At 74.3% G+C, this 56,247-nt stretch carries 50 protein-coding genes (1 of these 50 only partly in view); 29 read left to right on the top strand and 21 right to left on the bottom strand.

Annotated elements, in window-relative coordinates:
* Positions 1-400, bottom strand: partial view of a HEAT repeat domain-containing protein gene (locus ACFWI8_RS18350; protein WP_387092311.1) — the start only. Its footprint begins 857 nt before the window's first position; the window shows 400 of its 1,257 coding nt (coding positions 1-400); its start codon is at positions 398-400; the stop codon falls past the left edge of the window.
* A 93-nt stretch (positions 401-493) separates the two neighbouring features.
* Here ACFWI8_RS18350 and ACFWI8_RS18345 point away from each other — a divergent pair, with 93 nt between their 5' ends.
* Positions 494-1,318 (top strand): MerR family transcriptional regulator, encoded by an 825-nt coding sequence (locus ACFWI8_RS18345; RefSeq protein ID WP_387092308.1) that lies wholly within the window; start codon positions 494-496, stop codon positions 1,316-1,318.
* 7 nt (positions 1,319-1,325) lie between these two features.
* Here ACFWI8_RS18345 and ACFWI8_RS18340 read toward each other — a convergent pair whose 3' ends face one another.
* Together ACFWI8_RS18340 and ACFWI8_RS18335 are read right to left on the bottom strand one after the other, a co-directional pair.
* Complete coding sequence (locus ACFWI8_RS18340) at positions 1,326-2,423, bottom strand: serine hydrolase domain-containing protein (protein ID WP_387092305.1); 1,098 nt, start codon at positions 2,421-2,423, stop codon at positions 1,326-1,328.
* 198 nt (positions 2,424-2,621) lie between these two features.
* A complete protein-coding gene (locus ACFWI8_RS18335; protein WP_387092302.1) occupies positions 2,622-3,038 on the bottom strand; it encodes a winged helix-turn-helix transcriptional regulator in 417 nt (138 codons plus the stop codon).
* A gap of 63 nt (positions 3,039-3,101) precedes the next feature.
* On the opposite strand from ACFWI8_RS18335, the gene ACFWI8_RS18330 reads away from it, so the two are divergent.
* From ACFWI8_RS18330 to ACFWI8_RS18320, 3 genes are read left to right on the top strand one after another with little or no spacing between them, the layout of a single operon-like run.
* Positions 3,102-3,944, top strand: coding sequence for an SDR family NAD(P)-dependent oxidoreductase (locus tag ACFWI8_RS18330; RefSeq protein WP_387092299.1), 843 nt, complete (start codon positions 3,102-3,104; stop codon positions 3,942-3,944).
* Between the two features lie 56 nt (positions 3,945-4,000).
* Positions 4,001-4,309, top strand: coding sequence for an ArsR/SmtB family transcription factor (locus ACFWI8_RS18325; RefSeq protein WP_387092296.1), 309 nt, complete (start codon positions 4,001-4,003; stop codon positions 4,307-4,309).
* Between the two features lie 2 nt (positions 4,310-4,311).
* Positions 4,312-4,839 carry an SRPBCC family protein gene (locus tag ACFWI8_RS18320; RefSeq protein WP_387092293.1) on the top strand — a complete coding sequence of 176 codons (528 nt, stop codon included), beginning with the start codon at positions 4,312-4,314 and terminating at the stop codon, positions 4,837-4,839.
* Between the two features lie 9 nt (positions 4,840-4,848).
* On the opposite strand, the gene ACFWI8_RS18315 is transcribed toward ACFWI8_RS18320, so the two are convergent.
* Entirely contained in the window at positions 4,849-12,462 is a 7,614-nt protein-coding gene (locus ACFWI8_RS18315) for an SDR family NAD(P)-dependent oxidoreductase (protein ID WP_387092290.1), read from the bottom strand.
* 148 nt (positions 12,463-12,610) lie between these two features.
* Between ACFWI8_RS18315 and ACFWI8_RS18310 the strand changes: the two genes are divergently transcribed.
* From ACFWI8_RS18310 to ACFWI8_RS18280, 7 genes are all read left to right on the top strand, one after another.
* Positions 12,611-13,639: a 3-oxoacyl-ACP synthase III family protein gene (locus tag ACFWI8_RS18310; protein WP_387092287.1), complete on the top strand. Its 1,029-nt coding sequence runs from the start codon at positions 12,611-12,613 to the stop codon at positions 13,637-13,639.
* Between the two features lie 26 nt (positions 13,640-13,665).
* Entirely contained in the window at positions 13,666-14,601 is a 936-nt protein-coding gene (locus ACFWI8_RS18305; protein WP_387092284.1) for an alpha/beta fold hydrolase, read from the top strand.
* Entirely contained in the window at positions 14,598-16,220 is a 1,623-nt protein-coding gene (locus ACFWI8_RS18300) for an AMP-binding protein (RefSeq protein ID WP_387092281.1), read from the top strand. The genes ACFWI8_RS18305 and ACFWI8_RS18300 overlap by 4 nt, the downstream gene beginning before the upstream one ends.
* The gene (locus tag ACFWI8_RS18295; protein ID WP_387092278.1) at positions 16,217-17,224 is read left to right on the top strand and encodes an NAD-dependent epimerase/dehydratase family protein; all 1,008 of its coding nucleotides are present in this window, start codon (positions 16,217-16,219) and stop codon (positions 17,222-17,224) included. The genes ACFWI8_RS18300 and ACFWI8_RS18295 overlap by 4 nt, the downstream gene beginning before the upstream one ends.
* A 159-nt stretch (positions 17,225-17,383) precedes the next feature.
* Positions 17,384-18,727, top strand: coding sequence for an ABC transporter substrate-binding protein (locus ACFWI8_RS18290; RefSeq protein WP_387092275.1), 1,344 nt, complete (start codon positions 17,384-17,386; stop codon positions 18,725-18,727).
* Positions 18,724-19,638: a sugar ABC transporter permease gene (locus tag ACFWI8_RS18285; RefSeq protein WP_311597549.1), complete on the top strand. Its 915-nt coding sequence runs from the start codon at positions 18,724-18,726 to the stop codon at positions 19,636-19,638. Before ACFWI8_RS18290 ends, ACFWI8_RS18285 begins: the two co-directional genes overlap by 4 nt.
* Entirely contained in the window at positions 19,635-20,504 is an 870-nt protein-coding gene (locus ACFWI8_RS18280; RefSeq protein ID WP_387092271.1) for a carbohydrate ABC transporter permease, read from the top strand. Before ACFWI8_RS18285 ends, ACFWI8_RS18280 begins: the two co-directional genes overlap by 4 nt.
* Before the next feature lie 6 nt (positions 20,505-20,510).
* Here ACFWI8_RS18280 and ACFWI8_RS18275 read toward each other — a convergent pair whose 3' ends face one another.
* Positions 20,511-21,686 (bottom strand): hypothetical protein, encoded by a 1,176-nt coding sequence (locus ACFWI8_RS18275; RefSeq protein ID WP_387092268.1) that lies wholly within the window; start codon positions 21,684-21,686, stop codon positions 20,511-20,513.
* 3 nt (positions 21,687-21,689) lie between these two features.
* On the bottom strand, positions 21,690-22,493 hold the full coding sequence (locus tag ACFWI8_RS18270; RefSeq protein WP_387092266.1) for a polyprenol monophosphomannose synthase: 804 nt from the start codon (positions 22,491-22,493) through the stop codon (positions 21,690-21,692).
* Between the two features lie 175 nt (positions 22,494-22,668).
* Between ACFWI8_RS18270 and ACFWI8_RS18265 the strand changes: the two genes are divergently transcribed.
* From ACFWI8_RS18265 to ACFWI8_RS18250, 4 genes are all read left to right on the top strand, one after another.
* Positions 22,669-23,970 carry a glycosyltransferase 87 family protein gene (locus ACFWI8_RS18265; RefSeq protein WP_387092263.1) on the top strand — a complete coding sequence of 434 codons (1,302 nt, stop codon included), beginning with the start codon at positions 22,669-22,671 and terminating at the stop codon, positions 23,968-23,970.
* Complete coding sequence (locus ACFWI8_RS18260) at positions 23,958-24,728, top strand: DUF72 domain-containing protein (RefSeq protein ID WP_387092260.1); 771 nt, start codon at positions 23,958-23,960, stop codon at positions 24,726-24,728. Before ACFWI8_RS18265 ends, ACFWI8_RS18260 begins: the two co-directional genes overlap by 13 nt.
* A 70-nt stretch (positions 24,729-24,798) precedes the next feature.
* Complete coding sequence (locus ACFWI8_RS18255; protein WP_387092257.1) at positions 24,799-26,655, top strand: acyl-CoA dehydrogenase; 1,857 nt, start codon at positions 24,799-24,801, stop codon at positions 26,653-26,655.
* Between the two features lie 89 nt (positions 26,656-26,744).
* Positions 26,745-27,668: a GNAT family N-acetyltransferase gene (locus ACFWI8_RS18250; RefSeq protein ID WP_387092254.1), complete on the top strand. Its 924-nt coding sequence runs from the start codon at positions 26,745-26,747 to the stop codon at positions 27,666-27,668.
* Positions 27,669-27,690: 22 nt separating this feature from the next.
* Here ACFWI8_RS18250 and ACFWI8_RS18245 read toward each other — a convergent pair whose 3' ends face one another.
* A complete protein-coding gene (locus ACFWI8_RS18245; RefSeq protein WP_387092251.1) occupies positions 27,691-28,359 on the bottom strand; it encodes a response regulator in 669 nt (222 codons plus the stop codon).
* The gene (locus ACFWI8_RS18240) at positions 28,356-29,471 is read right to left on the bottom strand and encodes a sensor histidine kinase (protein WP_387092248.1); all 1,116 of its coding nucleotides are present in this window, start codon (positions 29,469-29,471) and stop codon (positions 28,356-28,358) included. The genes ACFWI8_RS18245 and ACFWI8_RS18240 overlap by 4 nt, the downstream gene beginning before the upstream one ends.
* 198 nt (positions 29,472-29,669) lie before the next feature.
* Between ACFWI8_RS18240 and ACFWI8_RS18235 the strand changes: the two genes are divergently transcribed.
* The 3 genes from ACFWI8_RS18235 (at position 29,670) to ACFWI8_RS18225 (ending at position 31,603) form a co-directional block, all read left to right on the top strand.
* Positions 29,670-30,026 carry a DUF6223 family protein gene (locus ACFWI8_RS18235; RefSeq protein WP_387092245.1) on the top strand — a complete coding sequence of 119 codons (357 nt, stop codon included), beginning with the start codon at positions 29,670-29,672 and terminating at the stop codon, positions 30,024-30,026.
* 32 nt (positions 30,027-30,058) lie between these two features.
* On the top strand, positions 30,059-30,751 hold the full coding sequence (locus ACFWI8_RS18230) for a maleylpyruvate isomerase family mycothiol-dependent enzyme (RefSeq protein ID WP_387092242.1): 693 nt from the start codon (positions 30,059-30,061) through the stop codon (positions 30,749-30,751).
* 240 nt (positions 30,752-30,991) lie between these two features.
* On the top strand, positions 30,992-31,603 hold the full coding sequence (locus tag ACFWI8_RS18225; protein ID WP_387092239.1) for a dihydrofolate reductase family protein: 612 nt from the start codon (positions 30,992-30,994) through the stop codon (positions 31,601-31,603).
* A gap of 6 nt (positions 31,604-31,609) precedes the next feature.
* Here the strand turns inward: ACFWI8_RS18225 and ACFWI8_RS18220 are convergent, their stop codons facing one another.
* From ACFWI8_RS18220 to ACFWI8_RS18210, 3 genes are all read right to left on the bottom strand, one after another.
* Entirely contained in the window at positions 31,610-32,467 is an 858-nt protein-coding gene (locus tag ACFWI8_RS18220) for a haloalkane dehalogenase (protein ID WP_387092236.1), read from the bottom strand.
* A gap of 21 nt (positions 32,468-32,488) precedes the next feature.
* Positions 32,489-32,947, bottom strand: coding sequence for a MarR family winged helix-turn-helix transcriptional regulator (locus ACFWI8_RS18215; RefSeq protein ID WP_387092233.1), 459 nt, complete (start codon positions 32,945-32,947; stop codon positions 32,489-32,491).
* 112 nt (positions 32,948-33,059) lie between these two features.
* Entirely contained in the window at positions 33,060-34,034 is a 975-nt protein-coding gene (locus ACFWI8_RS18210) for an NAD(P)-dependent alcohol dehydrogenase (protein ID WP_387092230.1), read from the bottom strand.
* A 61-nt stretch (positions 34,035-34,095) separates the two neighbouring features.
* On the opposite strand from ACFWI8_RS18210, the gene ACFWI8_RS18205 reads away from it, so the two are divergent.
* Positions 34,096-34,773, top strand: a complete 678-nt coding sequence (locus tag ACFWI8_RS18205) for a TetR/AcrR family transcriptional regulator (RefSeq protein WP_387092227.1) — start codon at positions 34,096-34,098, stop codon at positions 34,771-34,773.
* Here ACFWI8_RS18205 and ACFWI8_RS18200 read toward each other — a convergent pair.
* The 4 genes from ACFWI8_RS18200 to ACFWI8_RS18185 all read right to left on the bottom strand — a co-directional run bounded on the left by ACFWI8_RS18200 (position 34,770) and on the right by ACFWI8_RS18185 (position 37,494).
* Positions 34,770-35,723, bottom strand: coding sequence for an SMP-30/gluconolactonase/LRE family protein (locus ACFWI8_RS18200; protein ID WP_387092224.1), 954 nt, complete (start codon positions 35,721-35,723; stop codon positions 34,770-34,772). The two genes, ACFWI8_RS18205 and ACFWI8_RS18200, sit on opposite strands and share 4 nt — an antisense overlap.
* An 89-nt stretch (positions 35,724-35,812) precedes the next feature.
* Complete coding sequence (locus tag ACFWI8_RS18195) at positions 35,813-36,193, bottom strand: cytotoxic translational repressor of toxin-antitoxin stability system (RefSeq protein WP_387092221.1); 381 nt, start codon at positions 36,191-36,193, stop codon at positions 35,813-35,815.
* A 41-nt stretch (positions 36,194-36,234) separates the two neighbouring features.
* A complete protein-coding gene (locus tag ACFWI8_RS18190; RefSeq protein ID WP_387092218.1) occupies positions 36,235-36,651 on the bottom strand; it encodes a prevent-host-death protein in 417 nt (138 codons plus the stop codon).
* Positions 36,652-36,726: 75 nt separating this feature from the next.
* Positions 36,727-37,494, bottom strand: coding sequence for an IclR family transcriptional regulator (locus ACFWI8_RS18185; protein ID WP_387092215.1), 768 nt, complete (start codon positions 37,492-37,494; stop codon positions 36,727-36,729).
* A 115-nt stretch (positions 37,495-37,609) separates the two neighbouring features.
* Between ACFWI8_RS18185 and ACFWI8_RS18180 the strand changes: the two genes are divergently transcribed.
* From ACFWI8_RS18180 to ACFWI8_RS18165, 4 genes are all read left to right on the top strand, one after another.
* A complete protein-coding gene (locus ACFWI8_RS18180; protein WP_387092212.1) occupies positions 37,610-38,533 on the top strand; it encodes a 5-dehydro-4-deoxyglucarate dehydratase in 924 nt (307 codons plus the stop codon).
* A gap of 33 nt (positions 38,534-38,566) precedes the next feature.
* The gene (locus ACFWI8_RS18175) at positions 38,567-39,904 is read left to right on the top strand and encodes a gluconate:H+ symporter (RefSeq protein ID WP_387092209.1); all 1,338 of its coding nucleotides are present in this window, start codon (positions 38,567-38,569) and stop codon (positions 39,902-39,904) included.
* Between the two features lie 30 nt (positions 39,905-39,934).
* Entirely contained in the window at positions 39,935-41,266 is a 1,332-nt protein-coding gene (locus ACFWI8_RS18170; RefSeq protein ID WP_387092206.1) for an enolase C-terminal domain-like protein, read from the top strand.
* Positions 41,267-41,397: 131 nt separating this feature from the next.
* Positions 41,398-42,699, top strand: a complete 1,302-nt coding sequence (locus ACFWI8_RS18165) for an SGNH/GDSL hydrolase family protein (RefSeq protein WP_387092203.1) — start codon at positions 41,398-41,400, stop codon at positions 42,697-42,699.
* 54 nt (positions 42,700-42,753) lie between these two features.
* On the opposite strand, the gene ACFWI8_RS18160 is transcribed toward ACFWI8_RS18165, so the two are convergent.
* The gene (locus tag ACFWI8_RS18160) at positions 42,754-43,155 is read right to left on the bottom strand and encodes a winged helix-turn-helix transcriptional regulator (RefSeq protein WP_387092200.1); all 402 of its coding nucleotides are present in this window, start codon (positions 43,153-43,155) and stop codon (positions 42,754-42,756) included.
* 113 nt (positions 43,156-43,268) lie between these two features.
* On the opposite strand from ACFWI8_RS18160, the gene ACFWI8_RS18155 reads away from it, so the two are divergent.
* Both ACFWI8_RS18155 and ACFWI8_RS18150 read left to right on the top strand, forming a co-directional pair.
* Positions 43,269-43,640 (top strand): RidA family protein, encoded by a 372-nt coding sequence (locus tag ACFWI8_RS18155; RefSeq protein WP_387092197.1) that lies wholly within the window; start codon positions 43,269-43,271, stop codon positions 43,638-43,640.
* Between the two features lie 75 nt (positions 43,641-43,715).
* Positions 43,716-44,813, top strand: a complete 1,098-nt coding sequence (locus tag ACFWI8_RS18150) for an NADH:flavin oxidoreductase (RefSeq protein WP_387092195.1) — start codon at positions 43,716-43,718, stop codon at positions 44,811-44,813.
* A 34-nt stretch (positions 44,814-44,847) separates the two neighbouring features.
* On the opposite strand, the gene ACFWI8_RS18145 is transcribed toward ACFWI8_RS18150, so the two are convergent.
* Both ACFWI8_RS18145 and ACFWI8_RS18140 read right to left on the bottom strand, forming a co-directional pair.
* Positions 44,848-46,119 (bottom strand): SGNH/GDSL hydrolase family protein, encoded by a 1,272-nt coding sequence (locus tag ACFWI8_RS18145; protein ID WP_387092394.1) that lies wholly within the window; start codon positions 46,117-46,119, stop codon positions 44,848-44,850.
* A gap of 112 nt (positions 46,120-46,231) precedes the next feature.
* Complete coding sequence (locus ACFWI8_RS18140) at positions 46,232-47,533, bottom strand: PHB depolymerase family esterase (protein WP_387092192.1); 1,302 nt, start codon at positions 47,531-47,533, stop codon at positions 46,232-46,234.
* Positions 47,534-47,578: 45 nt separating this feature from the next.
* Here ACFWI8_RS18140 and ACFWI8_RS18135 point away from each other — a divergent pair, with 45 nt between their 5' ends.
* Positions 47,579-48,673 (top strand): helix-turn-helix domain-containing protein, encoded by a 1,095-nt coding sequence (locus ACFWI8_RS18135; RefSeq protein WP_387092189.1) that lies wholly within the window; start codon positions 47,579-47,581, stop codon positions 48,671-48,673.
* Positions 48,674-48,677: 4 nt separating this feature from the next.
* On the opposite strand, the gene ACFWI8_RS18130 is transcribed toward ACFWI8_RS18135, so the two are convergent.
* From ACFWI8_RS18130 to ACFWI8_RS18120, 3 genes are all read right to left on the bottom strand, one after another.
* Positions 48,678-49,613 (bottom strand): alpha/beta hydrolase, encoded by a 936-nt coding sequence (locus ACFWI8_RS18130; RefSeq protein WP_387092186.1) that lies wholly within the window; start codon positions 49,611-49,613, stop codon positions 48,678-48,680.
* Positions 49,614-49,707: 94 nt separating this feature from the next.
* On the bottom strand, positions 49,708-50,256 hold the full coding sequence (locus ACFWI8_RS18125) for a flavin reductase family protein (protein ID WP_387092183.1): 549 nt from the start codon (positions 50,254-50,256) through the stop codon (positions 49,708-49,710).
* Between the two features lie 3 nt (positions 50,257-50,259).
* Positions 50,260-51,483 (bottom strand): M20 family metallopeptidase, encoded by a 1,224-nt coding sequence (locus ACFWI8_RS18120; protein ID WP_387092180.1) that lies wholly within the window; start codon positions 51,481-51,483, stop codon positions 50,260-50,262.
* A gap of 62 nt (positions 51,484-51,545) precedes the next feature.
* Between ACFWI8_RS18120 and ACFWI8_RS18115 the strand changes: the two genes are divergently transcribed.
* The 3 genes from ACFWI8_RS18115 to ACFWI8_RS18105 all read left to right on the top strand — a co-directional run bounded on the left by ACFWI8_RS18115 (position 51,546) and on the right by ACFWI8_RS18105 (position 56,067).
* A complete protein-coding gene (locus tag ACFWI8_RS18115; RefSeq protein ID WP_387092177.1) occupies positions 51,546-52,367 on the top strand; it encodes a TIGR02452 family protein in 822 nt (273 codons plus the stop codon).
* A gap of 220 nt (positions 52,368-52,587) precedes the next feature.
* Positions 52,588-55,428, top strand: a complete 2,841-nt coding sequence (leuS, locus tag ACFWI8_RS18110) for a leucine--tRNA ligase (RefSeq protein ID WP_387092174.1) — start codon at positions 52,588-52,590, stop codon at positions 55,426-55,428.
* A 45-nt stretch (positions 55,429-55,473) separates the two neighbouring features.
* Complete coding sequence (locus ACFWI8_RS18105; protein WP_387092172.1) at positions 55,474-56,067, top strand: hypothetical protein; 594 nt, start codon at positions 55,474-55,476, stop codon at positions 56,065-56,067.
* Positions 56,068-56,247: the final 180 nt, after the last annotated feature.

Here is a 56,247-nt window from a genome sequence, read left to right as displayed (position 1 = left end):
GATCCAACTCGGCGATCAGGTCCGCCGGGTCCCGCGCGACGAACTCGGCCACCCGGCTCCGCCAGCCGGCCGTGTCCACGCCGCCCGGCAGGTGCGCCTCGTCGTAGCCGATGGCGAGCCCGGCCAGCAGCCCGAGGACGGCGTCACGGTCGGCCAGCGAGGTGTCGGCCGCGATCCGGGCCAGAAACGGCACCGCGTGGGCCGTGGCCTCGTAACGACTGCCCTGGTGGAAGACGTTGGTGTACAGCTTCCCCAGGGCGCCGAGCCGCTCCTCCTCGTCCGGATCGCACAGCGCCCGCAGCAACCCCGGCACGTCGGCGGCCGAGCCGTAGGCGTGGTTGAGCCCGGCCCAGTCAATCGTGTCCAGCCCGGCCAGCGGGTCCTTCGCTTCTGTTGTCACGCCTCGCACTGTCGCACGCGCCACTGACAGCGACGCCCGGCAGGATGGTCGCTTGACTCTCACACCGTGTGAGACGGTCGACTCGGAGACGTCATGTTCACCATCGGAGACTTCGCCAGGCACGGCCGCGTGTCGGTCCGGATGCTGCGTCACTACGACGCCACCGGGCTGCTGCGGCCGGCCCACGTCGACCCCGCCACCGGCTACCGCTACTACACCGCCGCCCAACTCGCCCGCCTCAACCGGGTCATCGCGCTCAAGGACCTCGGCTTCAGCCTCCAGCAGGTGCGGGACATCATGGACGAGCGGGTGGGCGTCGAGGAGCTGCGCGGCATGCTCCGGCTGCGGCGGGCCGAGCTGGAGGCCGCCATGGCCGAGGCGGCGGCGCGCCTGGTGCGGGTCGAGGCGAGGCTCCGGTCGATCGAGAGCGAGGGGCACATGCCCACGAACGACGTCATCCTCAAGTCCGTGCCGGCCGTCCGGGTGGCCGAGCTGACCGCGACCGCCGCCAGCTACGAGCCGGAGGACATCGGCCCGGTCATCGGCCCCCTCTACGACGAGTTGTTCCGCCGCCTGGACGCGGCGGGGATCACCCCCACCGGTCCTGGCGTCGCCTACTACGAGGACGCCCCGGAGGGCGGCGGCCGGATCCTCGTCCACGCCGCCGTCCAGGTCTCCGCTCCCCTCCGGGAGGACGGCGACTTCGTGGTGCGTGACCTGCCGCCCGTCGAGCAGGCCGCGACCATCGTGCACCGGGGCTCCATGGACACCGTCCTGCCCACCGCCCAGGCCCTGGCCCACTGGATCGACGCCAACGGCCACCGGTCGACCGGGTACCCGAGGGAGGTCAGCCTGGAGTGCCCGGAGAACCGCGACGACTGGGTGACGGAGCTCCAGGCTCCCGTGGCCCAGGCCTGACTGCCGCTCAGTCCTCGCCGACGACCGACAGGTCGTCGCCCAGGGCGGCCGCGACCGCGGCCGCCCTGGCGTGGTCGTCGAGGCGGCGGGTCAGATAGGCGCAGCCGTGGCCGTGGCGCAGCGACCACCAGGCGGCGGAGCCGCCGATGCCGCCCTTGGCGATCTTGCCGCGGTCGCGGATGAGGCCGAGGGTCCAGGTGAGCCGGGTGCCGAAGACCTCGTCGAAGCCGGTGACCTGGGAGGCGAGGAGTTCGGCGTGCAGCTCGGGGCCGAGCAGCTCGCGGACCGGTCCTGCCTCGTCGGTCAGCTCGGCGAAGATCCGGGCCATGGCGGTCGCCGTGGTGTGCAGGTTGACCGCGCCGAAGACTGCGCGCCGGAAGTCGTTCGCGTTGACGCGGCCGGTGTCGAGCGCCCCGTCGGGTATGCGGAGCCACGGCGCCGCGTGCAGCCGCTCCGGCCAGTCGGGGTGCGCGTACTCCAGCTCGGCGACGCGGCCGAGCTCGGTCTCCGGCACGCCGAACCAGGCGTCGAGCCCGAGCGCCGGCCGCACCACGCCGTCGAACACCTCGCCCAACGTGGTGCCGGCGGCGGCCCGCAGCACGCCGTCGACGAGGTGGCCGTAGGTCAGGGCGTGCTCCCCGAGCCCCTCGCCCGGCGGGTACTCGGGCGCGGCCTTTTCGAGCGCCGACCGCAGCCCGGCGTCGTCGAGCAGGTCGAGCCCGGCCGCCTCGGCCGGGAAACGCGGCTGCCCGGCGCGGTGCACGAGGATCTGCCGCAGCGTGGTGTGGTCCTTGCCGCGCGCGCCGTAGGTGGTCCAGTGCCGGGCGACGGGCTCGTCCAGCGCGATCGCGCCGTCCCGGACGGCGACCAGCGCGGCGAGCGTCACGAACGTCTTCGACAGCGAGTACGGCATCACCAACGTGTCGTCCCGCCACGGCCGTTGACGCCCGGCATCGGCCCACCCACCGCTGAGCCGCACCACCTCCCGCCCGCCCCGCCATACCGACACCCCGGCGCCGGTCTCCCGCCCCTCGTCCACCAGCCCCTGGAAGACCTCCCGCACCCGCTCGTATCCAGCGGCCACGAACCCCTCGACGTTGCTCACCGTGTTCCCTCCCGGTCGGCGACGGCTTACGCTCGCGTCGAATATATACCGGGTGGGGGTATGTGTCGCCCATGGTTGTCGCGTCGGCGCCGCCCCCGTGTGCGGCGGAGTGGCAGGCGCGGGCGTCGTGCGGTGGTGGGTCCGTCGCGGCGCGACGACGACCACGCCATCGACTGCCCCTGGCGGCCGGGCAGGGCGTCACGCGTCGGGCCGGCGGGAGCGGGCCTCGTTGATGTCGGCCTCGTGGCGCACCGCCCAGTCGGCCAGCGTCGAGAGCGGCTCCAGCAGGGTGCCGCCCAGCGGGGTCAGGCTGTACTCCACGCTCGGCGGCACGGTCGGGTGCACCTCGCGCCGCACCAGGCCGTCCGTCTCCAGGGTGCGCAGAGTGCGGGTCAGCATGCGCTGGCTGATGCCCTCGATGGAACGGTGCAGCTCGTTGTACCGGTGCGGGCGGTGGCCGAGCAGGATCACCAGCAGCATGCTCCACTTGTCGCCCACCCGCCGGAACACGTCACTGACGGGGCAGGTGGCGAACTCGTCGGCCGGTACCGGGCGCGGCAGCTCGTGGGCGAGTACCGACGGGACCGAGGGCACATCGGTGTGCGTACCGGACATCAAACTGCCTTCTTTCGGCGCGCGGCGGGGCGGCTGAGGATCGGATCAGTCGATGCCGAGCCTATGGAGGACACCGTGCCGGGCCAACCACGAAAGACCGTGATCATCAGCGGCGGGACCACGGGCATGGGCCGCGCCACCGCCCTGGAGCGGTTGGCCCGTGGGGACCGCGTCATCGTGGTCGGCAGTGACCAGGACAGGGGGCGCGCCCTGCTCGCCGAGGCCGCCAGCCCCGAACTCCGTTTCATCCGGGCCGACCTGTCGTCGATCGCCGAGGTCGAGCGGGTGGTCGCGGACATCGCCGAACGGTATGAGGCGGTTGACGCGCTGGCGTTGTTCGCCAACCGGGTCAGCCCGAGGCGCAAGGTGACGGCGGACGGTCTCGAGTTCACCTTCGCCCTCTACTACCTGAGCCGCTACCTGCTCAGCCACCGGCTGCGCCCGCTGTTGGACGCCGCCCCGGCGCCCGTCGTCGTCAACGTCGCAGGCGTTGGCAGCACCTCCGGCCGGATCGAGTGGGACGACCCCCAACTGACGCGCCGCTACGGCCAGGTGCGCGCCCAGCTCCAGGCGGGCCGGGCCAACGACCTGCTGGGCGTGGCCTTCGCGGAACGGGGTGATGGCAAGGCTCGTTACGTCCTCTACCACCCCGGCTTCACCCGCAGCGGGGTCGACGGGCACCCGAGCCCCGTGGTCCGCCTCGCGCTCCGGCTCCTGGGGCGGCTCTTCGCCCGCCCCGTCGCCGAGTCGGTGCGGCCGATCGTCGACTGGATCGACCACCCGCCGTCGGACCCGCTCACGGCCGTCGACCGGGGCAGGCTGCTCGACCCGTCCCTGAGGACCCTCGACCCCGACGACGCTGCCCGGCTGGCCGAGTACACGGAGGAGTTGCTGCGTGGGCGCTGAGGCTCAGTCGGGTGATATGCCTTGACAGGTATATACGTCAGGCGGAATATAAGCGGGTGATCGCTGATCCCTTCGTGGTGCTCGCCGAGCCGACGCGGCGCCGGATACTCCAGGAGTTGCTGACCGGCGAGCGCGGCGTCAACGAGCTGGTCGAGACGCTGGGTGTCGGGCAGCCCGCCGTGTCCAAGCACCTCAGGGTGTTGCGGGAGGCCGGCTTCGTGTCCCGCAGGACGGAGGCTCAGCGGCGCGTCTACCGGATCGAGGTCCGCCCGCTGCGGGACGTGGACGAGTGGCTGCGGCCGTATCGCGCCCTCTGGGACCGGCACCTCGACGCCCTCGAACGCCACCTCGACTCCCTGGAGTAGCCATGCCCGACGACGCCTACCAGCCGAGCCCGCTCGTCCCCGTCGGCCGCGAGGCCGTGGGCGACCGCTGGACGCTGGTCTTCACGCGTGACCTCGCGCATCCCGTCGAGAAGGTGTGGGCCGCGCTGAGCGAGCCCGACCAACTCGCCGCCTGGGCGCCGTACACCGCGGACCGCGACCTCTCCGCCCCCGGAGAGGCCACCCTCACCATGATCGACGGCGACAGCCCGGAGGGCCTGAAGGCCACCGTGCTGCGGGCCGAGCCGCCCGCGCTGCTCGAGTACTCCTGGGGCGAGGACGTGCTGCGCTGGGAGCTCACGCCCACCGCCACCGGCACCCGGCTCACGCTGCGCCACACCGTCGCCGACCGCGAAGGGCTCGCCCGGGCGGCGGCCGGCTGGCACCTCTGTCTGGACGTCGCCGAGCGGCTGCTCGACGGCGCCCCCATCGCCCCGATCCGCGGCATGGCCGCCCTCGACTTCGGCTGGGAGGCGCTGCGGGACGGCTACGCCGAGCGGCTGGGGGACTGACGGCGCGGCTCAGCCTTCCGCCGGGTGGGTGCCGAGCCGCCGATGGACGAGGCGGGCCAGGTGCCGCAGGTCGCGGCCGGCGCCGATCAGCTCGGTGGGGGAGACCCGGATGTCGAACCGCTCCCTGGCCCGGATCAGGAACTCGGCGCTCATCAGCGAGTCCATGCCGAGCTCTTCGAGACGGTGGTCCGGGGAGAGCTCGGCGCGGTCGGCGTGCAGAACGGCGGCGAGGAGCCCGGCCAGTTCGTCGGTGATGGCGCGCTCCGCGTCGTCCCGGGGCATGGCGGCCAGCGAGCGCAACAGCTCCGCACGGCCGTCCTCCGCCTCGGCGGCGCCCGGCGGCACGAGGTCCGTGAAGCGCGGGGTGGCGAGGACGGGCAGCAGGCGGCGGGTACGGGCCCAGTCGTGGCGGCCGACGCCCGCGACGGGTGGCCCGGTGGCCCCGGCGGCGAGCAGCGGCTCGACCGCGGCCAGGGCCTCGGCCGGCGGGAGGGGCGTGAAGCCGAGGCCGGCCATGGTGGCGCCGAGCTCGTGGCGGGCGACGAAGCCCGCCTCGGCGATCGGGCCCCAGGCGATGGCCGTGCCGGCGTGGCCGGCCGCCCGGCGTGCCCTGGCCAGGGCCTCCAGGTAGGCGTTGCCCCCGACGTACGGCGCCTGGCCCAGGTTTCCGACGGCCGCGGTCACCGAGGAGCACAGCAGGAAAAGGTCCACCTCCCGGTCGGCGGTGAGCCGGTGCAGCACGGCGGCGCCCGCCGCCTTGGGGGCGAGCACCGCGCGGACATCGTCGTCGGACAGCTCCGCGAGCGGCGCGTCGCGCAGCAGCATCGCGCCGTGCACCACGCCGCGCAGCCGGTGCCCGCCACCGTCGACGGCCGCGATCACCCACGCCATGGCCGCCTCGTCGGTCACGTCGGCCGCGAACGGGGTGGCCACCACGCCACGCGCGGCGAGCCGCCCGAGCACCGCCGCGGCCTCGGGCGCCGCCGCGCCGCGCCGGCTCACCAGCGCCAGGTGGCGGGCGCCGCGGTCGGCCAGGAACTCGGCGACGGCCGCGCCGAATCCGCCGAGGCCGCCGGTGACCAGATAGGTGCCGTCCGGGTCGAGCGTGAGCGCGGCCGGCGCCGCCGCCACGGGCACCGGGCCGTCGAGCGGGTCGAAGGAGACCACCACCTTGCCGACGTGCCGGGAGTGCTGGAGCAGCCGGAACGCCTCCGCCACCCGGGCCGCCGGGTAGACGGTGTGCGGCAGCGGCCGGTAGGCGCCGGCCCGCAGCCCGTCGGCGACGGCGGCGAGCAGCGGCCCGGTGAACGCCGGGTCCTGGGTCAGCGCGGCGAGGTCGACGCCGAAGAACGCCAGGTTGTGCAGGAAGGGACGCAGGGCGAGCGGCGTGTTCCGCAGGAAGTCCTGCTTGCCGAGCTCCACGAACCGGCCGCCCGGGCGCAGCAGTTCGAGGCTGCGGGCGAGCGCCTCGCCGCTCAGCGAGTTGACCACCACGTCGACGCCCCGGTCGCCGGTCAACTCGCGGACTCGCGGGGCGAATTCCAGGGTGCGGGAGTCGAGGACGTGCTCGACGCCCAGGGCCCGCAGCAGGTCGCGCTTGGCCTCGGTGCCCGCGGTGGCGATCACCCGGGCCCCGCACGCCTCCGCGTGCTGCAGCACGGCGAGGCCGATGCCGCCGGCGCCGCCGTGCACCAGCACCGTCTCGCCGGGCGCCAGCCTGGCCTGCCGGGCCAGGCTGTGGTGGACCGTGCCGAGTACCACCGGCAGGGTGGCCGCCGCCGCGTCGCTCATGCCCTCCGGGATCGCGCCCACCGCGTGCGCGGAGGCCACGGCGTGCGAGGCGAGCGAGGCGGCGGCGAGGCCGAAGACCCGGTCGCCCGGGGCCCAGCCGGTGACGCCGGGACCGACCTCGGCGACCACGCCGGCGCACTCCATGCCGAGCCCGGCGGCGGTCGGCGTGGACTCCACGGCCTCGGCGGGCAGCAGGCCGTTGGCCTGGAGGGTGTCCCGGTAGTTCAACGCGGCGGCCCGCACCGCGATCAGGATCTCGCCCGGGCCGGGGCGGGGCCGGGCGCGCTCCCGCCAGGCGAGCCGGTAGCCGGGCCCCGGATCGTGGACCGCCAGCGTGAAGCAGCGCCCGGGGCCGGCCGGGACGGCCGGCTCGCCAGCGGGCCGCTCGGTCTCCCTGGGCACGAAGCGGCCACCCCTGGTGAGGACCACCTCGTCCTCGGCCCGGGCGTCCGGGGAGCGCAACTCGGCGGCGAGGCGGCGGGCGTCGGCCGCCGGATCGCCGCGCCGGTCCAGGCTGATCCGGCGGACCGTGAGATCCGGCCGCTCGTTCGCCAGGGTGCGGGCCACGCCCCAGATCGCCGCGTCGGCCGGCTGGGCGGGCCGCTCGGGTGCCGGGAACAGCCCGCTGGGCCGGGTGACCAGGCAGACCGTGGCGGCTCCGCCGGTGGTGCCGCTCTCGGCGGTGGCCGCCCCCGGCGCGCCGAGCAGGCTGTCGGACAACGCCCGGAGCGCGGACGCGCGCCGGGTGGTCAGCGCGACGGCTCCGGCGGCGTCGTCCCACGCGTCTGCCTCGCCGAGCAGGAGGACGACGGCCGGTCCTCCGACGGCCGGCGGCTCCACAGCGGCCGGCCCTCCGGTGGTCGCCGGACCGGCGGTGGTCGGGGGCGCGGTGGGCGGCTCGGCCAGCGCCAGCGACAGCGGCTCCGCCCACGCCCCGAAGGGGACCACCGCACCGCCGAGCAGCGTGGCCAACTCCCGTGCCAGCGGCTCCTCCTCGGCGGTCTCGGCGGCCACCAGCCAGCCGCCGCCGACTTGGGCACGTGGCGGTGCGGCCGGTTCGATCCCGGCCCCCTCGGCCGGTCGGCCGCTCGCGGCCACGGGCCTGCCGGCGCCGGCTACGGCGGCCACCGGCGTCGCCGGCTCGGCAAGGCTGCCGTCCGGGCTGCCGGTGGACGAGTCGGCCCGCTGGCCGCCGGAGGCGACCAGCACCGAACAGCCGCCGCCGGGGCCGGCGTCGGCCATGACGCGGACGATGTCGCCGAAGCCGCACCGCTCCAACAGGGGCGGCCACGCTTCGCCGGCGAGCAGTGGCGACTCGGGGCGCAGCGCCTGGTCGCCGCGCTGCCAGAACGCGTCGAGCGTGCCGAAGAGCGCGGCCAGCGGCACCAGTTCGTCCGACTCGACCGCGAGCAGCCGGCCGCCGTCGGCCAGCAGCCGGCCGATCCGCCGCAGGGTGGCGGCCAGGTCGGTGGCCCGGCGCAGCGCGTGGGCGCCGACCACCAGGTCGAAGCCGCCGGTGGGCAGGCCCCGGGGGGTCGGCTCGGCGCCCGGGTCGAAGGTCAGGTGGTCGACGACGTCGTGGGCGGCGAGCCGGTGTCGGGCGCGGGAGAGGGCGCCGGCCGAGGCGTCGGTCAGCGTGTACCTGGTGCGCTCGGGCGGCAGCACGGGAAGCAGGGCGGCGGCGAGCCCGCCGCTCCCGGCGCCGAGCTCCAGCACCCGCAGCGGCCGGTCGGCCGGCCAGTGCCGCACCACCTCCTCCACCACGGACCTGAGGACGCCGTGGGTGAAGCGGCTCACGGGGCCGACGTCGTGGAACTGCTCGATCCTGGCGCGCTCGCCGGCCAGCAGCTCGGCCGGGTCGGCGGCGCCGCGCAACAGCGCCGGCAGATGCTGGAGTTGCCGGGTCAGCAGGCCGGCCTCCGCGGCCGAAGCGGGGTGGTCGAGCAGCAGCCGGCGCAGCGGCCCGACGGTGTCCGGCGGCGGCCCGGCCGCCAACCGCCAGCGCGCGTCGGGCAGTTCGGTCGCCAGGCCGTGCCGGGCCAGCAGCGGCAGCAGCACCCGCGCCAGCCGGCGGTGCTGGGGCAGCAGCCCGCCGGCGACGAGCTCCGGCATGGCGAACGGCGCGCCGGGGTCGCGCAGCAGGCCGGCGAGCGCCGCCGCCCAGCACCGCGCCGTGGCGTCGAGGGCGGCCGCGCGGAAGCCGGCGTGCCGGCCGCTTTCGAGCGCGCCGCGCAGCGCGTCGATCCGCTGGCCCGCCGCCGCGACCAGCTCGGTGGGCGAGGGCAGCGGTGGCGCCGGGTCGGCGGCGCCCGGGAGCGGGGCCGCGCGCAGCACCGTGCGCCGCACCGTCAGCGGCGCCCGATCGAGGCCGGGCAGCCGCCGCAGCCGGCAGCCCGCCAACTCGAAGGACACCCGCCCGTCCTCGTCGGCGACGGTGACGTCCCAGCACACCTCCTGCGCGGTGCGGCTCCGCTCGCGCACCAGCAGCAGCCCGGACGCGGCGGGGGAGCGCCACACCCGCACGGCGTCGAACCCGGTGGGCAGGAAGGCCGCGTCGGCCGGGCCTCGGTCGCCGAGCAGCGGCAGGCCCGCCTGGAGGGCCGCGTCCACCACCACCGGATGGGCCTGGTAGCCGGCGACGGAACCCTCGAACCGGTAGCCCGCGAGCACCTCGCCGTCCCCCGACCACAGCTCCCGCAGCGGCCGGAAGGCCGGCCCGTAGCCGAGGCCGAGGCGGTCACAGGCCGCGTAGTGCGCGGCGACGGCCACCGGTCGGTGGCAGCGCTCGCGCGCCGCGGCCGGGTCGATCGGGGGCGGCGGATCGCCGAGCAGCGCCCGGACCTGGGCCCGCGCCACCGGCTGCCGCTCCGCGCCGCGCCCCTCACTGGCGCTGATGCTCAGCGTGCCGTCGTCCGGGGTGACGGCCGTCTGGAGCCGGGCGCCGGCCGGGTCTGGCCAGCCCAGCGGCAGCGGCCTGACGATCCGCAGGTGGCGGACCTCGGCCGCCGCGCCGAAGGCGAGCCGCCCGGCGGCCAGCGCCATCTCGACACAGCCGGCAGCCGGCATCAGCACCACCCCACCCACCACGTGGTCGCCGAGCCACGGCACCAACTGCGGCTCCACCTGGCCCTCCCACACCGGGTGCGGCGCCGGCAGCCGCTCGCCGAGCAGCGGATGGTCGAGGAGCCCGCTGCCGCTGGTGCGCAGCATGTGGTCCTGTGGCGACCCGTGCCAGTGGCGCTCCCGCTGCCAGGGGTAGGCCGGCAGGTCCACGACCCGGCCGGGACGGGGGAAGTGGGCCGACCAGTCCACCTCGCCGCCCGCGGCGAGCACGGCCGCGACCGCCGCCGCCAGCTCCCGGGGACCGTCGCCCGCGCGGCGGAGGGTCGGCACGTGGCAGGCGTCGGTGCGGCGCAGGTAGGGGCCGAGCACCGGGTGCGGGCCGATCTCGACCAGGATGTCGGCCCGTTCGGCGAGGACATGGGCCACCGCCTCGGCGAACCGGACGGGCTCGCGCACGTTGCGCCACCAGTAGCCGCCGGTCAACTCGCCCCCGGGGAGCGGCGATCCGGTGACGGTCGAGACGAACGGCACCCGGGCGGCGGTGGGGGCGAGCCCGGCGAGCGCGGCGCGCAGCGGGGCCGCGATGGGGTCCATGGCCCGGCTGTGGAAGGCGTAGTCCAGGTCGAGCTCGCGGAAGAAGACGCCGGCCTCGGCCAACTCGGCGCCGAGCGCGGCCAACGCGTCGGCGTCGCCGGCCACCGTCACGTCCCGCTCGCCGTTGACGCCGGCCAGCTCCAGGGCGCCGCCGTGGCGGGCCAGCGCCGCGCGGGCGGCCGACTCGCCGAGGCCCACCGCGGCCATCCGGCCGCCGCCCGCCGTGGCGCCCTGGACCCGGCCGCGCTCGGCGATCACCAGGGCCGCCTGGTCGAGGGAGAGCGCCCCGGCCGCGTGCGCGGCGGCCACCTCGCCCACGCTGTGCCCCAGGACGACCGCCGGCCGCACGCCGGCGGCCCCCAGCAGCGCCGTCAGCCCCGACTGCACGGCGAACAGCGCCGGTTGGGCCACCTCGGTGCGCCGCCAGCGGGCCGCGTCGGGCTCCGCCAGCTCCTTGGCGACCGACCAGCCCAGGTGCGGGGCCAGGGCCGCGTCGGCCTCGTCGACCGCGGCCCGGAAGACGGGCTCGGCGGCCAGCAGGTCGGCGGCCATGCCGGGCCACTGCGAGCCGTTCCCCGAGTAGACGAAGCAGACCGCCGCCCGGTCGGCGCGGTGGACCCGCGCCCCGCGCGCCGGCTCGTCGGCGAACAGCCGGTCCAACTCCGCGGCAGCCGCCCGCGGATCGTCCGCCAGCACGGCCGCGCGGTGCGGATGGGCGGTGCGCCGCAGGGCGCTGGTGTGCGCCAGGTCGTGGAACTCCTCGGCGGGCGCCGCCCGGAACCGCGCGGAGACGCGGGCGGCGAGCTCGCGCAGGGCGTTCGCCGAGCGCGCCGAGACCACCACGGGCAGCCGCCCGTGCCCGGGGTGCGGCGCCCGGGGTGCCGGCGGCGGAGGGGTGAGCACGACGTGGGCGTTGGCGCCGCCGAAGCCGAAGGAGTTGACCCCGACCGCGGCGCGCGCCGTCCCCGGCAGCTCGACGGGCTCCACGGTGGGCGCCAGGCCGAGGCCGGCGAAGTCGATCGCCGGGTTGAGCGGGGTGGCGTGCAGCGTCGCCGGGGCGAGGCGGTGCCGCAGCACGAGCAGCGCCTTGAACAGGCCCGCGACGCCGGCCGCCGGCTCCAGGTGGCCGAGGTTGGACTTGACCGAGCCGATCGGCAGCGGCCCGCGCCCCCGGTGCCGCCCCAAGGCCCGCCCGACCGCGGCCGCCTCGGCCGGATCGCCGACCAGCGTGCCGGTGCCGTGCGCCTCGAAGTACACCAGGTCGTCGGGGGCGACGCCGGCCCGCTCGTAGACGGCGCGCAGCAGCGCCTCCTGCGCCCGTGAACTGGGCATCGCCAGGCCCCGGGTGCGGCCGTCGCAGTTGGCGCCGGTGGCGGCGATCACCGCGTGCACCCGGTCGCCGTCGGCCAACGCGTCGGCCAGCCGTTTGAGGACGACGACGCCCGCGCCCTCGGCCCGCACGAAGCCGTCGGCCTCGGCCGAGAAGGCTGCGCACCGGCCGCGGCGCGACAGCATCTCGGCGTGCGAGAAGCCGGTGAACCCGGCCGGGGAGAGCAGCACGTTGACCCCGCCGGCCAGGGCGGTGCGGCTGGTTCCGGCGGCCAGGGCCTGGCAGGCGCGGTCGATCGCGACCAGCGCCGAGGAACAGGCCGTGTCGATCGCCATGCTGGGGCCGCGCAGGTCGAGGAAGTACGACAGCCGGTTGGCGGTGATGGCGAGCGCGCCGCCGGTCATGGTGAAGGGGCTGACATGCTCGCCGAGGGCCAGCTGGAACTGGAGATGGGTGGTGTCGGACGCGCCGACGAAGACGCAGGTGTCCGAGCCGGCCAACGACTCGGCCGGGATGCCCGCGTCGTCCAGCGCCTCGACGGCCGTCTCCAACAGCAGCCGCTGCTGCGGGTCGATACCCGCCGCCTCCCTGGGGGAGATGCCGAAGTACCCGGCGTCGAAGGAGGTGACGTCGTCGAGGAAGCCGCCGACGGCCGAATAGCCCCGAGCGGGTCGCCGGGCGCCCGGGTCCACGAACCTGGCCCGGTCGAAACGGTTCTCCGGGATCTCGCCGACGACATGGCGCCGGTCGAGCAGCGTCGCCCAGAGGCCGGCCAGGTCGACGACGCCCCCGGGCAGCCGGCAGCCGGCGCCCACCACGGCCACCGCCCCGCTCTCCTGGTCCAATGCCAGTCCCTCCCGTCGTGGCTCTGGCGGTGTCACCGCCTTCGTCCGGATTACCCGAACCGGCGGCGGCCACGCGAGATTTACCTCTATCAGGTGATATATCAAGAGAGAAAGTCTCATTGGGGATTGGTCGCATTACCGTGGCCTGGTGCCTGCTGTCCCGCGCGCCCGTCTGGTCGCCACCGCCGTCCATCTGCCGCCCAGGTACCGCACCGTGAGCGAGACGCGGGAGCGGATCGCCGCCTCCGGCGGCGCCTATGTGCCCCCGCCCGGGCTGATCGAGGACCTCACCGGGGTGCGCGGCGTGCACGTGCGGGAGCCCGGCACGCAGGCGTCCGACCTGGCGGTGGCCGCCGCCCGCGAGGCGCTCGACGCCGCCGGGGCGGCCGTGGGGGAGCTCGACCTGCTGCTGTTCGCGGCCACCTGCCAGGACCTCGCCGAGCCCGCCACCGCGCACGTCGTGGCCGCCGAACTCGGTGCCCACTGCCCGGTCTTCGACGTCAAGAACGCGTGCAACAGCGTGCTCAACGCGATGGAGACGGCCTCCGCCCTGATCGCCGCCGGCCGCTACCGCACCGTCCTGATCGCCTGCGGGGAGACCACCACCGACGTGGCCAGGTGGCGGGTCCCCGACCACGAGGCGCTGATCCGCGCCATGCCCGGATACACCGTCTCCGACGCCGGAGCGGCGCTGCTGTTGACCGCGGGCCCCGCCGGCGCCGGCGACCCGGGGGTGCTGAGCATGGCCTTCGGCGCCGACTCGTCGGCCTGGGACGCCTGCACCGTCGAGGCCGGCGGCTCGCGGAACTTCCGCCCGGTGGACGACGAGCCCACCTACATCCGGCTCAACGGCGACCTGCTGCGGAACGCGGCCCTGGACAGCGTGCCGTGGGTCCTCGAGCGGGCCGGGCCCGAGATCGAGGCCGCCCGGGAGGCCGCGTTCGTCGCCTTCCACCAGATCTCGACCCAGCAGTTCCACGAGACGATCGACAAGCTCGGCCTGCCCGCCGACCGTTGCCTGCCCACCATCGCCGAGCACGGCAACTGCGCGGCCGCCTCCCTGCCCCTGCAACTGGTCAGGGCCAGGGAGACCAGCCGCGTCGAGCCGGGCGACACCGTGGCGCTCCTCGGCATGGCCAGCGGCTTCAGCTTCGGACTCGCGCTGATCCGGCTCTAGGCCGGGACCGACGGGAGAAGACCACGATGACGTTCGCCCCGCACAGCCGGCCGGCGCCCGACCTCGCGCCCGAGCGGCTGCCCGGCTACCCCACGCCCGACCGGTGGCGGCGCGTCCCCGCCACCGGCCAGCACTACCTGGACGTCGGCGACGGCCCCCCGGTCCTGCTGCTCCACGGCAACCCGGCCTGGAGCTACGCCTGGCGTCGGCTGCTGCCGGCCCTGACCCCCGAGTTCCGCTGCGTCGTCCCCGACCTGCCGGGCCTCGGGCTCTCCCCGCGCTTCCCGGCCCCGGCGGACCCGGCCGGCCGGATCGAACACCATCTCGCCCACCTCCACGCCCTGTTCGCCCACCTCACAGGCCCCGGAGGGCTGCCGGACCGGGGCTGGGGTCTCGTCCTGCACGACTGGGGCGGGCCGTTCGGCCTGGCCTGGACGCTGCGCAACCCGGGGGTGGTCAGCCGGCTCGCCGTGCTCAACACGATCGGCTTCCGCTGGCCGTCGGGCCACCGGCTGCCCCGCCCGCTGCGTTGGATCAGGGACAGCCGGCTGGTCGCGGGCCTCGCACACGCCACCAACGCCTTTCCCCGCGCCGCCGTGCGCCGCGGCGTGGCCGGCCGGCTGGGCGCGGCCGAGCGGCGCGCCTACCTCCTGCCCTACGCGCACCGGCACGACCGCCGGGCCGTCGTCGACCACGTCAGGGCCATCCCGCGCGGCCGGGACGACGACGCCTGGCAGTTGCTCGAGGAGACCGCCGAGGGCCTTGCCGGGCTGCCGATGTTCGTCGGCTGGGGGATGCGCGACCCCGTCTTCACGCCGCCGGTGCTCGACGAGTGGATCCGCCGGTACCCCGACGCCCGGGTCCACCGCTACCCCGACGCCGGTCACTTCCTGATGGAGGACGCCGCCGACGAACTCGGCGGCCACCTGCGGGAGTTCCTCGCCACGGCGGGTCGGCCATGAGCGACCAGGGGCTCTTCGCCCGGGTGGCGCGCCTCGTCGAGCAGCGCCCCGAGGGCGCCGCGCTGCTGCCCGGCCGCCGGGACGGCTCGACCCGCTCGATCAGCGTCGCCCAGCTCGCCGAGGGCTGCCGGACCACCGCCGAGGCCCTGTCCGAGGCCGGCGTCCGCCGCGGCCACCTGGCCGTCACCATGACCCGCGACCCGTACGAGATGGTCGCGGTCGTCTACGGCCTGCTCTCCGTCGGGGCGGTCCCCGTCCTGGTCGACCCCGGGCTGCCCAGGGACGAACTGCGGTTCTGCCTGCGCGAGCTCGCCCCGCAGGTGTTCGTCGGAGAGCCGCTGGCGCACCTGGCGCGCCGTCTCCTCGGCTGGGCCAGGGGCCACGCGCACACCGCCCTGGTCACCGGCCGCCGCGCGCTGCCCGGGCTCGGGAGGTTCGGGAGGCTCGGCAGTCCGCTGCCGGTGCTGGTGCCCGAGGGCGGCGGGCCCGCGTTCGACGTTCCTGAGCCACCGGCCGGCGAGTTGGCGATGATCGCGTTCACCTCGGGCTCCACCGGCACCCCCAAGGGCGTCGAGTACCGGTACGGCACGCTCGCCGGGCAGCTGGACGCCCTCGGCGCGGTGCTGGCCGTGCCGCCCGGCGGGGTGCTGCTCTCCGGCTTCCTGCCCTTCGCCCTCTTCGGCCCCGCCCTCGGCGTGCCGACCGTCGCCCCGGCCGTCAACCACCGGGCGCCGGCCCGCACCCCGGCCCACCGCCTGCTGCGCCCGCTGCTCGAGCACCGCCCCGCCGTGGTGGCCGCCTCGCCCGCCGTCCTCGGGCTGCTCGCCGACCACTGTGCCCGGCGTTCGCTAGGCTGGCCCTCGGTGCGGCGGGTGGTGTCCTTCGGCGCGCCGCCGCGCGCCGGCCTCGTCGAGGCGCTGCGCGCCGTGCTGCCGCCGGAGGCCGAGGTGGTCAGCGCGTACGGCGCCACCGAGTGTCTGCCGATCAGCGCCGTCGGCGCGCGGGAGCTCGGCGCCGCCCCGCCGGGCGGCGCGGGCGCCGGCACCTGCGTGGGCCGGGCGGTGCCCGGCGTCGAGATCCAGGTGCTGGAGGCGGACGAGGGCGGGGTGGGCGAGATCGCGGTCTCCGGGGCGAACGTCAGCCCCGCCTACCACGCGCGCCCGGGGGCCACCGCCGCCACCAAGATCGTCACCGAGCGCGGGCTGCTGCACCGCACCGGCGACATGGGCCGCCTCGACGCCGAGGGCCGCCTGTGGTTCCACGGCCGCCGCGCCCACCGGGTCGTCGGCGCCGGCTTCGTCCTCACCACCGAGGGCGTGGAGGCCGCCTGCGACGCGGTGCCTGGCGTGCGCCGCACCGCCCTGGTCGGCGTCGGACCCGCCGGTGCCCAACGACCGGTGCTCTGCGTGGAGTTGGCGCGCGGGCGCACCGACAGGGCCGGGCGGGCCATGGCGCTGCGCCGGCTGCGCGGCGTCCTCGACGCCCTGCCGGAGGGCCGCCGGATCGCCTCGGTGCTGGTCCATCCGGGATTCCCGACCGACATCCGGCACAACGCCAAGATCAACCGGGTGCTGTTGGCCGCCTGGGCCGCCGGCCGCACGGCCCGGGGGGCGCGGTGAGCGGCCCGTCGAGGGTGCTGGTCACCGGCGGCAGCGGCTTCCTCGGCGGCGAGATCTGCCGCCAGCTCGTCTCCCGCGGCACCGAGACCGTCTCGCTCAGCCGCCGCCCGAGCCCCGCCCTGGACCGGCTCGGCGTCCGCCAGCACCGGGGCGACCTGGCCGACCGCGACGCCGTCGCCCGGGCCGTCGCAGGCTGCGACGCGGTCGTCCACAACGCGGCGCTGGCCGGCGTCAGCGGTCCGGCCGGGCCCTACTGGGCCACCAACGTCCTCGGCACCCGCCATGTCGTCGAGCAGTGCCGGGCCCAGGGCGTGCCCACCCTGGTGTACACCTCGACCGCCAGCGTCGTCTTCCGGCCCGGCGGCCTCGCGGGCGTCGACGAGACCGCCCCCTACCCCACCCGGCACCTGGCCGCCTACCCCCGCACCAAGGCCACGGCCGAGGCCCTGGTCCTGGCGGCCGACGGCCCGGAGCTCGCCACCGTCTCGCTGCGCCCCCACCTGATCTGGGGCCCGGGCGATCCGCACCTCCTGCCCGCCCTGGCCCGCGCGGTGCGCGGCGGCCGCCTGCTGATGCCGGGCAGCGGGGCCAACCTGATCGACACGACCCATGTGCGCACCGCGGCCCACGCCCACCTGTTGGCGCTCGACCTCCTCCACCGGCGCCATCCCGTCGGCGGGCGCGCCTACTTCGTCACCCAGGGCGAGCCGGCCCCGCTGCGCACCGTGGCCGCCCTGCTGCTGCGGGCCGCCGGACATCGGGTGGAGTGGTTCGCCGTGCCGCCACCCGTGGTCCACGCCGCCGCGGCGGCCGCCGAGCTGGCCGCCCGGCTGCTGCGCGCCACCTCCACCCACGGGCCGAGCCGCTTCCTGGTGCACGAGCTGGTCCACCCGCACTGGTTCGACATCACGGCCGCCCGGCGGGACCTCGGGTTCACGCCGCCGATCAGCCTCACCGAGGGCATGTCCCGGCTGATGGCCGACGACGGCGGCCCGGCGGGCTGAGGATCGCGACGAACTCCGTGAACGGCTCGACGGCGGCCGGGGTGGCGCTCGCCTCGTCGCGCTGACCCCCACCGGGCGTTCGCGGGTCCCTCACTGTTCCGCACCGTCCCTCACCGGATGCGGCGTTAACTCACATGGCGCACAGGGAAGTCGTGCTGCATGTCGTTGTTCAGAGGGGCGTTGAGACGCAGGAGCCTCCTGGGCGCCGGCACCGGCCTCGGGCTGGCGGCGCTGGCCGGTTGCGGTGCCGGGAGCGGCGGCGCGCCCGACCTGGCGCGGGCGGCGGAGGTGCCCCGCGGCGAGGCCACCGTGCGGTGGTGGTCGTTCCCCATGGCCACGAACGACGGCGACGACCTGCGGCGGCTGCTGGTCGAGGCGTTCCGGAGCAGGCACCCCAACATCACGGTGACCACCGTGGACGCGCCCGCCGTCACCGACATCTCCCGGTCGGTGCTGTCCACCGCCGTCGCCAGTGGCGCCGCCTCGCCCGACCTCTACATGGGGGACGTCGCCTGGCCCTCGCAGTTCGCCCACAACGCACTGGCGCTGCCGCTGGACGCCGTGGTCGGGGAGGAGTACTGGCGGGCCTACCCGGAGTCGTTGGTGCACGCGCTCGGCTACGGGGACGACACCTACGCCTTCCCCTTCTTCGCCGACCAGGCGTATCTGTTCTACCGGCGTGACCTGTTGGACCGGCACGGTCTCGACGTGCCGGCCAGCTGGGAGGAGTTGACGGCGGCGGCCAGGACCGTCCAGCGGGCCGGCGACGCCGAGTACGGGCTGGTCTTCCAGGGCGCCGTCTACGAGGGACTGACCGCCAACGTCGCCGAGTTCGTGGCGGACGCGGGCGGCGAGATCCTCAACGCCGAGGGCACCCGGGTCACGCTCGGCGGCCGCTCGGGCGAGCGGGCCCTGACGTTCCTGCGCGACCTGGTCGCGGACGGCGTCACGCCGCGCGCCGTCGGCACCTTCCGCGAGCAGGACTCCACCGACGCGTTCGTCGGCGGCCGGGCCGTCTTCCTGCGCAACTGGGCCTATGTGTGGGGCGTGGTGGAGGCGCCGGACTCGCCCGTCGCAGGCCGGGTCGGCGTGGTGCCACGCCCCGGCTTCGAGGGCGCGGCCGGGAGCGGCAACGGCTGCCTCGGTGGCTGGTGCAACTTCGTCAACCCGCACTCCGAGAACCCGGGCGCCGCCGTCGCGTTCGCCCGGTTCTGCGCCGAGGAGGAGGCACAGGTGATCATGGTCAGGAACACGGCCTACCTGCCGGCGCTGAGCGCCGTGCGCGCCGGCGTCGAGGCGCGCCGCTCCCCGACCCCGGTGACCGCCCTGGCCGACGAGGTCCGGCTGGTGCCGAGGCCCACCAGGTCCCCGCACTACCCGCAGGTCAGCAAGGCCCTCTACACGGAGGTCAACACCGTGCTCAGCGGGGGCGCCTCGCCGACCGAGGCGCTGGAGCGCGCCAGGGCCGGCATCGCGGACGCCCTGGAGGGCAACGCGCTGTGAGCGACGTGCCGAGCCTGACCAGGCGTCGCGCCCGCACGGGGTGGCTGTTCACCCTCCCGGCGCTCGTGGTGGTCGCCGCCGTGACGATCTTCCCCGTCGTCTACTCGATCGCGATCAGCTTCACGCAGGTCTCGCTCACCTACGACGGCCTGCGCGTGGAGGAGTGGACCCTTGCCAACTACACCACCATGCTGGCGAGTTCGGCGTGGCGGGAGGCGTTGGTCTTCACCGTCGGCTACACGCTGGTCACCGTCGCCGTGGAACTGGTCCTCGGCATCGCGGTGGCGGTGCTGCTGGACCGTCTGGAGGTGGGCCGTGGCTGGCTGTTGGCGCTGCTCCTCATCCCCTGGTCGATGATCACCGTCGTCTCCGCGCAGCTGTGGGGCTACCTCTACAACGCCACCTACGGCGCGGTCACCTGGGGCCTCGGCCTGTTCCTCGACGAGCCGCCGGTGATCCTCGGCACCCCCGCGCCGGCGATCACCGCGATGGCCGTCGCCGACATCTGGAAGACCACGCCGTTCGTCGCCGTCATCGTGCTGGCCGGCCTGGTCCGGATCCCGGCCGAGCGGTACGAGGCGGCGGAGGTGGACGGCGCGGGCGCGTGGCGCACCTTCGTCAGCGTGGTGCTGCCCGCGTTGCGCCCGGTGATGGTGGTGGCCGTGCTGTTCCGCGTGCTCCAGGCGTTCGGGATCTTCGACCTGCCGTTCGTGCTCACCCAGGGCGGCCCGGGCACCGCCACCCAGTCGCTGGCGATGCTCGGCTACAAGGCGTTGTTCCAGGACCTGAACATGGGGATGGGGGCGGCCGTCGCCACCGCCACCGGGCTGCTGGTGCTCGGCTGTTGCCTGCTGTTCCTGCGGGCCTTCAGATCGCACGTGGACGAGGCGGGCGAGGGGAGCACGGCATGAGCGGACGCGGACGCGGACGCGGTCGCGGGCGGCGCAGGACGGGCGTGCGGCGCTACCTCAACCCGGTGACGGTCGGCGGCCTGGTGCTCGTGGTGCTGACGGCGGCGCCGCTGTACTGGATGGCGGTGACCTCCTTCAAGTCGCCGGTGGAGGCGGGCGCCTCGCCGCCCACCCTGTTCCCCGAGGACCCGACGCTCGACAACTACCGGCACGCGCTGGACGCCGCGGACATGGACCGCTACCTGTTCAACAGCGTCGCGGTGTGCGTGAGTTCGACCGTCATCGTGCTCGGCCTGGCGCTGTTCGCGGGCTACGCGCTCGCCCGGCTGCCGATGCGCGGCCGGGGCCCGGTGATGGTCGGGCTGCTGATGATCTCCGTGTTTCCGGTGATCGCCGTGGTGACCCCGCTCTACCTGGTGGAGCGCGAACTCGGCCTGCTCAACAGCCACGGCGGGCTGATCATCCCCTATGTCGCCTTCCATCTGCCGTTCGCCATCTGGATGTTGCGGAACTCGATGCTCGACCTGCCGCGGGAACTGGAGGAGGCGGCGACGATCGACGGCGCCAGCGTCGTCCGCACCCTGCGCTCGGTGATCCTTCCGCAGGCCGGGCCCGCGCTGTTCACGGCCGGCGTCTTCACGTTCGCCGCGACCTGGACCGAGTTCCTGATGGCGCTCACCCTCAACAGCGAGAACGACTTCCGCACCATCCCGGTCGGCATCGCCATCTACGGTGACCGCTACCAGGTGCCCTACGGCGTGATCTTCGCCGCCGCGATGGCCGCCACCGTGCCGGTCGCGTTGCTGGTCCTGGTCTTCCGCCGCGCGGTGCTCTCCGGCCTGACGGACGGCGCGGTCAAGGGCTGACGGCGCTCACGGCGGACCCTCGTAGAGGAAGAACCAGGTGCCGTACAGGCCGGAGCAGAGCGCGGCGGTGGCCAGCACCCCGGCGGTCACGGCGCGGGGCCGCCGCGCCAGCCAGCCGGCCAGCGGCAACAGCAACGCGAAGGCCGGCATGAGCAGCCGGGGCCGGGACGTGAAGTAGCCGCTGCTGACGAGCGCGGTCAGGGCGATCACCCCCGTGTAGGTGAGGAGCGGCAGCGGCTGGCGCTGCCAGACGCAGGCCACGAGCAGCGCGAGGAGCACCGCCACGACGGTGACGACGAGCAGTCCGTGCGCCGGGTTCACGTCCAGCATCCACACGACGAAGCGGGCGAAGCCCCGGCCGCCGTCGAAGGAGTTGCCCCACTCCTTCTGCACGTCGAAGTAGCCGGTGAGGCTGCCCCTTTCCACGGACACGAAGGCCACGTAGCCGAGCCAGCCGAGCGGGGCGACCGCCATGGCGGCCAGCACCCGACGGCGGGGCACGGCGCCGCGCCGCCGGCGCAGCAGTTCGGCGGCCCCGCCCACCAGCACGGCGGCCACCACCGCCACCCCGGAGGGGCGGGTGAGTCCGGCGGTGACGGCCAGGGCCCCCGCCAGCCACCAGCGGTCGGTGAGCACCGCGTACAGCGCCCAGGCCGCGAACGCAGTGAACAGGGTCTCGGTGTAGGCCATCGACTGGGCGAAGGCCGGCGGGCAGGCGCCCCAGAGACCCACCAGCACAAGGCCCACCGCGGGCCGGTACAGCAGCGCCGCGACGGCGTAGATGCCCCAGGCCGCGACGAGCGACGCCGTCCAGCTGATCAGCAGCCCGGCGTTGTTCGTCACCACGGGGACGACGCTCGACACCGCGCGCTCCAGGAGGGGGAGCATCGGGAAGAACGCCACGTCGGGGTGGTCGCGGCCGCTGCTGAACGACGAGTAGCCGTAGCCCTGCTTCGCTATCCGCGCGTACCAGCGGGAGTCCCAGCGGTAGGCGAGGAACCTGTGCGGGCTCTCGTCCACGGCCGCCATCCAGATGCCCATGACCACCAGGCTCACCGCCCGGATCGCGGCGTAGGTGAGCAGCGCCGGTGTCGCGGCGCGCAGCGCGGCGCCCCACCGGAACAGGGCACTGGCGCCGGCCGCGGTCCTCGGGGCGGCCGGCGCCGTTCGTTCGACGGCCATGGGTCACCGACCTCCGCGGAGGGCCCGCGCGCCCCGTCGTGCGCGGCCGACGTAGAGGCCGCCGAGCAGCAGCCGCCACGGCAGCATGGCGGCCTCCAGTTGGACGGCGGCCGACATCTTCGAGACGCCCTGCCTGCGTTCCTCGAAGTGGATGGGGATCTCCACCACCGAGCGGCCGGCCCGCACCGCCGCGTGTTTGAGCTCGATCTGGAAGCTGTAGCCGGCGCTGCGGGTCCGCTCCAGGTCGAGCTCGGCGACGACCGGGGCCCGCCACAGCGCGAAGCCGGCCGTGATGTCGCGCAGTCCGGTGCGCAGCACGGTGTCGACGTAGCGGTTGGCCCAGCGGGAGAGCACCCGGCGGTGGGTGGGCCATCCGGCGGCGAGCCGCCCGCCCGGCACGTAGCGGCTGCCGACCACCAGGTCGGCGCCGGTGGCCAGGGCGCTGCCCACCAACTGCGGTACGTGGCGCACGGGGTGGCTGCCGTCGGCGTCCATCTGCAGGACGTAGTCGGCGCCCTGCGCGACGGCCGCTGTCATGCCGGCCGCGTAGGCCCGGCCGAGGCCGTCCTTGCCGGCGCGGTGCAGCACCTGGACCCGCTCGGGGTGGCGCGCGGCCAGCTCGTCGGCGACGTGGCCCGTGCCGTCGGGGCTGGCGTCGTCGACGACCAGCAGCCGCAGCCCGTGCAGCGGCAGGGTCAGCAACTCGTCGGCGACGACGGGCAGGGTCTCGGCCTCGTTGTACGTCGGCATCACCACGGTGACGGCGACGGCCCGCTCGTCCGGGTAGCGCCCGTGCGCAGCAGTCATGTCCTTCACGCCCCTCGGCACCCTAAAAGCGGGAAATCAGAACATATGCATCTTCATGCATGGTGCGCGGTGAAGAGGGGTGTTATGTGGCGAACGGGTGATGCCGGTACCCGGCGGGTGGAGACTCGACGCGACCCGCCCGCGCGCCGCGCCCCGCCGCCCTAGGGTGGCGCGCGTGTTTCCGGCCGTAAGCAACCAACCGGAGCCGCGAGCGGTCGGCGTGCGGGCTGCCGCACCGCTGCTCGCGGGCGCGGCCTGCGCGCTCTCCTTCACGCTGTGCCTGCTCGCCCAGGTGGCCCTGGACATCCCGCTGGGCGACCTCGACGTGTACCGCGCCGAGGGCTGGGCCGCCCGCACCGGGGCCGAGATCTACGACCTGGCCGTCACGGCGCACGAACTCCCCGCCACCTACCCGCCGTTCGCCGCCCTGCTGTTCGTCCCGCTGACCCTGCTGAGCGTCGACGCCATACGGGTCGCCGTCTGCCTGCTCAACCTCGGCCTGGTGATCGCCCTCGCCCACCTCTCGCTGCGGCTGGTCGGCGGCCACCGCACCACCGCCTGGGAGCGCGGCACGCCGCTGATCGTGGCCGCCCTCGCCGTCTGGTGCGAGCCGATCTGGGCGACCATCCGCTACGGCCAGATCAACCTGCTGCTCGTCGTGCTGCTGCTGTGGGACCTCACCCGCCGCCCCGACCACCGCTGGGCCGGCGTGGCCACCGGCGTGGCCGCCGGCATCAAGCTGACCCCCGGGCTCTTCGCCGTGCTGCTGACCGTCGCCGGCGCCCTGCTCGCCGTCCGCCGGCCGCGGCACGGCGCGCGCGCCGCCAACCCCCACCTGCGCCGCGCCACCCGCGCCTGGGCCGCGTTCGCCGGGACCGTCGCGCTGGCCGCGCTGGTGCTGCCGCGCGACTCCTGGCGCTACTGGACCGACATCGTGCTGGCCGGCGACCGCGTCGGACCGGCCGAGGCCTCCGCCAACCAGTCCCTGCGCGGCGTGCTGGCCAGGGCCCTGCACACCGGCGACCTCCCCGACTGGTGGCTGCCCGTCGCCGTCCTCGTCTGCTGCGCCGGCCTCGCCGTCGCCGTCGCCGCCCTCCTCGCGGACGAACGGCTGCCGCACGCGCCCGCCTGGGCCGCCACCAGCTGCGCCGTCAGCGCGCTGCTGGTCAGCCCGGTCTCCTGGTCCCACCACTGGGTGTGGGCGGTCCCGATCGTCGTGCTGCTGTTCACCGAGGCCGAGCGGCGCCAGAACCGCGCCTGGTGGACCGGCGCCTGGGGCGCCGCACTGCTCAGCTGCTCCTACGCCAGCTGGCTGCTGCCGCACGACGAGACCAGACCCGAGCTGAACCTGCCGGCGGTCCAACAACTCGTCGCCGCCGCCTACCCGTTGGCCGGCGCCGCCCTGCTCGCCACCACCGGCGCGCTCGCCCTGCGGGCCTGGCGCACGAGGGGACCTGGGGGACGATGCCGCTCCTGATCGGCACCTCCGGCTGGCAGTACCGGGACTGGCGCGGCGTGCTCTACCCGGAGGGACTCCCGCGACGTGACTGGCTGACCGAGTACGGGCGGCGGTTCGCCACCGTCGAGAACAACAACGCCTTCTACCGGCTGCCGTCCCGCGAGACGTTCGCCGCCTGGCGCGAACGGACCCCGCCCGACTTCGTCATGGCGGTCAAGGCCAGCCGCTACCTCACTCACATGAAACGGCTCCGCGACCCCGCCGAGCCGGTCGCCAGACTCCTCGACCGCGCCGAGCCACTCGGCGACCGCCTCGGCCCCGTGCTGCTCCAACTCCCCTCCCAGCTGCGGGAGGACCTCGCCTCCCTCGACGCCTGCCTGCGCCGCTTCCCGCGCGCCGTCCGGGTCGCGGTCGAGCCGCGCCACCCCTCGTGGTGGGAGCCCGAACGCGGCCTGCGCTCGGTGCTGGAACGGCACCACGCCGCGCTCTGCTGGGCGGACCGGGGCTCGCGCCCCGTCACCCCGCTGTGGCGCACAGCCGACTGGGGCTACCTGCGCTTCCACGGCGGCCTCGCCGCACCGCCGCCCCGGTACGGCCGCCGGGCCCTCGACTCCTGGGCCGCGCGCGTCACCGAGGCGTTCCCGGACGACACGGCCGACGTGTACGCCTACTTCAACAACGACCCCGGCGGCGCGGCCGTCCACGACGCGACGACCTTCGCCACCCGCGCGGCGACCCTCGGCCGCACGGTGACCCGCACACCGTCGCCACCGTGAAGGGCCGGCCCGCCACCTTCCGCTGCCTCTCCGCAACGTCCCCGTCACGGAGGGAAGTTAGGGTGGCGCGGTGATCAACCAGATGGCCCGGCAAGGGGCCACGCAGCTGTCCGGTGAGCTGTCACGCTCACTCTTCGACGAGGACCCGCAGGTCGGACACGAGCACTGGCGACGCCTGGTGGCGGACGAGGCGCTCGCCCACCGGGGCGGGCTGAGCCATGCCGAGCGCGTCGAACTGGCCTACCAGCGGCTGCGGATGGTCAACGCCTCCCTCGACGAGCCGTGGCGACTCGCGGCCGACGTCCACCGGCTGGCGGCCCTGCACGAGTGGCTGGCCGTGGCGGACGGCGGACTCACCACCGTCGCCGGCATCCACTACAACCTGTTCCTCGGCAGCCTCGTCGACCACGATCCCCATCCCGACCGCGATCTGACGCCACTGCTGGCGATGGACCGGGTGGGCACCTTCCTGTGCACCGAACTCGACCACGGCAACGACGCGGCGGCGCTGGAGACCACCGCCACCTTCGACGCCGCCGCGGGCGGCTTCGTCCTGCACACCCCGCATCCGGGCGCCCGCAAGTTCATGCCCAACACCAGCGATTCGGGTGGGCCGAAGACGGCGGTCGTCGCGGCGCGCCTGCGGGTGAGCGGCGAGGACCAGGGCGTCTTCCTGTTCCTGGTCGAGCTGAGCGACGCCACGGGGTTAAGGCCCGGGATCAGCGTGCGGCGGCTCCCCGAACGCCTCGGCAGCCCCGTCGACCACTGCCTCACCTCGTTCGACCAGGTGCTCCTGCCACACTCCGCACTGCTCCAGGGCGAACACGGGCGGCTGACCGCCCAGGGCCGGATGACCAGCGGCGTCGGTAACCGGCGCAAGCGGTTCCTGCGCGCCATCGGCCGGGTCACCACCGGCAAACTGTGCATGAGCGCCTGCGGTCTCGGCGGCGCCCGGGCCGCCCTGGCGATCGCCGTCCGCTACGCCGGCCGCCGCCACGTCAACGGCATGACCGCTGGCCGCCGGGTGCCGCTCACCGCCTACCGCAGCCACACCGACCGGCTGCTGGGGGCGACCGCCACCGCCTACGCCATGACCCATCTCCACCGGGCCGCCACCCGGGCCTGGGCACGGGCCCAGCACGAGCCGGCGCTGCGCGAGGACGCCGAACACCTGGTCGCGGTCACCAAGGCGTGGAACACGTGGGAGGCGCGGCGGATGTGCGTCGAGAGCCGGGAACGCTGCGGCGCGCAGGGCCTCTTCCCGGCCAACGGCATCGCCGACTTCCTCGTCAACATCGAGGGCCCCATCACCGCCGAGGGCGACAATCTCGTCATCTGGGTGAAGGCCGCCGCCGAACTGCTCTTCGCCGCGACCATCCCTCATCAGGGGCCGATCCCCGCCCGCGCACTGGACGACCCACGCGCGCTGCGGGCGGTCCTCGCCGCGCATGAGGCGACCCTGCGTGCGCGGGCCACCGCCGTGCTGCGCAGCGGGCCGGCCGGAGACCCACTGGCCCGCTGGAACCACGCCGTCGGGCCGGCCCAGGAGGCGCTGTCCGTCCACGCCGTGGTCCAGGCCACGGACGCCTTCCTCGACGCCATCGACAACGTCGGAGCCGGAGCCGGAGCCGGGGCCGCAGGCCTGCTGACCGACCTCTGCCGGCTCTTCCTCCTCGACCGACTACGCCCGCTCGCCGGCGAACTCCTGGCCGACGGCCTGCTGCCGGTCGACGAGGTACGCCGACTGCCGGCCGTCGTCGACGACCTCCGCGCCCGGCTCACGCCGCACCTGGAGGAGTTCGTCGACGCCTTCGCCCTGCCGGAGGAGCTCCTGAACCGCCTCCCCATGATCGCCCTGGCGGCCCCCACCCCCGAGCTCGCCCACCACTCGCCACGCCCCGACCAACTGGCCGGCTCCCTCGGCTGACCCGGCCGACGACGAAGCGTGGTGTGCCGCTCCGCCGGGGAGCCGCACACCACGCCTGCCTGCCGGCTGCTGGCCTAGGATGCGACGTCATGCCCGTCTTGCGTCGTTGTCGCGGCACCGCCGACGAGTACGCCGCCGTCGCGGTCGTCCACCGCCACGCCGCGGAGCACGACGGCCGCGACCCCCACTCCGTGCTGGAACCCCTCCCCGACGCGGAGGCCGTCGCGGCGCTGGCCGGACTCGACCAGCGCGTCGTCGAGGCCGACGGGCGGGTGGTCGGCCACGTCTTCCTGACCTCCTGGCTGGAGGAGGACGGCACCCGCGTCATCCTGCACCGCGGGCGCCTCCACCCGGCCTTCCGCGGCCGTGGCATCGGCACCACGATGCTGACCTGGGCCGAGCGTCGCGCCCACGCGCTGGCGGCCACCGCAACGACCACCGTCCTCGGCGCCAACGCCGCCCGCGCCGAACCCGCCGCCACGGCGCTCCTCCTCGACCACGGCTACGCGCCCGCGCTCCGCCTCGGCGAGTACCGTCTACCGGCGGACGCGGCGCTCCCCGGGACGCCATCCGCCGAGGTGGAGATCTGGCCCGTCACCGACCCCACGGACCACGGCCGCCTCTGGGACCTCGTCGAACTCGCCTACCACGGCCGCCCCGCCATCCCCGTCGGCACTCCGGCCGCGCGCCGACGCTTCATCGACCGCGCCGCCTCCATGACGTGGCTCGCCGCCTGGCAGGGAAACACGCTGGCCGGCTGCGCCGGTCTCGCCCATGCCCCCACCCCCCACCTCACCGAACTCTCCGTCCATCCCACGTTCCGCCGCCGTGGCGTCGGCCGGGCCCTGCTCCTCCACGCCCTGACCCACGCCCGCCGCCGGCACCCGGCGAGCGCCGACATCCGTCTCTGGACCAACCTGGCCGGCCCACAACGTGCCTACGAGCTGTACGAGAGCGTCGGCTTCCAACTCGTCGAGGAGTTCGTCCGCTACCGCAAGCCGATGCCCGGCTGACCGGCCCGCGCGACGGCGACCGTCAGCGGCCCGGAGCGACCAGCCCCGACTCGTAGGCGAGGATGACGAGTTGCGCCCGGTCCCGGGCATGGAGCTTGGTCATCGCCCGGTTGACGTGGGTCTTCGCGGTCATCGGGCTGATCACCATGCGGTCGGCGATCTGGTCGTTGGACAGGCCCCGCGCGACCAGGGTGACGGCCTCGCGTTCCCGGTTGGTCAGCTCGTCGAGGCGCGTGCCGGCGGCCGTGGTGGCCGTGGTGAGCGGCTGGGCGACGTACCGCTCGATGAGCTTGCGGGTGATCGACGGCGCGAGCAGGGCGTCCCCGCGCGCGGCGACCCGCACCGCGTGCAGGAAGTCGTCCGGGAGGATGTCCTTGACCAGGAATCCGGCCGCACCGGCGCGCAGCGCGTCGAAGACGTACTCGTCCAGGCCGTAGTTGGTCAGGATGACGACGCGCACCCCGGCCAGGGACGGGTCACCGGCGATGCGCCGGGTCGCCTCGATGCCGTCGACGACCGGCATCCGGATGTCGACGAGCGCGACGTCGGGCTGGTGTTCCCTCGCCAGCGCCAGGCCCTCCCGCCCGTCGGCGGCCTCGGCCACCACCTCGATGTCCTCCTCCAGGTCGAGGAGCGCGCGGAAGCCGCCGCGCAGCAGCGGCTGGTCGTCGACCAGCAGCACCCGGATCACGAGGCCCGGCCCACGGGGAGTTCGGCGTGGACGGTGAAGCCGCCCTCGCCGCGCGGCTCGGCGCGCAGCCGGCCGCCGAGGGCGGTGACGCGCTCCCGCATGCCCAGCAGCCCGACGCCTGGCGTGGGCACCGTGCCCGGCGTGGCCCTGCCGTCGTCGTCGACGCGGACCACGAGGGCGTCCGGGCGGCAGTCGATCCGCACCCACGCGGTGGCGGCGTCCGCGTGCCGGTGGATGTTGGTGAGCGACTCCTGGACGATCCGGTAGACGGTCCGGTCGACCGCGGCCGGCACGGCGGGCCGCCGGCCCTCGACGGTCAGCGACGCGTCCAGGCCGAAGGCGCGGGCCCGCTCGACCAGTTCCGGTACGTGGTCGAGCCCGCGCGGCGGGGCCGTGTCGTCGTCGCGCAGCGCCTCCAGGGTCGCGCGCAGCTCCCGGCTCGCCTCACGTCCGGCCTCCTGGATCGCCAGCAGGCTCTCCGGCACCCGCTCGCCACGCCTGCGCGCCACATGGACGGCGACTTCGGCCTGCACCTTGACGATCGAGATCTGGTGGGTGAGCGAGTCGTGCAACTCCCGCGCGATGCGCAGCCGTTCCTCGTTGGCGCGGCGCAGCGCCGTCTCCTCCCGGGTGCGCTCGGCCTCGTCGGCCCGCCGCTCGGCCTGCCGCAGCGCCTCGCCCGCGGCGCCGGCGGCGATCAACCAGGCCAGTTCGAGGGCGCCCCGGGCCCGCGCGAACGCCTCCCCCGTGTCGTAGGGGCCGGAGACGAGGGCCGCGAGGGGCAGCGCCGCCAGCATCGCCGCGCTGGCCCCCACCGCGACGGCGCGGTGACCCGCCCGCACCGCCGCGTACACCGCGAACAGGTAGGCGACGACGGGCACGTCGAACCCGGCCGCCTGGTACCCCACCGCGCACAGCCCGGTCACGGCCAGCACGGCGACCGGCGCACGGCGGCGCGCGGCCAGCGCCAGGCCGCCGGCCGCCAGCAGCGCGTGGCCGAGCGGGTCGAGACCCGTCGCGGGCTCCTGCCCCGACACGCCGGTGACCAGCAGGATCGCGGCCACGCCGACGGCGATCGCCCAGTCCACGACACCGATCCGTCCCCTGCCCATGCGCGCACCCTAGCCGGGCGCCCCGCGCCGCCGAGTCCCCCGCACGGACGATCGTCGCCTACCGCGCCCGCGGTACCCCGGCGCATCCTGCGGACGTCGGCGGCAGCGCGAACTGTCCGCGTCCGCCGGACGACCGGCGGCCGGTCCGGCGGACATGATCGGCGACATCCCGTCGCAGGAGGAGAAGGAGCACCCCGGATGTCTGTCCGATCCGCACTCGCCACGCCGCTGGCCGCCGATGCCTACACCATGAGCTCCGGACGGCTCGGGGCCGTCGTGGCCGCGCTGCTCGGGCTCGCCGGCGTGGCCGTCGGCGCGCTCGCTCTGGCCCGCCTGGCCGGCCGGGTCACCTTCGGCCCGGGGCCCGGTGGGGCCGTCGCGGCCCTGGCGGCCGGTCTTGCCGCGATGGCCATCGGCGGTCTCGTGGTGGCGACCTCCGACGGCGGTCTCGGCACCGGCAACGGTCTCGGCGGGGCCGTCGTGGCCCTGGTCGTGGGGCTCGCGGCCACGGCCCTCGGCGGTCTCGTCCTGGCCCGCTCCCGCCGCACCGGCTGACCGGCTGCCGCTGGTTCGCTAGGTTCGGCCCCATGGACCGTGCCGCGTACCTCACCCACCTCCGCCGTGAGTCGGACGCCTTCCGCCGGTGTCTCGACGGCGATCTGACCGCGCCCGTCGAGCACTGCGGCGACTGGACGCTGCACGACCTCGCCGAGCATCTGGGGCGCGGCAACACCTGGACGCTGGCGGCCGTCGTGGAGCACCGGGGCGACTACGAGCCGATACCCGCGCCGCGTGAACCGGCGGAGCTGGCACGGTGGTTCGAGAAGGGGGCCGAGATCCTGCTCCGCGCGCTCGACACCGACCCCAGTGCCGCGGCGTGGACGTTCTTCCCGCCCCACACGGTCGGCTTCTGGCAGCGCCGCCGCGCCCTGGAGACGCTGGTGCACCGCTGGGACGCCGAGCACGCGCTCGGCGTGCCGGGCCCACTCGACCCCGAACTCGTCGCCGACGGCATCGCGGAGGTCTTCGACACGATGGCGCCCCGGCAGATCGACCGTGGCCGCGCGCTGCCGCCGGTGACGGCCCTGCGGGTGGTCGCCACCGACACGGGCGCGTCGTGGACCTACGGCCCCGGCGCCCCGGTCGCCACCCTCGCCGGCCCGGCGGAGCACCTGTTCCTGCTGCTCTGGGGGCGACTCCCGCGCGACGCCACGGTCTTCACCTGGGACGGCGACCGCGCGGCCGGCGAACGGATCCTCGACGGGCCGCTGACGCCCTGACCGGGCGGGGCCCCTTCAGGTGCTCCACTGCCGCCGGACGTTGATGTCGAGGATGGTCTCGGCGGCCTCGGCGGGGGATGGGGACAACCGCTTTCGCGTCGGCACCGACGCCGACGGCGGGGCGCACAGAGCCGTCGCCGGACGGCAGGGCCGACCACCTGTTCTGAGCGAGACGCCGATGAGTTTCCGCGCCCCGCCGAGTCCGAGCAGGAAGAGGTCCGGAGAAGAGAGAGGCGCGCGATGAGGCTGGTGCTGCAGGAGTTCCTGACGCTCGACGGGGTGTCGCAGGGGCCGGGGTCGCCGGACGAGGACACGAGTGACGGGTTCACCCGCGGCGGCTGGTTCGTGCCGTATCTGGACGGGGAGTTCGAGCAGATCACCGCTGACTGGCTCGGCGAGGCGGACGCATTCCTGTTCGGGCGCCGCACGTACCAGAACTTCGCGCGGGACTGGCCGACGATGACCGACCACCCGTCCGCGCCCATCCTGAACGGCCGGCCGAAGTACGTGGCCTCCCACACCCTCACCGAGGCCGGCTGGCACCCGACCACCATCCTGTCCGACGATGTGCCGGCCCAGGTCGCCGAGTTGAAGCGACAGCCAGGTCGGGAGCTGCAGATCCACGGCAGCGCCCGGCTGGCCCAGTCCCTGCTGGCCGCCGGGCTGATCGACGTGCTGCGGCTGGTGATCGCCCCGGTCGTGGTGGGCCAGGGCCGCCGCCTCTTCCCGGACGGCGGCGCGCCGGCCGGCCTGCGGCCGGTCAGCCAGCGCACCACGCCGGGCGGGCTGTCCGTGCACGTCTTCGAGCCCACCGGGCTGCCGGAGTACGGCACCTACGGGGCCGGCGCGTAACCCCGGCTACCGCAGGTCGTGGCGGTCGGCCCAGGCAGAGATCGCGGCGGCGATCTCCGCCGGTCGGTCCTCCGGGGCGTGGTGGCCCGAGGCGCCGCAGTGGACGGTCTCCAGGGCGGCGATGTTCTCCGCGCACCAGGCCGCCACCTCCTCGCGGATGAGGAGTGTCGGTGAGCCCTCGAACGTCAGCAGCAGCTTGGGAACGTCCGCACTGGCGGCCAGCCAGGCGTCGTACTTCTCGATGCGGGCGACGAGTTCGGCGGGTTCGCCGCCGAGCGGAAGCTGGCGGGCCCAGGCCAGGACCGGGCGGCGGCTGTCGGGCGTCGGGAAGGGCGCGAGGTACTCGGCCAGGTCCGTCTCCTGGACGGGGGTGAGCACGCCGCCGGTGAAGGCCTGGCGGATGAACAGGTCCTGCTTCAGGAAGAGTTCCTCGCCGACGCCCGGGGTGCGGATCTTCTCGGCGCGGGCCCGGGCCTGCTCGGTCAGCTCCTCCCAGGCCATGGGGCGGACGATGGTCTCCAGGAAAGCGATGCCGCGCACCCGGTCGGGGTGGCGGGCGGCCCAGTCGAAGGCGAGCGCGCCGCCCCAGTCGTGGCCGACCAGGATCACCCGGTCCAGGCCGAGCGCGTCGAACCAGGCGTCCAGGTAGCGGGCGTGGTCGGCGAAGGTGTAGTCGAGGTCCGGCTTGCCGGAGCGGCCCATGCCGATCAGGTCGGGCGCCAGCAGCCGACCGGGGCCGACGGCGGGCAGGACGTGGCGCCAGAGGTGGGACGAGCCGGGGTTGCCGTGCAGGAAGACGATCGGCGTTCCGGTTCCCCTGTCGTGGTAGTGGATGGTCGAGTCGAGGACGGATATCTCGGGCATGCGGAACTCCCGGGGAGACGGTCAGTCGAGGGGGTTGTCGAGCAGGGCGGTCAGGTCGCGGACGAGTGCGGCGGTGCGCGGGGCGTCCCTGCCGCCGAGCGGGGCCAACAGCCGGTCGAGCAGCTCGTGCACGGTCCGCAGGGCGGGGCGGACGGCGGCCAGCCCCCGCTCGGTGAGGGTCAGGCGCATGGTGCGGGTGTCGGTCGGGTCGCGGTCGCGTTCGATCAGCCCCTCGGCCTCCAGCGAGCGCGCCAACTTCGAGACGTACAGCGCCTCCAGGCCGGTGTGCTCGGCCAGCTCCCGCTGGCTGGGGCGGTGACCGGCGCGCCCCATTCCGTAGAGCGAGGACAGCATCACGTACTGCGCGTGCGTCAGGCCGAGTGGCGCCAGCGCGCGATCGACGGCGACGCGCCACTTGATGGACAGCCGCCACACGAGATGCCCGGGAGACGGCCCGGTCGACGGGGTGCTCTTGCTCATGCCAGATACTGTACATGGCTACAGTAGCTATGGCTACTAATTTGGTCGACCGGTGCGCGCGGGCGTTCCGCCGTGATGGACCAGACCAGGTCCGCGCACGCGCGCCCCCTATCTAGGAGTCGACGCGGACCACGTACTTGCCGCGCACCCCGCCGTCCGTCAGGGCCCGGTGCGCCGCCGCGATCTCCGTCAGGGGGAAGACGGTGTCGACCATCGGGCGCAGCGTGCCCTCCGTCACGTGGCGGGCGAGGTCGTCGAGCAGCGGACGCCTGGGGTCGCCGCTGAAGAACCGGATCCGGGCGCGGCCGTGGACGGCGCTGGCCGCGATGGCGCCGAGCGTCGTCGCGGGCCGCCGGTGGTCGAGGGCGACGGTGACCATGCGTCCGCCGGGGTTGAGCAGCCGGCGGTAGGTGGCGAGTTCGGTGCCGACGGTGTCGAGCACCACGTCGAAGCGGCCCAGCTCGGGTGGCCGGACGGCGCGGTGGTCGACGGCGTGGCGGGCGCCCAGTTCGCGCACGAAGTCGAGGTTGGCCGCCCGGGCCAGGCCGGTGACCTCGGCGCCGAGCGCCCGGCCGAGCTGCACGGCGACGTGACCGACGCCGCCCGCCGCCCCGCGCACGAGCAGGGACTCGCCGGGGCGCAGGCGGGCCTTGTCGCGCAGCGCGGTGAGGGCCGTGGTGCCGACCGGCAGGGCGGCGGCCGGGACCAGGTCGAGACCGTCCGGCACGCGGCCGAGCCGGTCGGCCGGGACCGCCACGTACTCCGCGGCGCTGCCGAACCCGGAGGTGCGGCCCAGCACGCCCCACACCCGGTCCCCGACGGCGAGCCCGGCGGTGCCGGCGCCGAGCGCGGCGACCTCGCCCGCGAGGTCGAGTCCGACGCGCTTGGGGAACCCGCGGCCGGTGAGCACGGAGAACCTGCCGGAACGCACGAACGCCTCGCCGCCGTTCACGCTCACCGCGCGCACCCGCACCAGCGCCTCCCCGGCCTTCGGCTCGGGGCGCGGCACCCGGCCCACGTACAGCACCTCGGGGCCGCCGAACCGGTCGTACAGCGCGGCCCGCATCGTCTCGTCCGTCGTCGTCATGGCCCCGACCGTAGGCTGGTAACCGGACGGCATCGTCCACTTATGGCAGAGGTGAGAAGAAGTGGCGGCGGAATCCTCTCGGTTGGACGGGGTGGACGGGGTGGACGGGTTGCGGGCCGACGCGCGGCGCAACCGGCAGCGTGTCCTGGCGGCCGCCCGCGCGGTCTTCGCCGAGCAGGGCATCGACGCGCCGATGGCGACGGTGGCCAGGCGGGCGGGGGTGGGGGTGGCGACGCTGTACCGGCGCTTCCCGACGCGGGACGAGCTGGTGCGGGCGGCCTTCGCGGAGCAGCTGGAGACCTGCGCCGCGGTCCTCACCGAGGCCGTCACCGACCCCGACCCGTGGCGCGGCTTCCGGCGTCTGGTCGAGACGGTCTGCGCGTTGCAGGGCGAGGAGCGCGGCTTTCCCGCGGCGTTCGTCGCCGCCTTCCCCGACACCGCGCGGGCGCAGGTCCTGGCCCGCGAGGGCTTCGAGCGGGACATCCTGACCCTCGTCCGCCGGGCGCAGGCGGCGGGCGCGCTGCGACCCGACTTCCACCCCTCCGACCTCGGCGTGGTCTGGCTGGCCAACTGCGGCCTGGTCGAGGCGCTGCCCGGCGACCGCCGGGCGTCGCGGCGACTCGTGGCCTACCTCCTCGAGTCGTTCCGCGCCCGACCGGCCCGTGGGGCGCTGCCAGCGCCGAGTCCTCTGCGGCTCGGGCAGCTGCCCTTCGCGCGCGGCCCCCAGGGCGCCGGCTAGCGCGGCGCGTCCAGCCAGCGCCGCCGGCCCGGGCCCGTCGGGTGGGTGCCGGTGACGCCCATGACGACGGAGTAGAGGCTGGTGTCGCCGGCGATGAAGAGGCGGTTGCGCTTGGCGCCGCCCCAGGCGACGTTGGCGGCCACCTCCGGAATCCGCAGGCGGCCGATCAGCGTGCCGTCCGGGTCGTAGCAGTGGACGCCGTCCTTCATCGCGGCGACCCAGAGCCGGCCGTCCTCGTCGAAGCGGATGTTGTCGAAACGGGCGCCCGCGCGGGCGGTGGCGAAGACCTCGCCGTCGGAGAGCGTCCCGTCGTCCCGCACCTCGTAGACCCGGACGACGCCGGCGCCGGTGTCGGAGACGAACAGCCGGCTCTCGTCGGCGGAGAAGACCAGGCCGTTGGGGGCGCTGAGGTCGTCGGCGACCAGCCGGACCTCGCCGCTCGCCGGATCGATCCGGTAGACGTTGTTGGCGCCGATCTCGCTGTGCGCGCGGTGGCCCTCGTAGTCGCTGGTGATGCCGAAGCTGGGGTCGGAGAACCAGATCGAGCCGTCCGACCTCACGGTCGCGTCGTTCGGGCTGTTGAGCCGCTTGCCCTGCCAGCGGTCGGCCAACACCGTGATCGTGCCGTCGTGTTCGGTCCGCGTCACCCGCCGGTTCCCCTGCTCGCAGGTGACCAACCGGCCCTCGCGGTCCAGGGTGTTGCCGTTCGGATACCCGGCGTCCCGCCGGAAGACGCCGACCGCGCCGGTCTCCTCGTCCCACCGCAACAGCCGGTCGTTGGGGATGTCGCTCCAGATCACCTGCCGCCACGCCGGCACGTACACCGGCCCCTCGACCCACCGGCAGCCGGTGTGCAGCACCTCGAGCCCGGCGTCACCGTTCATGCACCGCCCGGTACGGAACCGCTCGTCGAGGACCTCGTAGAGACCGGGGTGCGTGCTGCTGCTCATGGGCGGTTCCTCCAGGCGCGGTGTCGGATCGTCTTCGCTCCGAGGACAAAGATCGCAGACGCGGCGGCATCACCGGGGACGGATCGTCGTCAGGTGCCTTCGGTCCAGTAGCGCCGCAGTCGGGCAACGGCTTCGTCCTTCGACAGCGCGGCGACCTCTGGCTCCGACAGGCCCACACGATGAAGCAGCAGGTAGACGAGATCGGCGGGCAGTGCTTCCTTCGGTGTTGAGGGCGCACCCCGATCCGGCAGGCGGCCGTCCAGTACACAGTCCCAGAACTCGTCCTCGCTGACCCGGAGTTGATCGCGGAGGACGTGAGCCCACAGGCTCGGGCCGTACACGGTGCGGTCGACCGGGTGGGAGATCCGGGTGCGGAGCACGCTGCCGTCGTGAAGCGTCAGCTCATACGTCACATGGTGGGTGCCGGAGCGTCCTCGTGCGTCGCGCACTCGCTTCCACTGCTCCACCACGCAGAACCGCTCATGGCGCTCCCGGTCGGGTTGCGCTCGGCTCACTTGGCGGCCCCCACCAACCAGTCGGTCAACTGCTGGTCGTCGCTCAGCTCGATCAGCTGCACCAGGCCCCAGTGCTCCTCGTGGTTGGGTGCGGTGCGCAGGCGGTCCTGCCAGTCCTCGGCGTACTCCCGCAGCGCTTCGACCATCTCTCCTATGGCCTCGTCGAAGGTCGCGCCGTCAGCCGCCACCGGAAGCCCGGGAACGAACACTGACCAGCCGTCTGCCTCGGCGACGACCTCGGCTTTCGAGGCGCACACGAGTGAGAGGTAGTGGCGCATGCGCTCGACATCGACCAGGGCCACGCGCTTCATGTCCCGGCGCACCGTGGCGACCCGACCCTGGCTGGCGGCGTCGAGCAGGTCCTTCAGGTGGGCACGGGCTTCGGTGTAGCTCTCGTAGTGCACTGCGGACACGGCGCCTCCTTCGACTCCTCGACCAGGTTGCCCCCCGCAGGCAAGTACGTCAAGTACGGCACGTACGTCTGACGGTCACCGCCACTGCGGTGCCCGCGTGCCGGTCGGGGGGAGGGACTCGACGCGGCGGCGGAGCTCGCTCATGACGGTGACGATCTCGCGTTCGTGGGCCGGGGTGAGGCGGGCCATCGGGACGGAGCAGCTGACGGCGTCGGTGGCGGGGGAGTCGAAGCGGAGGGCGAAGCCGAAGCCGGCGATGCCGACGACGGTCTCCTCGTGTTCGATCGAGTAGCCGCGGTCGCGGGTGGCGGCGAGGTCGGCGAGGAGGGCGGCGCGGTCGGTCAGGGTCGCGGGGGTGAGGGCGGCCAGCTCGCCGGCCGGCAGGGGGAGGGCGTCGTCCGGGCGTTCGGCGAGGAGCGCCTTGCCGAGGGCGCCGGCGTGGGCGGGGACACGGCGGCCGACGCGGTCGATGGTGCGCAGGTACTCGTGGGACTCGCGGGTGGCGAGGTAGACGACGTCCGGGCCGTCGAGGCGGGCCAGGTGGATGGTCTCGCCGAGGGCGTCGGACGCCTCGTCGAGGTGGGGTCTGACCAGTTGGACGCGGCGGTCGCTGTCCAGGTAGCTGGTGCCGGTGAGCAGGGCGCGGATGCCGATGCCGTAGAGGGCGCCGGTGACGTCGGTGCGGACCCAGCCCTGGTCGACGAGGGTCTGGAGCAGCGCGTACATGCTGCTGCGCGGCACGTCCAGCTCCTCGGCGAGCTCGTGCAGGCGGGACGGCCGGTCGCCGCGTGCCGCGAGCAGTTCGAGCAGGGCGACGGTGCGCATCGCCGACTTCACCTTCATGGGCAGATCGTAAGTGGCCTGGATGGGAGTGACCCCCGCCTCTTGACCCAGGCGGTTCACAAGCCTAGTTTCCATCTCCATACGTGGACAGGATTTCTGTACAGGGATGGCGTTCATGAATGAGAACGTGGTGCGGCTTCGGGACGGCATGGCGCGAGGCGTGCTGTCCTTCCCGCTGACCAGCTTCGGCGCGCACGGCGGGCTGGACGTCGCGGCCTACCGGGCCTACCTCGAACGCCAGTTGGCCACCGACCCCGGGGCCGTCTTCCCGGCCTGCGGCACCGGCGAGTTCGCGGCGCTCGACGAGGACGAGTACCGCGAGGTGATCACCGCCGCCGTCGACGTCGCGGCCGGGCGGCTCCCGGTGGTCGCCGGCATCGGCTACGGCTGGGCGCAGGCCCGCCGGTTCGCGCGGATCGCCGAGGCGGCCGGCGCCGACGCGCTGCTCGTGCTGCCGCACTACCTCAGCCGGGCGCCGCAGGACGGCCTCGTCGAGCAGCTGCGGCGGATCGCCGACGCCACCCCGCTGCCGTTGATCGCCTACCAGCGCGACCACGTCGCCTTCACCCCGGAGAGCGTGCGGCGCATCGCCCAGATCCCCACCGTCGTCGGCCTCAAGGACGGGCACAGCGACCTCGACCGGCTGCAACGGCTCACCCTGGCGGCGCCCGAGGGCTTCCTGTTCTTCAACGGGGCCGCCACCGCCGAGATCCAGGCCAGGGCCTACGCCACCGTCGGCGTGCCCGCCTACTCGTCCGCCGTGCACGCCTTCGCGCCCGAGATCGCCGGCGCCTTCTTCCGGGCCCTGAAGGCGGGCGACGAGGCCACCACCGAGCGGCTGCTGCGCGATTTCTACGTGCCGTTCGTCGAACTCCGCGACACCACGCCCGGATACGCCGTCTCGCTGGTCAAGGCCGCGGCCCGGCTGCGTGGTCTGCCGGTCGGGCCGGTGCGCGCGCCGCTCACCGACCCGGGGCCGGCGCACCTGGCCGATCTTGAGCGACTGCTCACCCGAGGGCTCGACCTGGTCGGCGCCTGAGAACGACTCACGCGGTTCGAAGGAGAATCCCGCATGCCACTCGTCGTCGTCGGGATCAGCGTCCTGATCCTGCTGCTCCTCATGACGCGGCTGAAGCTCAACGGCTTCGTCGCCCTGCTGCTGGTCGCCGTCGGCGTCGCGCTCGTCCAGGGCATACCGCTGGCCGAGATATCCGACGTCCTCGCCGAGGGCGTCGGCGGACAGATCGGCGACACCATGCTGGTCGTCGGGCTCGGCGCCATGGTGGGCCGGGTCATGGGGGACTCGGGCGCCGCCCAGCGCATCGCGGGGCACTTCGTGGACTCGTTCGGGGTGCGCTGGGTCCAACTGGCCATGGTGGTGACCGCGATGCTGATCGGCGTCACCATGTTCTACGAGGTCGCCTTCGTGATCATCGTGCCCGTCGCGTTCACCATCGTCCGGGTCACCCGCCAGAACCTGCTGTGGGTCGGGCTGCCGATGTCCATCGCGCTGTCCACCATGCACAGCTTCCTGCCCCCACACCCCGGGCCGACGGCCGTGGCCGCCACCTTCGACGCGTCCGTCGGCCTGACCCTGTTCTACGGGCTCTTCTTCGCCGTGCCGATCGGCGCCGCCATCGCCCTGGTATGGCCGCGGCTCCCGTTCATCCGCCGGATGGACCCGGCCATCCCCACCGGCCTCGTCACCGAGCGGGAGTTCACCGAGGACGAGATGCCGGGGCTCGGCTGGTCGCTGTCCGTCGCGCTGGTGCCCGTGGTGCTCATCGCCGGCGCCGCCGTCTACGACATGTCGGTGCCCGACGACGACGGCGCGCTGCCGTTCGTCACCTTCGTCGGCGCCGCCCCCATCGCGCTGCTGCTCACCCTGCTGCTCGCCGTCTGGGCGTTCGGCCCGCGCGTCGGCCGCAGCCTGGAGGAGGTCGCCAACTCCTGCTCCTCGGCCGTGCGGGCGATGGCGATGATCCTGCTCGTCATCGGCGCCGGCGGCGCCTTCAAGAACGTCCTCGTCGAGGGCGGCATCTCCGACTACATCCAGGACCTCACCGACGGCTGGGGCGTCTCGCCGATCATCCTGGCCTGGCTGATCGCCGTCATCCTGCGCATCGCCCTCGGCTCCGCCACGGTCGCCGTGGTGACCGCCGCCGGCGTGGTGGAGCCGCTGCTGGCCGGCAGCGGGGTGCACCCGGAGCTGATGGTGCTCGCCGTCTCCTGCGGCTCGATCGCCTTCTCGCACGTCAACGACCCGGGCTTCTGGATGTTCAAGGAGTACTTCAACCTCACCGTCGTCCAGGCGCTCAAGGCCCGCACCAGCTACACCACCGTGCTCGCCGTCCTCGGCCTCGGCGGTGTCCTGGCGATGGAACAGGCCCTCGACCTCCTCAACGTCTGAGCACCACACGTGAAAGGCAGCACCGAGTTCATGAGCCCGCAGCCGACCGTCACCTCCTTCGCCGTCTACCCGGTAGCCGGCCGCGACAGCATGGCGCTCAACCTCTCCGGCGCCCACGGCCCCTACTTCACCCGCAACGTCGTCGTCCTCACCGACTCCGAGGGCCGCACCGGGCTCGGCGAGGTGCCGGGCGGCGAGCGGATCACCCGCACCCTGCGGGACGCGGAACCGCTCGTCGTGGGCGCCAGGATCGCCGACCACCAGCGCGTACTGCGCGAGATCGGAGCCCGGTTCGGCGACCGCGACGCCGGCGGACGCGGCGCCCAGACCTTCGACCTGCGCACCACCGTGCACGCCGTCACCGCCGTCGAGTCGGCGCTGCTCGACCTGCTCGGGCAGCACCTGGAGGTGCCGGTGGCCGCACTCCTCGGGGACGGACAACAGCGGGACTCCGTAAGGGTGTTGGGCTACCTCTTCTACGTGGGTGACCCGGACCGCACCGACCTGGAGTACACACGCGAGCCGGACGCCGCCGCCGAGTGGTACCGGATCAGACACGAGGAGGCGCTGACCCCCGAGGCCATCGTGCGGCAGGCCGAGGCCACCCACGAGCTGTACGGCTTCCGCGACTTCAAGCTCAAGGGCGGGGTGCTGGCCGGGGCCGAGGAGGTGCGGGCGGTGCGGGCGCTCAAGGACCGCTTCCCCGAGGCCAGGATCACCCTCGACCCCAACGGCGCGTGGTCGCTGCGCGAGGCCGTCGAACTCTGCCGGCCACTGCTCGGCACGCTGGCCTACGCCGAGGACCCGTGCGGCGCGGAGGACGGCTACTCGGGCCGCGAGATCCTCGCCGAGTTCCGCCGCGCCACCGGGCTGCCCACCGCCACCAACATGATCGCCACGGACTGGCGGCAGTTGACCCACGCGCTGGCCCTGCAGTCGGTGTCGATCCCGCTGGCCGACCCGCACTTCTGGACGATGCGCGGCTCGGTGCGGGTCGCCCAGCTCTGCGAGGCGACGGGGCTGACCTGGGGATGCCACTCCAACAACCACTTCGACATCTCGCTGGCCATGGTCGCGCACTGCGGCGCCGCCGCGCCCGGCGAGTACAACGCGCTTGACACGCACTGGATCTGGCAGGAGGGCCTGGAACGGCTGACCGTCGAACCGCCGAGGATCGTGGACGGCGAGGTCGCCATACCGAACGCGCCGGGCCTCGGCGTCCGCCTGGACGAGGACCGGCTGCTCGCCGCCCACGAGCTCTACCGCGAGAAGGCACTCGGCGCCCGCGACGACGCGACCGCGATGCGGTACCTGGTCCCGGACTGGACCTTCGACCCCAAGCGGCCGTCCCTGGCCCGCTGACAGCACGGCGTCGCCGGGCGCCGCGACGCCCTCCGCGGCCGACAGATGTCGGGTGTGTGGCGGCGGGTCGCAGGGCAACGTGTCGGTGATTTCGCGCCGTCCGGCGCGAACCCGCAGCGGAGGGGACACCGTTGAAGCCCTTGAGATACCTCGGCCGCCTGGCGGCCGCCGTGTTGGCGCTGTTGCTCGGCGCCCTGCTGCTCGCGCCCGCCGCGCAGGCGTCGGCGTCGGGGTCCGGCGGGTGGTCCTGGGTCGGGACGTGGGCGACCGCGCCCACCACCAGGCCGGCCACCGACACCACCACCTTCGAGGACCAGACGATCCGGCAGGTGGTGCGCGCCAGCGTCGGCGGCGCCGCGGCTCGGGTCAGGTTCTCCAACGAGTTCGGCACCGAGCCGCTGGTCATCGGCGAGGCCAGGATCGCCAGGCGGGACCCGGCGGGCGACGGATCGAGCGCCCTGCCAGGCACCGACCGACGGCTGACGTTCAACGGCCGCGCCCGGGTCACCGTGCCCCCCGGCGAGCGGCTGGTCAGTGACCCCGTCGGGCTGCGGATCCCGGCCCGCGCCGACCTGTTGGTCAGCGTCCACCTGCCGGAGCGCACCCCGGGCGCCACCCTCAACGCCTACGCCAACCAGGAGAACTACCTGGCCGACGGCAACGTCGCCGCCCGCACCACCATCACCCCGACCGGCACCACCGACCGCTGGTACTTCCTCACCGGCGTCCAGGTGACCGGCCAGGCGGCGCGCGGCGCGGTCGTCGCGCTCGGCGACTCGCTCACCGTCGGATCGACCCTCAACAGCAACCACCGCTGGACCGACTTCCTCGCCGAGCGGCTGCGCGCCGAGCCGGGCCGGCTGGCCGGGACCGGCGTGCTCAACGCCGGCATCAGCGGCAACCGGCTGCTGCGCGACCCCAACCCGCCGGCCGGCTCGCCCGCCCACGGCTGGGCCGCGTACTTCGGCCAGGCGGGCATCACCCGCTTCGACCGGGACGTGCTGTCCCAGCCGGGCGTGACCCATCTCGTGCTGTTCCTCGGCATCAACGACATCGGCCAGCCCGGCACCCGCTCCGCGCCCGAGTCCGAGCAGGTCACGGCCGCCGAGGTCATCGCCGGGCAGCGGCAGTTGATCAGGCGGGCGCACGAGCGGGGCGTCCAGGTGATCGGCGCCACCATCACCCCGTTCCGCGACGACACCCTCGGCTTCTACAGCCCGGCCAAGGAGGAGGTGCGGCAGCAGGTCAACCACTGGATCAGGACCAGCGGCGAGTTCGACGCGGTCGCCGACTTCGAGGCCGCCGTCCGCGACCCGGCGCGGCCCGACCGGCTGAACCCGGCCTACGACCGCGGCGACCACCTGCACTTCAACGACGCCGGAAACGCGGCGCTGGCCGCCGCGTTCCCCCTGGAGGCGCTCGGCGGGCGGTGACGCCCCGTGCCTCCGCCGCCTCCGCCGGCACCGGAGGCGGCGGAGGCGGCGGCCTCACTCCCCGGGAGTCGGACTCGCACTCGCACCCGCCGCCGCGACCCCGGTCGGAGCAGTGTGGTGTCGCGCGGGGCTCCATGCCCGGTACTCCTGGCCCCACTGTTCGAGCTGGCCGATGATGGCGCGCAGGCTCTCGCCGACCGCGGTGACGGAGTACTCGACCCTCGGTGGCACCTGCGGGTACACGGTCCGCAGCACCAGACCGTCGGTCTCCAGTTCCCGAAGTTGCCTTGTGAGCATGCGCGGGGTGATCCCGTGGAGCGCCTTGTCGAGCTCGCCGAAGCGCAGGGTGCCTTCCAGGAGATGCCGCAGGATGACCAGCTTCCACTTGCCGCCGATGACCTCCAACGCGGCCTCCACCGTGCACTCCTCGGCCACGTCCTCAATGCGCGGGCGCATTCCAACCCTCCTGACCTCGGCACTATACAACGTGATAGTACAGGTCATTAAAGACCGTACTTGTGGTGATCGATACTACGTCTGAAGCTGTCACTATGACTGCGATAGAGCGTGTGGAACACGACCCCGACTGGTATGAGCCGTACCGCATCTCGCTGGCGATCAAGGCGAATGGCCTGGTATTCGTCTCCGGCCAGGCGGGAATCGACGAGAATGGTCGCACCGTGGGGGTGGGTGATTTCGAGACCCAGGCCCGCCGGGCGTTCAAGAACCTGGCGACGGTGCTCGAACAGGGCGGCGGCAGCCTGGCCGATGTCGTGAAGGTGACCATCATGGTCACTGACATGAGTTTCCTGGACCAGATCGTCCAGTTGCGTGCGGAGTACTTCACCGAACCCTACCCTGCCGACACGCTGCTGCAGGTGGCCGGACTCGCGCAGCCCGACTGGCTGGTGGAGATCGACGCGATCGCGATCGCCCGATAACGGGGGCTCGATTCATATGCGAGAAGTGACGACGAACAAGGCTGGCACGTAATGGGAGCAGGATCGGAAACCACCGTGGCGGACCCCCTGTTCACGCCCGTGGGCCTTGGCGGCATCGTCCTGCGGAACAGGGTCGCGGTGGCGCCCATGACCCGGATCAGTGCCACCGACGACGGCAGGGTCACCGACCGAAACGCCGACTACTACGTACGCTTCGTGCGAGGCGGCTTCGGCCTCGTCATCACCGAGGGGATTTATCCGGACGCCGAATACAGCCAGGGCTACTGGAACCAGCCCGGGCTGTCCACCGGCGCGCAGGCAGCGGCGTGGCGCACGGTGGTCGACGCCGTGCACCGGGCCGGGGGCGCGATCGTCGCCCAGCTCATGCACGCCGGCGGGCAGAGCCAGGGGAACCGTCACCGCGACGGCGCGGTGGGCCCCTCGGCCGTCGCCCCGCGGGGCCGTCAGCTGAGCTTCTACCGGGGCAGTGGCCCTTTCCGGACGCCGCGGATGTTGAGCCTGGAAGAGATCGCCGGGGTGAGACACGGATTCGTCGCCGCCGCGCGGCGTGCGGTCGCGGCGGGCTTCGACGGGGTCGAGATCCACGGCGCCAACGGCTATCTCATCGACCAGTTTCTGACCGACTACACCAATCAGCGGGCGGATCACTACGGCGGCCCGGTGGGGAACCGGGTGCGCCTGGCTGCCGAGATCTGCGCCGACGTCATCCAGGCCGTGGGTTCTGAGACCACGGTCGGCATCAGGATCTCCCAGACCAAGGTCGGCGATTTCGCACATCGCTGGGCCGGCCGGAGCGGAGACGCCGAAACCATCTTCGGCGTGCTCGGCCGGACCGGGGTGCACTACGTGCACACCACCGAATCCGATGCGACCGCCCCCGCGTTCGGCGACGGCCCCGCGACCCTCGCCGAACACGCCAAGCGGCACAGTGGCACGTCGGTCCTCGCGAACGGAGGGCTGGCCGCCCCCGCGGCCGCCCGCTCCCTCATCGCCGCCGGCACGGCCGACATGGTGGCCCTGGGCAGACCCGCCCTCGCCGACCGTGACTGGGTGCACGCCGCCCGGGAGGGTCGTGAACCCGGCACGCGGTCGCTCACCGACCTGCTCGCGCCCCTCGCGGACATCAAGGACACCGAGCTCGCCGGCCGGTGAGGGCGGAAGTCCGGCACGTCAGGTGAAGTCGCGCTCACTCGAAACCGAAGTCGACGGGGAGCGGAGCCGGCCGGAAGAGACGGGTGGGCACGGCGGCGGCCAGCATCCGGTAGCCCTCCGGGTTCAGGTGCAGGCCGTCGCCGACGTCCGCCGCCGGCCGGAGGCGTTCGGGGGCGGCCGGGTCGCGGACGGCGGCGTCGAAGTCGATGACCGCGTCGAACCGGCCGCTGGCGCGGATCCAGTCGTTGACCCGCTGCCGGGTGGCCTCCCGCAGCCCGCCCGGGTCGTCGTAGAGGTCGTTGCCACCGAACGGGGTGAGCGTGGCGCCGTAGACCCGGATCCGCTGGGCGTGGGCGCGCACCACGATCTGCTCGTAGGCGGCGATCAGCCGGTCGGCGACCGCGCGTTGGTCCTCCGGGGTGGCGGGCGCGGTGCCGATGTCGTTGATCCCCTCGAAGACCACCAGCCAGGAGACGCCGCTGGTGGCGAGCATGTCGCGGTCGAGGCGGGCCAGCAGGTTGGGGCCGAGGCCGTCGTTCAGGATCCGGTTGCCGCCGGCCGCCTGGTTGAGCACGGCGGTCGACCCCCGCAGCCGGTCGAAGAGCTGGTCGGGCCAGCGGTCGTTGCCGTTGGTGGTGGAACCTCGGCCGTCGGTCAGCGAGTCGCCGACGACGGCCACGGCGGCGGTGGAACTCGGCGACCACACCTCGACGCCGCTGAGGAAGTACCAGTGGTCGGTGCGGGTGGCGCCCGGCAGGTCGTCCGCCGTGACGTGGTCGCCGGCCAGCAGCCAGGAGGCGGTGCGCGAACCGGGGTGCGAGGTGATGTCGTTCGAGGCCTGGCCCTCGGCCAGGTAGAGCGTGACCGTCAGGTTGGTGCCGGCCGCCAGGTCCAGGTCGAGCGGGTCGGAGACGGCCTGCGCGCCGACCGGGATGGTGACGGACGGCCGGTCCTGGAAGGTGACCTGCCGCGAGGTGCCGGGCTCGACGGCGCTGACGCCGGCCAGTCCGTCGCGCGGCAGCGCCACCGAGACCGCGGTGATGGGCAGGGGCGCGCCCCCGAAGGCGTTGGAGAAGCGCAGCCGCGCGTGTTCGCCGCCGACCGTGACCCGCACGGTCTGCCGCAGCGTGGCGTCGGCCAGCACGAGCCCGTCCTGGGCGAACGGCGCGGGCGGCATGTTGGCCGGCTCGGTGAGCTGCGGCATCGCCGTCCAGGTGTTGACCCAGTGCCGGCCGCCCGGCGCCGCGTTGCCCGCGCCCGAGGCGCCGACCACCGACGACGCGGCGACCAGGGCGATCGCGAGCATCGCCACGGCGGCCAACTGGACGAGCCACGGCGTCGTTCTCGGCGTCGTCCTCGGCGTCGTTCTCCACGGCTCTCTCATGTGAGCGCGCCCCTTCATGTCGAGTCCTTTCCGCTCAGCCGGTGGCGCAGCTGGCGCCGTTGAGGGTGAAACCGGTCGGTGCGCCGGCGTTGCCGGTGTGGTTGGCCTGGAAGCCGATGGAGACGCTCGCGCCGGCCGCGATGGTCGCGTTGTGGGTGGCGTTGGTGGCGGTGACCGTGCCGCTGCTCGGGCTGTAACCGGCGTTCCAGCCGGAGGTGATGGTCTGCCCGGTGGGCAGCGTGAACCGCAGCGACCAGCCGTTGACCGGGCTGGTGCCGGTGTTGGTGACGGTGAGGGACGCGGTCAGGCCGGTGTTCCAGGCGTTGGTGGTGACGCCGACCCGGCAGGACGACGCCGGGGTGCCGGGGTCCCCGCCGCCCGGCGGCGGCGTGGTGGTGGAGTTGAGGCCGAAGAACTCGATGACCCGGGCCGCCATGCCGGACTGCGGCACGTTGTGGCCGACGCCCTGGAGGCTGATGGCCTCGACCGGGGCCTGGGCGCCGGTGCCCCCGTAGCGGGTGCGGGTCCAGTTGGCCTGCGGGGTGTCGGTGTAGGCCGGGGTCTGGCTGACGCCCAGCACGTTGGTCCACTGCTTGACCTGCTCGCCGAAGTTCGGGTAGCGCAGTGTGTCGTCGTTGGTGCCGTGCCAGATCTGCATGCGCGGCCTGGCGCCCGTGTAGCCGGGGTAGGCGTTGCGGACCGCGTTGCCCCACTCCTGCGGGGTGCGGGAGATCTGGCCCTGGGCGCAGGCGCTGTTCCAGCCCGAGCCGTCGGTGGTGGCGAAGCAGCCGAACGGCACGCCGGCGAAGGCGGCGCCGGCCCGGAACACGTCCGGGTAGACGCCGAGCAGGACATTGGTCATCATCGCGCCCGACGAGGCGCCGGTGACGAACACCCGCGCGGGGTCGGAGCCGTGGGTGCGCTGCACGTAGTCGACCATCGACCTGATGCCGACCGGGTCGCTGCCGCCGCCGCGCGTCAACGCCTGCGGCGAGGACACGTCGAAGCAGTTGCCGCTGCGGGTGGCGGACGGGTAGACGACGATGAAGCCGTAGCGGTCGGCGAGCGACGCGAACTCGGTGCCCGAGTGGAACGCGGGCCCTGAGCCGGTGCAGTAGTGGACGGCCACCAGCACGGCGGGTCGGGGGGCGACGGTGTCGGGCACGTAGAGGTGCATGCGCAGGTTGCTGGGGTTGGTGCCGAAGTTGGTGACCTCGGTGAGCGTCGCGGCGTGAGCCGGTGGCGCGGTCACCAGGAGCGCCGCGAGGAGCGGCAGCACGCCGGCGAATAACGCGGCGAGCAGTGAACGGACGTGTCGGGCGGCTCTGTTGGGCATGTCGGTGTCCTTGTCCTTTCGACATCCTTTTCTAGACTTGCGGTTGTGAAGGGCTTGCTGCTGCGCCTGTCGTCCCTTGACGCCGACGCCGCCGCCGCCGTCCGGGTCATCGCGCACTTCCAGGCGCTGCTCGCGGCCGGCCGGCTCGACCCGGCGGCGCTGGCCCGCTCGGCGGCCGGCCTCGCCGAGTGCCCGGTGGGCGTGGAGTTGGCGGGCGGCCGGATGTTCCGCGCCGGTCCCGACGGCGCGGGGCTCGCCGGGCCGCCCGGGCGGGCCTCGGGGCAGACGGCGCTGCGCCCAGCAGGCCGCGTCTGGCTCGAACGGCCGGGCGAGGCCGGCCCGTTCGACGATCTGTTGCTGGAGTGGCTGGCCATCGCGGCGCACACGCTCGAACACCCGCTGCGGGTGGCCGACCCGGCGCTCGTCGAGGTGGCGCTCTCCGCGCGCGAGTCACTGGCGGACCGCGCCAGGGCGCTGCGGCTGCTCGGGCTGGCCCCCGAAGCACCGCTGCGCGTCCTGGCGTTCGCGGCGGCCGACGGCGGCGACGCCGAGGTGGCGGCGCTGGCGCTGCTCGGCCGGGGCGCGGTGCCGGGCACGCTGCGGGTGGCCAGGCTCGGCGGGCTCGGCGTGGCGCTGCTGCAGGACCGGGCGTCCGGCGCCGGCTCGCCGGCGGCCGAGCTGCGGGCGGCGGTGCGCGGCGGCGTGCGGGTCGGGATCGGCGGCGGCGTCGAGGCGCCGCGGGCCAGGCACTCCCTGGAACAGGCGTCGGTCGCCCTGCGGTTCGCCGCCGCCGGGCCGCCGGCCGAGGCGGTGGTGGACCACGACGAGCTCGGCCCGGCCACGGTGCTCGCCGAGGTGCCGGCGGCGCGGCTCGGCGCGCTGCCCGACGTGCGGCGGCTCGGCGAACTCGCGGCCCGCGACGGCGGCGAGTTGAACCTGGCGGCGCTCGCCGCGTTCTGCCGCACCGGCTCGCTCCGCCAGGCGGCCGCCGAACTCCACCTGCACCACAGCTCGGTGGCCGCCAGGCTCGGCCACGTACAGGCCGCCACCGGCTGGCGGCTGCGTGATCCGGCGCACCGCTTCCGGGCCCAACTCGCCCTGTACGCCAGGCGTCTCGCGCTGGCCCCGGCGGAGGGCTGAGCGCTCACCACGCGAGCGCCCGGCCCAGCACCGCGACCTCCTCCGCGGCCATCCGGCGTGCCACCGCCGAGTGCCGCACCAGCGCCGAGCCGTGGAACGTGCCGGGGTACAGGTGCAGTTCCGTGGTGACGCCGGCGCCGAGCAGGGCGCGGGCGTAGTCGATGCCCTCGTCCCGCAGCGGGTCGATCTCCATCACGGTGACATGGGCGGGCGGCAGCCCGGCGAGGTCGGCCGCGGTGGCACGGGCCGGCGCGGCCGTCACCGGCACGTCGGGCGAGCCCGGCACGCCCTCCCCCAGATAGGCGGCCCAACTCCGCAGCGCGTTGGGCCGGTTCCAGATCGGGGTGTCGGTGAACCGCAGGGCGCTCGGGGTGGTGAGCCGGTCGTCGAGCGCCGGGCTGTCGAGGTACTGCAGGCGCAGCTCGGGCCCGCCCAGGTCCCTGACGAGCATCGTGACGGCGGTGGCCAGGCAGGCCCCGGCGCTGTCGCCGGCCACGGCCAGCGCCTCGGGCCGCACGCCGAGTTCGGGGGCGTGCTCGGCGAGCCAGCACAGGCCCGCGTAGCAGTCGTCGAGCCCGGCGGGGTACGGGTGTTCCGGCGCGAGCCGGTAGTCCGGGGAGACCACGGCGCACGGCAGCGCCCGGCACAGCCGCAGGTTGATCTCGTGGTCCACGTCGGGATGGCCCATCGTGAACCCGCCGCCGTGGATCCGGTAGACCGCGGGCAGCGGCTCGCTCCCGGCCGCCGCCGGCCGGTAGAGCCGCAGCGGCACGCCGGGCCCGCGCAGCTCGGTGACCGTGACCCCGGTGGCGTCGGCCGCGGCCACGGCGGCGGCCAGCTGCGCCTGCTGGGCGGCGCGGGCCGCGGCCAGGTCGGAGACGTCCACCGCCGACATCATGGCCAGCGCCGCGGCCAGTTCGGGATCGAACGCGTAGGGCATGCGCCCACCGTGACACCAGTGGCATGTCCGGGTCATCAGACGTGCGTCGGTCGTGCGCCGGGTCGGCACCCGACGCCCGCGTCGCCCGCTCCGGTCAGATCGCCGAGTGGTCGCCTATGTGGTGGTACGTGCGGTCGTGGTGGACCAGCGGCGCCACGCCCTCACGGGTCTCGGCCGCCAGGGCCAGCAGCGAGACCAGGTAGCTGCCGCCGACCGGGGTCCGCTCCAGCACGCGGGCGCGGAGCCAGGAGACCGCGCCGTCGATCACCGGCTCGCCGGTGTCGAGCGTGGACCAGCCGCCGGCGGCGAAGCGGTCGATGCCGCTGGTCGCGAAGCGGGCCGACACGTCGTCCTGGTGGTCGGCGAGGAAGCTCACCGCAAGCGTCCGCGCCGCCGCGACCGCCGGCCACGACGAGGAGCCGGCGGCCAGCGAGAACGCCAGCAGCGCCGGCTCGGCGGAGACCGAGATGACCGAGGTCGCGGTGAAGCCCACCGGGCGGCCCCGGTGCACGAGGCCGATCACCGTGACGCCGGCCGGGTGTTGCCGGAAGACGCGCTTGAACTCAGCGGCCGGCAGCCCGCCGGCGGCCTCGCCGGCGGACGCGGGCCCCGGCGGAATCCGGGGTGCGGGACGGTGGGACACGGACTACCTCCCGTGGAACGGATGGCCTGTCACCAGATGGCCCAGGGCCAGCTCCGTGAGGAGCGCGGCCTGGTCGGGCAGGATCGAGTCGTCGAAGAGGGCGTTGGGGGAGTGGTTGCCCTCGATCGGCCGGTCGTCAGGGGTCGGCGGCGCGGCGCCGAGGAAGCCGAAGGCGCCCGGCACGCGCTCCAGCATCAGCGAGAAGTCCTCCGACCCCGTACGCGGGTTGGCCAGCGGCCGGTAGCGGTCGGCGCCGAAGAGACCGATCGCCGTGGCGGCGTAACGGGCCGCCGCCGCCTCGTCGTTGACCGTCACCGGCAGCTCCCGCTCGTAGCCGACCTCTGCCACCAGACCGTGGCCGGCGGCGATGTGGTGTGCCAGGCGCGGGAGTTCGACGGCCAGCCGCTCGGCGGTCTCGCTACTGAAGGCGCGCACGCTGGCGCGCAGGGTGGCCGTCTCTGGGATGACGTTGGGCGCGCTGCCCGCGGCCATCTCCCCCACCGTGACCACCACCGGGTCGAACACGTCGAAGCGGCGGGTGACATAGGTCTGGAGCGCCGTGATGATCTCCGCCGCGACCGGCACCGGGTCCAGGGCCTGGTACGGCCGCGAGCCGTGGCCGCCCCGGCCGCGCACCGTCACCTCGAGCAGCGAGTAGCCGGCCATCAGCGTGCCCGGCCGGGTGGTGAGGACGCCGCGCGGCAGATCGGCGACGACATGCACGCCGTACGCGGCCACCGGAGGCGCGCCCGCCGCGTCGAGCACCCCCTCCTCGATCATGATCCGCGCGCCGCCGCCCGCCTCCTCGCCCGGCTGGAACATGAACACCACCGCGCCCGCCAGCTCGTCCCGCCGCGGAGCCAGCAGCCGGGCGGCGCCGACCAGCCCCGCCACATGCAGGTCGTGGCCGCAGGCGTGCATGGCGCCGTTGGTCGAGGCGTACGGCAGCCCGGTCCCCTCGGTGACCGGCAGCGCGTCCATGTCGCCGCGCAGCAGCACCGTGGGCCCCGGCAGGGCGCCGCGCAGCACCGCGACCACCGACGTGGTCCTGGTGCCGGTGGTGATCTCCAGGCCGAGCCCGGCCAGCGCGTCCAGGATCCGCCGCTGGGTCCTCGGCAGGTCGAGCCCGACCTCCGGGTCGGCGTGCAACTCCCGGCGTAGCGCGATCAGTTCGCCGCCGATCCGGGCCGCCAGCGCCCGGGTGGAAACCGATGTGTCCTCGCCCATGCCCGCCCGCTCCACTCGTTATTTCGTCGAACTGACGCGAACTCCTTGCTAGTGTCCGGCACATGGCAAGCAGACTGCGGTCGATCGCGACCGAGAACGAGGAGATCGCCGAGCGAGGAAGCTACCAAACGACCGGGGGCGCCTCCGTCGCGATCGCCGAACCCCTCGCCGCCGCCGTGGCCGGTACCGTCTCCTACCCGCCGGACGCCGGCGTCACCGGCACCGCCCACGGCCCGTTCACCGGCCGCCCCGAGGTCACCGGGGAGGGCAGCCTCGACGCCGCCAGGCGACTCACCGACGACGGCGCGGCCCACGTCGCCGTCCTCAACTTCGCCTCCGCCCGCAACCCCGGCGGCGGCTACCTGCGTGGCGCCCGCGCCCAGGAGGAGGATCTGTGCCGCGGCGCCCTGCTCCACCACTGCCTGCTGGCCGCCCCCGACTACTACGCCGCCCACCGCGCCTCCCGCGACCTGCGCTACAGCCACCGCGTCATCTGGTCCCCGCGCGTCCCCGTGATCCGCGACCAGCACCACGCGCTGCTCGACACCCCCTACCCCGTGTCGTTCCTGACCTCCCCCGCCCCCAACGCCGGCCAGCTCGCCCTGCGTTCGGGCGGTCGCCCGGTGGACGTCGCCGACCTGCTCGCCGAGCGCGCGGAACGCGTGCTGGCTGTCGCGGCCCGGCACGGCGCCCGGGAGCTGGTGCTCGGCGCCTGGGGCTGCGGCGTCTTCCGCAACGACCCGGCCGAGGTGGCCGCCGCCTTCGACCGGGCCCTCACCGTGCACGGCGCCGCCTTCGACCGGGTCGTCTTCGCCGTCTGGAGCCGCGGCCCCGAGTCGCCGAACCGCGCCGCCTTCGAGGCACGCTTCCCGACCGCCGGCTGAGCGGCCTCCCGACGGCACGACGGCCGGCCGCCCGGGCTCCCGCGGCCGGCGCGAGGCCGGGCGGCCCCCTGGCCCCGTGCGCTACCCTGACGCTATGCGTGCCGTACGCCTTCTGCTTACGTGGCCGCGCTGACCAGGCAAGACGTCAGCGCGGCGGCCCCTCCTGAGTGAGGGGTTTCTTCATGACGTGGCGGAGACGATCGATGGAGTTCCGAAGACGATGAGCGAGACACACAGGTACGACGCCGCCCTGGCCGCTGACATCGAGGCGCGCTGGCAGGAGTACTGGGAGCGGCACGGCACGTACGAGACGCCCAACCCGAGCGGCGACCTGGCCGACGACCCGGAGCAGGCGGCCAGGCCCAAGAAGTTCATCATGGACATGTTCCCGTACCCCTCGGGTGCGGGGCTGCACGTGGGCCACCCGCTGGGCTACATCGCGACCGACGTCTACGCCCGCTACCAGCGGATGGCCGGCCACAACGTGCTGCACACCCTGGGCTTCGACGCCTTCGGCCTGCCCGCCGAGCAGTACGCCGTGCAGACCGGCACCCACCCCCGGGTCTCCACCGAGGCCAACATGGCCAACTACCGCTCCCAGCTGCGCCGCCTGGGCCTGGGCTACGACCAGCGGCGGTCCTTCGCCACCATCGACCCGGACTACTACCGCTGGACGCAGTGGATCTTCCTGCGGATCTTCAACTCCTGGTACGACGAGGAGGCCGGCCGCGCCCGGCCCATCGCCGAACTGGTCGCCGCCTTCGAGGCCGGCGAGCGCCCCACCCCGGACGGCCGCCCCTGGGCCGAACTGACCCCCGCCGAGCGCGCCACCGTGCTGGACGGCCACCGGCTGGCCTACGCCGCCGACGCCCCGGTCAACTGGTGCCCGGGTCTGGGCACCGTGCTGGCCAACGAGGAGGTCACCGCCGACGGCCGCTCCGAGCGCGGCAACTTCCCGGTCTTCAAGTCGACGCTGCGCCAGTGGAACATGCGCATCACCGCCTACGCCGACCGGCTGGCCGACGACCTGGACACCGTCGACTGGCCCGAGGCCATCAAGCTGCAGCAGCGCAACTGGATCGGCCGCTCGCACGGCGCCCGTATCGCCTTCGCCGTCGGCGACGCCGGCGATGTCGTCACCGTCTTCACCACCCGCCAGGACACCCTGTTCGGCGCCACCTACATGGTGCTGGCCCCCGAGCACCACCTGGTCGACGCCGTCGTGCCCGACGCCTGGCCGGCCGACACCCGTGACGCCTGGACCGGCGGCCACGCCACCCCGGCCGAGGCCGTCGCCGCCTACCGCAAGCAGGCCGGCACCAAGTCCGACGTCGAGCGGCAGGCCGAGGCCCGCGAGAAGACCGGCGTCTTCACCGGCGCCCACGCCGTCAACCCCGCCACCGGCGAGCGGATCCCCGTCTTCATCGCCGACTACGTGCTGGTCGGCTACGGCACCGGCGCCATCATGGCCGTCCCGGCCCATGACAGCCGCGACTTCGCGTTCGCCCGCGCCTTCGACCTGCCCATCCGCTGCGTCGTCGAGCCGACAGACGGGCGCTCCGCCGACCCCGCCACCTGGGACGACGCGTTCGCCTCCCACGACGGCCGGCTGATCAACTCCGCGAGCGACGCCGTCTCACTGGACGGCCTGACCGTGCCCGAGGCCAAGACCCGGATCAACGAGTGGCTGACCGCCGCGGGACTGGGCGAGGGCACCGTCAACTACCGCCTGCGGGACTGGCTGTTCAGCCGCCAGCGGTACTGGGGCGAGCCCTTCCCGATCGTCTACGACGAGGACGGCATCGCGCACGCCCTGCCCGACTCGATGCTGCCACTGGAACTGCCCGAGGTCGACGACTACTCGCCCCGCACCTTCGACCCGGACGACGCCGACACCCAGCCCGAGCCGCCGCTGGCGCGCAACGAGGAGTGGGTGAACGTCACCCTGGACCTGGGCGACGGGCCGAGGAAGTACCGGCGCGAGACCAACACCATGCCCAACTGGGCCGGTTCCTGCTGGTACCACCTGCGCTACCTGGACCCGCACAACGACCAGGCCCTGGTCGACCCGGATCTGGAGCGCTACTGGATGGGCCCGCGCGACGGCCTGCCCACCGGCGGTGTCGACCTGTACGTCGGCGGCGCGGAGCACGCCGTACTGCACCTGCTGTACGCCCGCTTCTGGCACAAGGTGCTGTTCGACCTGGGCCACGTGTCCTCGGCCGAGCCGTACCACAAGCTGTTCAACCAGGGCATGATCCAGGCGTACGTCTACCGCGACGAGCGTGGCTTCCCGGTCCCGGCCGCCGAGGTCGAGGAGCGCGAGGACGGCTTCTGGTACGAGGGCGCCCGCGTCAGCCGCGATCTTGGCAAGATCGGCAAGTCCCTGAAGAACGTCGTCTCGCCCGACGACATCTGCGCCACCTACGGCGCCGACACGCTGCGGCTGTACGAGATGGCGATGGGCCCGCTGGACGTCTCCCGCCCCTGGGAGACCCGCGCGGTCGTCGGCCAGTACCGGCTGCTGCAGCGGCTGTGGCGCAACGTGCTGGACGAGACGACGGGCGAGGTCACCGTCGTGGACGTCGAGCCCACAGAGGAGACGCTGCGGGCCGTCAACAAGGCCGTCGACGGCGTCCGGCAGGACCTGGACGCGCTGCGCTTCAACACCGCCATCGCCAAGATCACCGAGCTGAACAACCACGTCACCAAGCTGGCCGAGGTACCGCGCCCGGTCGCCGAGACCCTGGTGCTGCTGATCGCGCCGCTGGCCCCGCACGTCGCCGAGGAACTGTGGCAGCGTCTGGGCCACGAAACCAGCGTCACCCGGGCCGACTTCCCCGTCGCCGACCCGGCCTACCTGGTGGACGAGACCGTCACCTGCGTCGTCCAGATCAGGGGCAAGGTGCGGGCCAGGATCGAGGTCGAGCCGGCCATCGCCGAGGCCGACCTGGAGGCCAGGGCGCTGGCCGAGCCCGCGGTGGTCGCGGCGCTGGGCGGCGCCGGGATCCGCAAGGTCATCGTCCGGGCCCCGAAGCTGGTGAACATCGTCCCGGCCTGATCCCGGGGCGGTGGCCCTACCCTGGGGAGCGGAGGTGTGTCGGACATGGACATCCTGATCACTCTGCTCGGCCTGTCGTTCCTCGCCTTCGTGGCCGTCGCCGGGCTGGTGGTGTGGGGTGCGCGCGCGGTCGCCCGAAGAGCCGCGCGCGCCCGCGACGACCTCCGCCGCACCTTCACCGACGCCGTGCTGAACGCGCGCGCCGCCCAGCCGGGCGCCGTCGGCGACGCGGCGCGCATCCGCAGGGAACTGCGCGCCGCCCTCGACAGCACGCGCGCCGCGCTGCGCGCCGACGCGTCGCTTGCCGAGGCGCGTGCCCTGTTCGAGCAGCTCACCGGGCACGCCGAGCAGCTCGACCGGGAGCTGACGGCGCTGATGACCGGCGAACCGGACCGCGCCAGACTCGCGGCCCGCCTCCCCGAGCTCCGCACCCGCGCCGACCGCATCCGCCGCTCGGCCGACTCCCTCCGCTTCGCGGCCCAGGAACGGGCCCACCGCCACGACGCGGAGGCGCTCGACGCGCTGCACGACCAGATCGACCTGGAGTCGAACGCCCTCCGCCACTGGACACCGACGCCGGCCCCCGAGACACCACCGCGGTCCACCCCACCGTCCCTGGACAAGGGCACGCCCTCCTGACGATCCGCGCGACCGTTCGCTGCGCGGGCGCGCGTCGCGCGCCGCCGGGCCGACCAGGCGGCGCAGCCGCCGAGGTCGAGCCTGCGGCCGTGTCGGCCTGCGGCCGTGTCGGCCTGCGGCCGTGCCGCGCCCACCCACCCGCCCTTGGCGGGTGGCCTCGCGCGGCACGGGCCGCGTGGC

Origin of the sequence: Streptomyces sp. NPDC127098 (assembly GCF_042722465.1) — a bacterium.
Taxonomy (GTDB): Bacteria; Actinomycetota; Actinomycetes; order Streptomycetales; family Streptomycetaceae; genus Streptomyces; species Streptomyces millisiae.
The sequence above is the reverse complement of the archived record's forward strand: the minus strand, read 5'-3'. Positions and strand labels throughout refer to the sequence as shown.

Bases quoted from the DNA above. Each gene is read 5' to 3' on its own strand.
- ACFWI8_RS18220 (WP_387092236.1), bottom strand. From the start codon at position 32,467: ATGCCCGAGATATCCGTCCTCGACTCGACCATCCACTACCACGACAGG.
- ACFWI8_RS18235 (WP_387092245.1), top strand. From the start codon at position 29,670: ATGTCTGTCCGATCCGCACTCGCCACGCCGCTGGCCGCCGATGCCTAC.
- ACFWI8_RS18250 (WP_387092254.1), top strand. From the start codon at position 26,745: ATGCCCGTCTTGCGTCGTTGTCGCGGCACCGCCGACGAGTACGCCGCC.
- ACFWI8_RS18105 (WP_387092172.1), top strand. From the start codon at position 55,474: ATGGACATCCTGATCACTCTGCTCGGCCTGTCGTTCCTCGCCTTCGTG.
- ACFWI8_RS18130 (WP_387092186.1), bottom strand. From the start codon at position 49,613: ATGCCCTACGCGTTCGATCCCGAACTGGCCGCGGCGCTGGCCATGATG.
- ACFWI8_RS18345 (WP_387092308.1), top strand. From the start codon at position 494: ATGTTCACCATCGGAGACTTCGCCAGGCACGGCCGCGTGTCGGTCCGG.
- ACFWI8_RS18230 (WP_387092242.1), top strand. From the start codon at position 30,059: ATGGACCGTGCCGCGTACCTCACCCACCTCCGCCGTGAGTCGGACGCC.
- leuS (WP_387092174.1), top strand. From the start codon at position 52,588: ATGAGCGAGACACACAGGTACGACGCCGCCCTGGCCGCTGACATCGAG.
- ACFWI8_RS18320 (WP_387092293.1), top strand. From the start codon at position 4,312: ATGCCCGACGACGCCTACCAGCCGAGCCCGCTCGTCCCCGTCGGCCGC.
- ACFWI8_RS18170 (WP_387092206.1), top strand. From the start codon at position 39,935: ATGAGCCCGCAGCCGACCGTCACCTCCTTCGCCGTCTACCCGGTAGCC.
- ACFWI8_RS18305 (WP_387092284.1), top strand. From the start codon at position 13,666: ATGACGTTCGCCCCGCACAGCCGGCCGGCGCCCGACCTCGCGCCCGAG.
- ACFWI8_RS18270 (WP_387092266.1), bottom strand. From the start codon at position 22,493: ATGACTGCTGCGCACGGGCGCTACCCGGACGAGCGGGCCGTCGCCGTC.
- ACFWI8_RS18280 (WP_387092271.1), top strand. From the start codon at position 19,635: ATGAGCGGACGCGGACGCGGACGCGGTCGCGGGCGGCGCAGGACGGGC.
- ACFWI8_RS18225 (WP_387092239.1), top strand. From the start codon at position 30,992: ATGAGGCTGGTGCTGCAGGAGTTCCTGACGCTCGACGGGGTGTCGCAG.
- ACFWI8_RS18290 (WP_387092275.1), top strand. From the start codon at position 17,384: ATGTCGTTGTTCAGAGGGGCGTTGAGACGCAGGAGCCTCCTGGGCGCC.
- ACFWI8_RS18215 (WP_387092233.1), bottom strand. From the start codon at position 32,947: ATGAGCAAGAGCACCCCGTCGACCGGGCCGTCTCCCGGGCATCTCGTG.
- ACFWI8_RS18120 (WP_387092180.1), bottom strand. From the start codon at position 51,483: ATGGGCGAGGACACATCGGTTTCCACCCGGGCGCTGGCGGCCCGGATC.
- ACFWI8_RS18330 (WP_387092299.1), top strand. From the start codon at position 3,102: ATGGAGGACACCGTGCCGGGCCAACCACGAAAGACCGTGATCATCAGC.
- ACFWI8_RS18335 (WP_387092302.1), bottom strand. From the start codon at position 3,038: ATGTCCGGTACGCACACCGATGTGCCCTCGGTCCCGTCGGTACTCGCC.
- ACFWI8_RS18210 (WP_387092230.1), bottom strand. From the start codon at position 34,034: ATGACGACGACGGACGAGACGATGCGGGCCGCGCTGTACGACCGGTTC.
- ACFWI8_RS18260 (WP_387092260.1), top strand. From the start codon at position 23,958: ATGCCGCTCCTGATCGGCACCTCCGGCTGGCAGTACCGGGACTGGCGC.
- ACFWI8_RS18145 (WP_387092394.1), bottom strand. From the start codon at position 46,119: ATGCTCGCGATCGCCCTGGTCGCCGCGTCGTCGGTGGTCGGCGCCTCG.
- ACFWI8_RS18200 (WP_387092224.1), bottom strand. From the start codon at position 35,723: ATGAGCAGCAGCACGCACCCCGGTCTCTACGAGGTCCTCGACGAGCGG.
- ACFWI8_RS18275 (WP_387092268.1), bottom strand. From the start codon at position 21,686: ATGGCCGTCGAACGAACGGCGCCGGCCGCCCCGAGGACCGCGGCCGGC.
- ACFWI8_RS18300 (WP_387092281.1), top strand. From the start codon at position 14,598: ATGAGCGACCAGGGGCTCTTCGCCCGGGTGGCGCGCCTCGTCGAGCAG.
- ACFWI8_RS18175 (WP_387092209.1), top strand. From the start codon at position 38,567: ATGCCACTCGTCGTCGTCGGGATCAGCGTCCTGATCCTGCTGCTCCTC.
- ACFWI8_RS18180 (WP_387092212.1), top strand. From the start codon at position 37,610: ATGAATGAGAACGTGGTGCGGCTTCGGGACGGCATGGCGCGAGGCGTG.
- ACFWI8_RS18160 (WP_387092200.1), bottom strand. From the start codon at position 43,155: ATGCGCCCGCGCATTGAGGACGTGGCCGAGGAGTGCACGGTGGAGGCC.
- ACFWI8_RS18115 (WP_387092177.1), top strand. From the start codon at position 51,546: ATGGCAAGCAGACTGCGGTCGATCGCGACCGAGAACGAGGAGATCGCC.
- ACFWI8_RS18185 (WP_387092215.1), bottom strand. From the start codon at position 37,494: ATGAAGGTGAAGTCGGCGATGCGCACCGTCGCCCTGCTCGAACTGCTC.
- ACFWI8_RS18240 (WP_387092248.1), bottom strand. From the start codon at position 29,471: ATGGGCAGGGGACGGATCGGTGTCGTGGACTGGGCGATCGCCGTCGGC.
- ACFWI8_RS18140 (WP_387092192.1), bottom strand. From the start codon at position 47,533: ATGCCCAACAGAGCCGCCCGACACGTCCGTTCACTGCTCGCCGCGTTA.